Annotated in this window: 37 protein-coding genes; 15 read left to right on the top strand and 22 right to left on the bottom strand. The window is 43.6% G+C overall.

The features are described from left to right. Positions 1-773: 773 nt before the first annotated feature. Genes AC1DV1_RS18505 through AC1DV1_RS18495 form a run of 3 tightly spaced genes read right to left on the bottom strand, consistent with a single transcriptional unit; the run spans position 774 to position 15,821 of the window. Positions 774-8,261 carry an RHS repeat domain-containing protein gene (locus AC1DV1_RS18505; protein WP_477361888.1) on the bottom strand — a complete coding sequence of 2,496 codons (7,488 nt, stop codon included), beginning with the start codon at positions 8,259-8,261 and terminating at the stop codon, positions 774-776. A 2-nt stretch (positions 8,262-8,263) separates the two neighbouring features. Then, positions 8,264-14,179: a hypothetical protein gene (locus tag AC1DV1_RS18500; protein ID WP_477361886.1), complete on the bottom strand. Its 5,916-nt coding sequence runs from the start codon at positions 14,177-14,179 to the stop codon at positions 8,264-8,266. Further along, on the bottom strand, positions 14,169-15,821 hold the full coding sequence (locus tag AC1DV1_RS18495; protein ID WP_477361884.1) for a hypothetical protein: 1,653 nt from the start codon (positions 15,819-15,821) through the stop codon (positions 14,169-14,171). The genes AC1DV1_RS18500 and AC1DV1_RS18495 overlap by 11 nt, the downstream gene beginning before the upstream one ends. A gap of 2,691 nt (positions 15,822-18,512) precedes the next feature. Here AC1DV1_RS18495 and AC1DV1_RS18490 point away from each other — a divergent pair. From AC1DV1_RS18490 to AC1DV1_RS18480, 3 genes are all read left to right on the top strand, one after another. Next, a complete protein-coding gene (locus tag AC1DV1_RS18490) occupies positions 18,513-19,436 on the top strand; it encodes a sigma-54 interaction domain-containing protein (protein WP_477361882.1) in 924 nt (307 codons plus the stop codon). A gap of 214 nt (positions 19,437-19,650) precedes the next feature. After that, complete coding sequence (locus AC1DV1_RS18485; RefSeq protein ID WP_477361880.1) at positions 19,651-21,711, top strand: sensor histidine kinase; 2,061 nt, start codon at positions 19,651-19,653, stop codon at positions 21,709-21,711. A gap of 47 nt (positions 21,712-21,758) precedes the next feature. Beyond that, entirely contained in the window at positions 21,759-23,720 is a 1,962-nt protein-coding gene (locus tag AC1DV1_RS18480; RefSeq protein WP_477361878.1) for a sigma 54-interacting transcriptional regulator, read from the top strand. Positions 23,721-24,052: 332 nt separating this feature from the next. Here AC1DV1_RS18480 and AC1DV1_RS18475 read toward each other — a convergent pair whose 3' ends face one another. From AC1DV1_RS18475 to AC1DV1_RS18460, 4 genes are all read right to left on the bottom strand, one after another. Continuing rightward, positions 24,053-24,772 carry a hypothetical protein gene (locus tag AC1DV1_RS18475; RefSeq protein WP_477361876.1) on the bottom strand — a complete coding sequence of 240 codons (720 nt, stop codon included), beginning with the start codon at positions 24,770-24,772 and terminating at the stop codon, positions 24,053-24,055. A 25-nt stretch (positions 24,773-24,797) separates the two neighbouring features. Then, positions 24,798-25,235, bottom strand: coding sequence for a lipocalin-like domain-containing protein (locus tag AC1DV1_RS18470; RefSeq protein WP_477361874.1), 438 nt, complete (start codon positions 25,233-25,235; stop codon positions 24,798-24,800). Then, positions 25,232-25,774 carry a carboxymuconolactone decarboxylase family protein gene (locus AC1DV1_RS18465; RefSeq protein ID WP_477361872.1) on the bottom strand — a complete coding sequence of 181 codons (543 nt, stop codon included), beginning with the start codon at positions 25,772-25,774 and terminating at the stop codon, positions 25,232-25,234. The genes AC1DV1_RS18470 and AC1DV1_RS18465 overlap by 4 nt, the downstream gene beginning before the upstream one ends. A gap of 269 nt (positions 25,775-26,043) precedes the next feature. Further along, entirely contained in the window at positions 26,044-28,251 is a 2,208-nt protein-coding gene (locus AC1DV1_RS18460; RefSeq protein ID WP_477361870.1) for a tetratricopeptide repeat-containing sensor histidine kinase, read from the bottom strand. Positions 28,252-28,562: 311 nt separating this feature from the next. Here AC1DV1_RS18460 and AC1DV1_RS18455 point away from each other — a divergent pair, with 311 nt between their 5' ends. Further along, a complete protein-coding gene (locus AC1DV1_RS18455) occupies positions 28,563-29,336 on the top strand; it encodes an MBL fold metallo-hydrolase (RefSeq protein WP_477361868.1) in 774 nt (257 codons plus the stop codon). 19 nt (positions 29,337-29,355) lie between these two features. Here AC1DV1_RS18455 and AC1DV1_RS18450 read toward each other — a convergent pair whose 3' ends face one another. Next, positions 29,356-30,591, bottom strand: coding sequence for an MFS transporter (locus AC1DV1_RS18450; protein ID WP_477361866.1), 1,236 nt, complete (start codon positions 30,589-30,591; stop codon positions 29,356-29,358). Between the two features lie 88 nt (positions 30,592-30,679). Then, positions 30,680-31,420, bottom strand: coding sequence for an SDR family oxidoreductase (locus AC1DV1_RS18445; protein WP_477361864.1), 741 nt, complete (start codon positions 31,418-31,420; stop codon positions 30,680-30,682). A 381-nt stretch (positions 31,421-31,801) separates the two neighbouring features. Between AC1DV1_RS18445 and AC1DV1_RS18440 the strand changes: the two genes are divergently transcribed. The 4 genes from AC1DV1_RS18440 (at position 31,802) to AC1DV1_RS18425 (ending at position 34,244) form a co-directional block, all read left to right on the top strand. After that, positions 31,802-32,404: a TetR/AcrR family transcriptional regulator gene (locus tag AC1DV1_RS18440; RefSeq protein ID WP_477361862.1), complete on the top strand. Its 603-nt coding sequence runs from the start codon at positions 31,802-31,804 to the stop codon at positions 32,402-32,404. A gap of 187 nt (positions 32,405-32,591) precedes the next feature. Continuing rightward, positions 32,592-33,389, top strand: coding sequence for an alpha/beta hydrolase (locus tag AC1DV1_RS18435; RefSeq protein WP_477361860.1), 798 nt, complete (start codon positions 32,592-32,594; stop codon positions 33,387-33,389). 69 nt (positions 33,390-33,458) lie between these two features. After that, positions 33,459-33,803 (top strand): EthD domain-containing protein, encoded by a 345-nt coding sequence (locus AC1DV1_RS18430; protein ID WP_147051932.1) that lies wholly within the window; start codon positions 33,459-33,461, stop codon positions 33,801-33,803. 24 nt (positions 33,804-33,827) lie between these two features. Next, positions 33,828-34,244 (top strand): nuclear transport factor 2-like protein, encoded by a 417-nt coding sequence (locus AC1DV1_RS18425; protein WP_477361858.1) that lies wholly within the window; start codon positions 33,828-33,830, stop codon positions 34,242-34,244. A 124-nt stretch (positions 34,245-34,368) separates the two neighbouring features. Here AC1DV1_RS18425 and AC1DV1_RS18420 read toward each other — a convergent pair whose 3' ends face one another. Together AC1DV1_RS18420 and AC1DV1_RS18415 are read right to left on the bottom strand one after the other, a co-directional pair. After that, positions 34,369-35,430 (bottom strand): zinc-dependent alcohol dehydrogenase family protein, encoded by a 1,062-nt coding sequence (locus AC1DV1_RS18420; RefSeq protein ID WP_477361856.1) that lies wholly within the window; start codon positions 35,428-35,430, stop codon positions 34,369-34,371. 60 nt (positions 35,431-35,490) lie between these two features. Next, positions 35,491-36,630 carry an alkene reductase gene (locus tag AC1DV1_RS18415; RefSeq protein ID WP_477361854.1) on the bottom strand — a complete coding sequence of 380 codons (1,140 nt, stop codon included), beginning with the start codon at positions 36,628-36,630 and terminating at the stop codon, positions 35,491-35,493. 232 nt (positions 36,631-36,862) lie between these two features. Here AC1DV1_RS18415 and AC1DV1_RS18410 point away from each other — a divergent pair, with 232 nt between their 5' ends. Then, positions 36,863-38,347 (top strand): aminotransferase-like domain-containing protein, encoded by a 1,485-nt coding sequence (locus AC1DV1_RS18410; protein ID WP_477361852.1) that lies wholly within the window; start codon positions 36,863-36,865, stop codon positions 38,345-38,347. A 54-nt stretch (positions 38,348-38,401) separates the two neighbouring features. On the opposite strand, the gene AC1DV1_RS18405 is transcribed toward AC1DV1_RS18410, so the two are convergent. The 4 genes from AC1DV1_RS18405 to AC1DV1_RS18390 are packed head-to-tail and all read right to left on the bottom strand — an operon-like array spanning position 38,402 to position 42,125. After that, positions 38,402-39,529 (bottom strand): alkene reductase, encoded by a 1,128-nt coding sequence (locus AC1DV1_RS18405; RefSeq protein WP_477361850.1) that lies wholly within the window; start codon positions 39,527-39,529, stop codon positions 38,402-38,404. A 35-nt stretch (positions 39,530-39,564) separates the two neighbouring features. Beyond that, positions 39,565-40,587, bottom strand: coding sequence for an NADPH-dependent aldehyde reductase Ahr (ahr, locus tag AC1DV1_RS18400; protein WP_477361848.1), 1,023 nt, complete (start codon positions 40,585-40,587; stop codon positions 39,565-39,567). 32 nt (positions 40,588-40,619) lie between these two features. Next, positions 40,620-40,946: a hypothetical protein gene (locus tag AC1DV1_RS18395; protein WP_477361846.1), complete on the bottom strand. Its 327-nt coding sequence runs from the start codon at positions 40,944-40,946 to the stop codon at positions 40,620-40,622. 45 nt (positions 40,947-40,991) lie between these two features. Beyond that, the gene (locus tag AC1DV1_RS18390; RefSeq protein WP_477361844.1) at positions 40,992-42,125 is read right to left on the bottom strand and encodes an alkene reductase; all 1,134 of its coding nucleotides are present in this window, start codon (positions 42,123-42,125) and stop codon (positions 40,992-40,994) included. Between the two features lie 448 nt (positions 42,126-42,573). Here AC1DV1_RS18390 and AC1DV1_RS18385 point away from each other — a divergent pair, with 448 nt between their 5' ends. From AC1DV1_RS18385 to AC1DV1_RS18375, 3 genes are all read left to right on the top strand, one after another. Continuing rightward, positions 42,574-45,153: a sensor histidine kinase gene (locus tag AC1DV1_RS18385; RefSeq protein WP_477361842.1), complete on the top strand. Its 2,580-nt coding sequence runs from the start codon at positions 42,574-42,576 to the stop codon at positions 45,151-45,153. A gap of 210 nt (positions 45,154-45,363) precedes the next feature. Further along, on the top strand, positions 45,364-46,056 hold the full coding sequence (locus AC1DV1_RS18380; protein ID WP_477361840.1) for an alpha/beta hydrolase: 693 nt from the start codon (positions 45,364-45,366) through the stop codon (positions 46,054-46,056). Further along, positions 46,053-46,472: a nuclear transport factor 2 family protein gene (locus tag AC1DV1_RS18375; protein WP_477361838.1), complete on the top strand. Its 420-nt coding sequence runs from the start codon at positions 46,053-46,055 to the stop codon at positions 46,470-46,472. Before AC1DV1_RS18380 ends, AC1DV1_RS18375 begins: the two co-directional genes overlap by 4 nt. 345 nt (positions 46,473-46,817) lie before the next feature. On the opposite strand, the gene AC1DV1_RS18370 is transcribed toward AC1DV1_RS18375, so the two are convergent. From AC1DV1_RS18370 to AC1DV1_RS18345, 6 genes are all read right to left on the bottom strand, one after another. Continuing rightward, positions 46,818-48,977: a glycoside hydrolase family 3 C-terminal domain-containing protein gene (locus AC1DV1_RS18370; RefSeq protein WP_477361836.1), complete on the bottom strand. Its 2,160-nt coding sequence runs from the start codon at positions 48,975-48,977 to the stop codon at positions 46,818-46,820. A gap of 66 nt (positions 48,978-49,043) precedes the next feature. Continuing rightward, positions 49,044-49,352 carry an AtuA-related protein gene (locus AC1DV1_RS18365; protein WP_477361834.1) on the bottom strand — a complete coding sequence of 103 codons (309 nt, stop codon included), beginning with the start codon at positions 49,350-49,352 and terminating at the stop codon, positions 49,044-49,046. Further along, positions 49,342-50,676 (bottom strand): acyclic terpene utilization AtuA family protein, encoded by a 1,335-nt coding sequence (locus AC1DV1_RS18360; RefSeq protein WP_477361832.1) that lies wholly within the window; start codon positions 50,674-50,676, stop codon positions 49,342-49,344. The genes AC1DV1_RS18365 and AC1DV1_RS18360 overlap by 11 nt, the downstream gene beginning before the upstream one ends. After that, positions 50,673-51,968 carry a CitMHS family transporter gene (locus tag AC1DV1_RS18355; protein WP_477361830.1) on the bottom strand — a complete coding sequence of 432 codons (1,296 nt, stop codon included), beginning with the start codon at positions 51,966-51,968 and terminating at the stop codon, positions 50,673-50,675. The genes AC1DV1_RS18360 and AC1DV1_RS18355 overlap by 4 nt, the downstream gene beginning before the upstream one ends. A gap of 3 nt (positions 51,969-51,971) precedes the next feature. Next, positions 51,972-52,835 (bottom strand): alpha/beta hydrolase, encoded by an 864-nt coding sequence (locus AC1DV1_RS18350; protein ID WP_477361828.1) that lies wholly within the window; start codon positions 52,833-52,835, stop codon positions 51,972-51,974. A 12-nt stretch (positions 52,836-52,847) separates the two neighbouring features. Further along, the gene (locus tag AC1DV1_RS18345; protein WP_477361826.1) at positions 52,848-54,467 is read right to left on the bottom strand and encodes a carboxylesterase/lipase family protein; all 1,620 of its coding nucleotides are present in this window, start codon (positions 54,465-54,467) and stop codon (positions 52,848-52,850) included. Between the two features lie 132 nt (positions 54,468-54,599). On the opposite strand from AC1DV1_RS18345, the gene AC1DV1_RS18340 reads away from it, so the two are divergent. The 3 genes from AC1DV1_RS18340 (at position 54,600) to AC1DV1_RS18330 (ending at position 57,303) form a co-directional block, all read left to right on the top strand. Beyond that, a complete protein-coding gene (locus AC1DV1_RS18340; protein ID WP_477361824.1) occupies positions 54,600-55,823 on the top strand; it encodes a hypothetical protein in 1,224 nt (407 codons plus the stop codon). A gap of 201 nt (positions 55,824-56,024) precedes the next feature. Continuing rightward, positions 56,025-56,771: a hypothetical protein gene (locus AC1DV1_RS18335; RefSeq protein ID WP_477361822.1), complete on the top strand. Its 747-nt coding sequence runs from the start codon at positions 56,025-56,027 to the stop codon at positions 56,769-56,771. Positions 56,772-57,036: 265 nt separating this feature from the next. Further along, on the top strand, positions 57,037-57,303 hold the full coding sequence (locus AC1DV1_RS18330) for a helix-turn-helix domain-containing protein (protein WP_477361820.1): 267 nt from the start codon (positions 57,037-57,039) through the stop codon (positions 57,301-57,303). 258 nt (positions 57,304-57,561) lie between these two features. Here the strand turns inward: AC1DV1_RS18330 and AC1DV1_RS18325 are convergent, their stop codons facing one another. After that, a complete protein-coding gene (locus tag AC1DV1_RS18325; RefSeq protein ID WP_477361193.1) occupies positions 57,562-57,657 on the bottom strand; it encodes a hypothetical protein in 96 nt (31 codons plus the stop codon). Positions 57,658-57,671: the final 14 nt, after the last annotated feature.

Here is a 57,671-nt window from a genome sequence, read left to right as displayed (position 1 = left end):
TTCGGGATGCTTTGCGCGGAGTAAGCGGCGCGGCAGGCAACAATTAATTTAATTCCTTGCCAACACGCCGTATCACGATGCCAGGAACCTGTGTTATGCCAAAGGAATTTGATTTTACGGCCCTCAGTTGTGCAACTGAGGGCATTTTTTAAGTTCTTCCCTGTCCTGTTTAAAACAAATCTGGACCAGTTGAAAATTGCGTTTTTGTAGCTTGCGCCTATCGGAACCTCCTTCACTTCATTTTTCAATGAATAATACCTGGCTGTCGTTTTTTAGCTGGAAACAGCCATTTGTTGTTGAAAGGTTAACACTATAAACTCCTGAGGTGGTCAATTTTAGCAGATTCTCCACGCCAGGCCAGTAAACAAGCCAAGCTGCGGAATGTGCTTTTCGATGATGTTAGCATCCTCTAATTTGCAGGATTTTTAATGCTTTTTTCAAATATCTTGCAGATTACTACCGCTCTTTTTATCTTAAATATACCTCTAAATCACCTTAAACTCCGTTTTTACATTTTTTGAGGATCGACTAAATACCTTTTAAGAACCAAAAACTTACCTTTATAATATGCCTGTAATCCGGCTGCCGCCAAAACCGATACCAAATTGCGCGCCATAGGGTTGCTTGCCGTCAATAACGTCACGTATCACCGCAGCTTGCTGCGCGCTGGCTAAACCACCGTTGTTTGCAAAGCCAATGTCGGGGTTCGCATAGAGTGCAAAGCGGTTATCCAGGTAACCCTTGACCGCGATCTGGCTGGGGCATCTTTTTGTCTATTCCTTAACTATCCGCAATCGGCGAACAGTTTTAGTTTTAATATAATGAATTCTCAATGAAGCCTTGTACCCATGGCACTCATCAAACAAACCGTCTCCGGAGGTTTGAACCGTTCTGGCATTTAAAATAGTGGTCAGGTTAAAGCTCGTACTAGGGACGATGGTTTTTCCTCCCGTCGAAGTTATGATCAAAGTACCATCAGTAAGTGTGGTGGTATTTGTTCCTCCTCCCTGCATAAGATTCGCATCATTGGCTTTTACCCTTACTTTAAGATCTCCTATCTGATAAGGATCACTTAAACTGGCAATAAAATCATTTACCGTGAGGCCATTTCGGGTCATCATTCCAATATTTAAAGGATTTTCGTTAAGAATACGGGAACTTTTTCCGCCATCAGGTACAACTCTGCCATGAGTAATATTATCAACCGAGAATCTTTTAGACCTTTCAACCTCTCTGTGCATTTCCTCCCATTCAAGTTTCCATTTTCCGCCATCGCCTTCCTGATCTTCGTCCTCCTTAGGATGTCTTTCCTTGGGGTCTAAAGAAAATTTGATCCCGATCCTGTGCCTGTCGGTTCTTTTGGATAACCAACCAATTTTACCAACCCTAACAGTGATATTCAATCGCCCTATCTTATACGTTCCCCCCTGATAGCCGGGAGCAAGCCCGGTTTGGTCGTTATATAAAACAGGGTCGTTTTCAAAAGCCCCATAGGGAGTGCTGCCCGGAAAAACACTGTTTAGCGGATCATTTGACAGCCATCTACCAAGCCTTGGATCGTATTGTCTGAATTCCGTGGTATAGCTATTTCCGGCACCTTTTATTTCTTCATCCATTTCCATCCCATTAAACCCAAATCTGTACCCTCCTCCAGTCAATTTCCTACCAGGCATTTGCATACCAAAGGCATAATAATCCTGCCCGCCTGCTATATCTGCCGTATAGGTAACAGCTGCACCGGCAATCAGGATCTTCCTGTCGGTGATGGTGGCTAATACGTTACCGAGGTGGTTCACAAGTTCATATTGTTTATCCCCACGGGTAGCAGTATAATAGGGACCTCTAGTTGTGGCTCCCGTTCCATTAGCGATCGGTATCAAAGCCTCAGGCTGATAAGCGCCAACCCGGCTGCTACCATAAATATCTGCCTCGCTCCAAAAAAGCTCCGCAGAGGTAGTGTGCCTTTTGTAAGTATAAGTGGCCATGATATTGCCCTGCCCATCCCTTACATAAAATATCGTGGTTCCATCGCTTAACCCTTTCATTACGCGGTTGCCCAGCGCATCGTATTTAAATGCGATGTTGAACCCTGTATTTTTTGCTATCCTGCTTATTTTACCTTTAAGGTTCCACTCTATCTGGGTGATTTGCCCAGCCGCATCACTCACCAGGTTGCCAATGGCATCATATTTATAATTATTGGGCGATTGGTTATCGATATCTTCCGAATAATTACCATCCGGTACCTGATCGCCCACATAGGCTAATTTATTGGTCGCCCCTGCAGGGATGGAAACCGCCGGGTTGTAAATATTATTTCCGGCATCGTAATAAAAATAATTCAGGTTATCCATAGCCGGTGTTGCTGCCGTGCCGTTTCGCATTTGGTTGATGATATTGCCATCCCGGTCGTAACTAAATTTGCCAAACCAGGCATTGTTCGGCAGTAATGCCATGCTGTTTCCATTTAGGTTCCAGGCCTCCTGCGAGCGGATGCGGTTGAGCTGATCGTAGGTATAGTTATAGCCATTATTCCCCAGCGACTGTATCTGGGTGTACATCCGGCTGATATTACCATTAAATAACGCCTTCACCGTGCCTGCCTGCTGGCTCAACCCGTCAAGGTTGCCATTGCCCTGTATGGCGGTATAATCGCCCTGGTAATAATCAAGCACATAACCGAAAGCATCTTTTGCTATAGGATTATTTAAAGCGCCATAGCCAGGCCCGTTAAAGCTATTGCCAAACAACTGAATGCCAGGGTAAAGATAATGAGCTATGCCGCCGAGCGTGTACACCAGTATAGGTATTTGCTGTGGTACCTGAGGGGCCGGGGTGGTGGTCCCATCCTGCCCCATATCCGTTTCCGGCGAAGACGTGGTCCCGTTAACGCCTTTTATCCATCCCTGTAGCGTGTACATATAGTCCAGGCCCTGCACTTTGTCGGTGCCCAGCTCCTCACGGGCCAGTGGCCCGTGCCGGTAATATTTGTATATAGCATCAGTTTCCCATATAAGGCCATTGGTGCTTGTTTTAACCTGCGTGAGCCGGTTGGCAGCATCGTACGTATATTTATGGATGAACTGATCGGCAGCGCCGCGCTGATAGGTCACCTGGTTAACCTTCCCGCTTTGCAGGTCGAAGTCATAATCAATAGCCCTATCACCGATGATGTTATTGGGGTAGTCCTGTATCAACTTATTAACGTTGCCCTCAATATCATAACTGAAATGCGTGGCGTGGGCATATTGCCCGTTGTCAAGGTGCGGCTTGTTATCAAATACAAAAACAGAGGCCACCCGTTTACGCAGGTTTTGCTGCCCGGCGATGCCGAACTTTTGCGAAATCGCTCCCGAATACGCATCATCATACCGTGTAAGCGTAATTTCAGTCCGGTCAGTTTGGGCATTGATAAAGTTTGTCCAGGTGCCGAAGTCGCGGGTAAGCAGGTTGTTGACCACAACGAGGGGTTTCATCTCGCCTGATTCAACCGGTCGGCCAAGCAGGTCATAACGGGTATAACTGTAATAATTACCGTTCTGGTGTTGTTTTGCATTCTGCGATGCTGATATCCGCCCCAGGCCATCATAAAAGAAATTACTTTCGCCGGCATCCGGTGTTTGCTGCCATATTGTTTGGTTAAGGGTATTGTAGCGATAAATTGTCGTTTTAATGTGCGCCACCGGGATAGCCACATTGTAGGCAGCAGCGCGTGAGGTAGCTACTTGCTGTACCTGTACATGATCCAATAAGTTAACCCCTGCAGGCGGCACGGTTTTCACCAGGTTACCGGCCTGATCGTAATAGTATAGGGTGTATTGATACTGGCGATCCTCATAATGCATATTGAGCGTCTCTGCAGCGCTGAGGCATTTGGCATAGTAGCGCTGCAACAGGTTATTTTTCATGCTGTCCACCCAGGCGTTGTAGCGAATACTGGTATTGGTGTTTGCTATCGCGAGTTGGTTCTTAACGCAATCATTCACTACAGGGTATGGCGGCAATACCGGCGGGCTGGTGCATAAAGTTACAGCGGGTGGGCACTGATTTATATCCCAGCAAGTACTGCTTCCTTTAATTTCGGCCGCCATTAAATTATTGATACTGGTTCCGGCGAGCACTTTTAGTACAAAACTTTTTGTAAGACCGTTTTGAGCAGTTGAAAGGTCGGGGCTGATGCTAATAACGTCCTTCACATTCGCCCAGTTGCCTATTGCCGTTGTAATTTGCAAGGTAATAGTGCAGCCTTTTTCTTGTCCCGGCAGGCGGATTATCAGGTTGCCGTTGGTATTTAGTGTTATGCCGCTTCCCGGTTGAAGTACAGCAGGAAGCATATTGGCAAGTTGTGTTTGGTTAGGATAAGCGGAATAAGTTGTCCGGTAGGTAAAAATATCGCCAAGATAGTCTTTTATAGCGCTGGCATAAGGTGTTGGCTGGTCGCAAACAGGCTTTGCCACGTCTTTACAGCCAGCGAAAAAGTTACATTTGGTGACGATGTGCATGGTGTTACTCACGTTGCCGGGGTACAATACATTGATATCGAAACTGCAATTGGTATTGCCGGGGCACATTACGTTACTTAAGCAACATACCGATGCAGGTGCCACATATCCGGCCGCTGTTCGCCGGAAAGGTATCACAAAGCTGGTGCACTGATCTAAACTGATATTCAGCACGGGGCCGTTTGCGCCCTCAGTAATTTTTGCACCCGCCACCCGCGATACGCCGGCGCCACTAATCTGCTGAGGTAATTGCGCGCTGGCTATTGTAACTGTAGTGCTGGTTGCCAGTGCGGTGATAACATTATTCAATAATGCTGTTAAGGTGCCTGATAACTCCGCTGTACAGCCTGAAGCACCATCACCGCAATAATTGGCTGCTGCCTGCTGGTTAATACCGGTGGCCTGGCTTGTTATAGCCTGTACAAATTGGCAGGGGTCGTTATAGTTACCTATACCGCTTGTGCTGATATTGATCCCCGCATCGGACATTACAGTCAAAATATTATCGATCCCAGTTCCAAAACGGCTTTGCTTATCCTTGTAAAGCATCCACACAAAAGGCTGCGAAGTAGATTGGCAGGGCTGCACATTCACGTAATGCGGGAAGGGGGTCGAAAACTGCCCCCAGTCATAATAATCCTTCGCACCAATGCAGCGCGAGTTACAATTATTGGCATCAGCATAAGTATCCATACTGGCTTGCACCACTTCGTTTTTGGCCGAGAGGTATAGCGATCGCAGGAATGTCCACTCCAGATCGGTCAATGCCGGATCGGCGCCAAAAGCATGCGTGCTAAGGTAATTTGCCGGCAAAGCACACTGCGGTCCGTTGGCGTTTATAGCGGGCGTGCCCTGTTGATTTTGGGGATTATTATGGGCGCAGTAAGCCATTTGCATGGCCAATTCATCGGCAGGCAAGGGCGACGCCGAGCAGCCATAGTGCTGAAGCTTTGTCAACAGCGATGCTTTGATGGCCGCGTTCTGGTTATTAGCAAACCAGGGGTCATTGTTCACCAACTGTTCATATGGCTTAGTGTTACTATTGGGAAGTACGCTGCCTGTAGTTATATACCCTTTGGTTACCGCGTCGGCAAAATGCTGTGTAGAGAGTATATTCATATCAAAATCCAGCGTTGCATCAATATTGGGCGAACTGCACCAGCCCAGCATGCAATGCTCAGGGTGCATGGGCAGCAGCTTTTCGGCATATTCGGGCAGCCAGTGGTTCACCAGGTCGTTGATATTGGTAATACCCGGAAATAAAGAAAAGTTGATTCCCTGCACAGGCAGTAAGTTTGCCGGGTTAAATACCGATAACGGGTAAGTGCTGGCATCAATGGTACCGTCTGCCCTTCTCATAAATTGCGCATATTGGCCACCGGGCGAAATATCGGCCAGCATCATGGAGTGGATATTATCGCAACGGTTAGGACTGGGTTTGCAGTAAGCGGTGTCGCAAGTGGCGGTTTGCCCGGGCGGCGAAGCGCAATTTGCGCAGGTCTTATAACAGTTCAGGGTGTCGATGCGCGACATTTCATCGTGCATAATATCATCCCACTTTGCCTTGCAGGTGTCTTTAAATACCTGGGCCACATATGCCAGCGCTGCCTGTTGGTTCACGGTGATCTTTTTGGTAAGCACATAGGTGCCGATGGCAAGCGTTTTTACAAATTGCCGTGGATACGTACCGGTGCTGCTGTTATTATCACAATTCAGGTCCACCTGCCCGCTGCTGTTCATCAAACTCCCGATGGTGCCTGTATATACCGGCAATTGTGTGGTTGTGCAGCTTTCTATATGGTTCAGGGTGATGTTGATATCATAGATACAATCCAGGCAAACGTGTACGCCACTGCAGGTGAGCGTATCGATGGTTTTAGGGTTGATGCTGTAATCGAAAGTGTAACTGGTATTGTCGGCGCTTACCAAAAACTGGTGCTCGGTAATCAGCGTTCTATCGCTCGCGTTCACTACGTTCTTACTGATGAGCGAGACGTCAATGGTATTGTTGCCCAGGTTGTCCAACTGGTCGAGGTTGGGCGGGTTTACCCCTGCCAGCGCTGTGGCGATGGCTTTACCTTCGGGGTTCATATAGGTGACCGATACCTGGCCGTTGGCATCCATTACAGCATTTTTTTGGTATCTTTTTGCATCCCCGGCTTCTGTCCCGAACATGCGGTCGAGCTCTTCCTGGTTGGGCGCAGCATAATAAAACCGTGTTTCGTGATTATTTCCGAATTTAAAAGTTGGGCCTACGCCGCTTTGCGCGGCAACACGCCCGGTATTGTCCTGCAAATAACTCAACTGCGTAAACGGAAAGCCACCGGCATCTGGTATAAAGGCGTTAAAACCCAGCTTCTTGGGATTATTGGGTGAATAATAGGCAGCGGCACCCATGATACCCGTAATCGGGTTTGGCAGGTTAGATAAAGGGCCGGTAGCCGGGCAGGTGAAATTGGGTTTATCAAAATCCTGCCAGTTATAGGGTTTCTGCGTGGCATTGCTGATGTTCAGTAAAGGCAAATACTCCAGCTTTAAGGAATTTGTTGGCACGGGCAAAATGTTAACAGCAGGCCGGCCCTGGTAGTCATATATCGTCTCGCCTGCAACCACCTCGCGCTCCTTATCGTTTCCGGGCTCCACACAATCCAGCGTGCCCAAATGCGCATCTGCCCATATTAACGGCGCATCATGCGGCAATTGCCGCTCCAGGTTCATCCCGGTAACGGTCTGCCTCGAACGGAATGTTCCATCAAAATAATTAACAGCATCACTTCGCTTGCCCTCTTCGGCAAACGTGGCCGAGGCTTGCCAGTTGATGGCATCGCCAACGTGGGCAACATGATGGTACCAGGTATTGGTAAAGGTGTTCACCCTTCCCCGTTCGGCACCGCTCCATTTGCAATACACGGGCTGGTTGAGGGTTGTGCCACCCCAGCCCACCGCCCGCACCCGGTATAAAATATAACCCCGCTCAAAAACCAGCGGGAGGCGGTAATAACTGTCTTTTAAAGATACCCTTGTGCTGTTGTCCTTAAAATTAAAGGCGATAGCGGCGCTGCTTAACGACGTATTATAGGTATCCCCGTAATCATCTGCAAAAGTGTACTCCAGTTCGTAATATTCAACATCGCGCAGCGCGTCCCAACTGATCACCAGTTCATCTGCCACCCGATCCTCGCAGGCGTTCACGGTTGTTGGGAAAGTATTATAGTCTATCCGCGTGATCCTGTCCTGAACAAAGCCAACGTTCAACTCTATAAAGTCCTTTAGTTTGGTCTTTAATAAATTTATGTCGGTGCCTGCATCACCCGTCACTGCAACGTTGGTAACTGTCAGTTCAACTTTATAGGCATTTTTAAACGCATAGATGTTACTGATACCTGTCTTGGTAAGCGCACCCGACTTGTAATCAATTTCCAGCGTTACAGGGTTTGTAACCGGTGTTGAATTATCAATGGGATAGTATTTTACACTTGCCGTTACCGTAACTTTTGCGTTTGCACCGAAAGCATAATTATTTTTTAAGACCAGTTCCACAGTGTTCTGGATAGCGGTAGTCCTGTTGGCTGTGTTCAACTGGTTTAAATTGCCCGCATTCATTCCCGGATAGCTGGCAGAAAAACTAATGGCGCTACCATTATAACCCATCAAGGCCGTTCCTGAAAGGGGAAAATTGACCTTGGGATAAGTTTTTGCCACCGCATTTAGCCCCAAAAGCAGCAGCAGGCACAACAGGATATATTTTTGCTTTGCCATAGTTATTGGTGCAGTTTTGCCAGGGAAGAGCCGCCTTCCTTAGTGGTTATTATTCCTTTTTCCGTTTCCCTTTTTGTACGGATCAGTTCGCCCTGGTTATTATATTCGTTTTTGGTGAAATAATTGTTTTCGTCGAGCGTGTAAGTATGCCGCAGATTCACGTCGTCATACACGTAGGATACCATATTTGCATCAGCCGGAAATATCCGCAGGTCATCAAAAAAAGTATCGGCATTGCCTTTGTTTAGTTGCACCCGAAGTGTACTGGTATTTGCAGCTGTTGTAAAAGCGCCCATAACCCTTTGCCAGCCTTCAATAACCGGCCCTTCGGAACGGAGTGTAACCGGGGAGCCGATATTGGAGATGGTCACGTAAGCATCGCTGCATGACAAAACAGGCTGCTGGCTGTTCACTTTCACCCAACAGGAGAAGATATATTTTTTATTGCCTGCCGGATAAAAACCACCAGCGCATTCCTTGCAGCTTGTTTTTCCCGAGCCGGCCGGTTGCTTCGTATTGCGCGACGGAATGCCTTTGCAGATGACCGGAGGTACCACCGTAAAAGTTAAGGACGAAGGTACCAGCAGCGAATATTTACCCGTGTGCGCCTCTGCGGCCGAAATAAGAACATCCCCGCTCATTACTTTAACCCGTTTCATGAGGCCCCGCCCTGTAAGCGAAGCATTTTGCGTTGGTCTGCTGGTCTTTATCGGGCAATAAGCACAATATTGGTCCTCGAAACCATCAAAATAAGCTTCGCTATACCCCGAGTTGTTTGCCTGCGCCGTTATCAGCGTGTTTTTATAACCTAATAAATTCGCTGCTTTCCGGCCTATCCTGTCTTCGGTCTCCATGGTTTGGCCCTCTACATCGGTCAGGTTAACTTTTTCTTTCCACTCCCAGTTGGTATAGTTGGCTGCCCAGCCGGTTGCTGTGTTTGATGACAATTGCCAAAAGTCGCTGTAGCTTTTGAAAAGACCTTGTTCCTTAATGTTGGTTACTCCACCCGCCAAACTCCCGGGCGTCCGCTCTATTAAGTAAAACCAGGTCTGTTTTGCTTTGAAATTACCTTTCCTTCCTGAAAGGATGTCATTTTTACCCAGCCTGCTTACAGTGACGGCACAGGAATCGCAATAGGCAACGGCATCGTCATCATATTGAATTGCCGAACTATTCAGGATATTGAACTGCCCGAAACTGACCCTTGTTCCTACACTTAGCGGATTATATTTCCAGGAGACCACCTGCCCGGCGCCATCCGACAGCATGTTTGTTGAAGCGGCGTTGTATACCTGGTAGTCGGTACCCGCAGTAACGGTTTGCGGTACGCTGATGTCGTTCTCAAATGTTCCGGCGAAGGCGCTTTTCACCCACAACCGGTTCCCGTTATTCGCAGCACGCAGTTCATCTCCCACCTTTAAAAACTGTTTTATCGCAGGAAGGTTAGTTGTGTTAACCACCATTTTTGCATTGGTGTAAGCCGGCCCCATGCCATCGTGCATCCACCATGCAGGGTATTTGAAGGAATATAAGGTATCGTTAAATTCATTTGGCATTTTGGTCAACAAAGCTTCACCGGTGATCTCGTCAAATGCCAGGTTTTCGGTTGTAACGGCCGCTGTCTGGCTGTAAATGGTTTTACTTTTTAACAAGCCATTCCGGTGAATCACTTTGTTAAACACCATTGACTGGAACTGCTTTTCCTCGGTCATTTGCGAATAAAGCGGCATTACGATAGGAATGGGGATTATCCCGAATATTGCCATGTTCAAATTCACATTGAAGCTGGTTGAAACAGAATGGTCGTAGCTTTTTTTTCCGGCAACAGTGTATTCAACCGAGAGGCCAAGCTTTTTATTTTTGTTGATATTGCCTAAATGGTCTATCAGCGTAAAATGATCATTGTCGGGGAAGTATTCTGATACCTCGCCGGAAACCCTGTCGCCGTTTTGGTTGTACACCCACATGGCCTTATCCACGCCGCTCATATTGTTCAGTTCTATGGCATATCCCTGGGATACGGTTGCAAAGTCGTGCTGCTGGTCTATTGCCACAAAAGGGAGCTGAAACTGATTAAAATTGGTTTTATCCCGTTTTTCATCTATCGCCGTGCGACTAACTTTAACCGGATAGTCCTTAGCTGTATAGTATTCGTTGATGACCTTGCCGGTTTTTGCAACGTCAAGCGTGGTTGCATTGGTTATCTGGGTTACCTTGCCATAGGTAATGTGCGGCCCCGGGAACAATGATTCATTCACAGGTTCCTCCACATAATAATCATTATCGGGCGCCAGCTTCTTAACGTCAGCATAAAATATGGGTTGCTTTAATGATATTTCGTCGCCGCCCACCAGCGGCTCATAATCGGCTACGCCGGAGCTTATGGTCGTTTTGGCGTTTGTGACAGCATCGGTTTCCTGCGTAGTATAATCATACATCGTAGTGTACGATTTTCCTTCATGTGTATTACCGGTCATCGCGTCCCAGTTATCATCAATACTCACCTGCTTTACCCTGCTGCCGCCGGCTATTTTCATTTTTATTGGGTTGTACAGGCGTATGAAACTTTTACTCAGGTCCACATCCTGGCAATAGCCCTGCGACTGGCAAAACAGGTTAACCCCCATGGCCGAGGCTCCGATCTGGCTCCCCAACTGGCTGATAACACTTGGCAAAGAATTGATGAACGATCCAAATGTTGCCGGGGCACCCATGGTTGTATTAGTAAATAACAATGCATTCCGGTTGATGCGCATGTACTGGAATGCAGTTTTTAATATCGGGTTACATTTGATGATAATGTTTTCATCATCAATAGCTACCGGTCTAAGCTGTATGTAGGCGTAATTGGGATCGGCCGCCACACCGTAGTCTTTTACTTTGGTATAACCGGTTACATATTCGTAATTGCCCGAGCCGGACAGTTTAACATAAAATTTGAAGTATAAAAAGCCATCTTTAATATCTTTGATATATGCTGCAGCCAGTTCCTGCTTTGCTGCGGCCGGATCGGTATTGTTTATAGGATGCGAAAGCTTAAAATATATCCTGTCCTTTATGCCGGTGTTCAAGGGGTTTATCGGATCTGATGGGTAATAAAATTTATTGCCGGTAATGCTTGTTGTATTAGCATCACCAAGGCCAGTCACCATGAACATCTGCCCGGCGGTTTTATCCTGTATATAGCCGTAGTCGTTGGCTTCATAATCCACTTTTAGTTTGCCGTTGCCCGGTATGGTAATATTGGTCAGGTTCCAGGCGTAGGCATTATCGTCCATTACCGCCCTGTCTTGCAAGGCATAAGGGTAATCGATATTCGACAGCGGCGAACTATCCGATACGTCGCTGTAATTATTACTGTTGGATTGGTAGTAGCCCCAGCGGTTCACACTCCTCACGTCATAAGGCGGGTTTATCTTAACATTTGCCAACTTGTTGCCATATCCAAAAACATAAGGCGTTAGTTTGCCTTTTCTCGAATGTTCGTAAGTGTAGTCGACCTTATTTAAGGTGAGCTTACCGGGCGTGTCGCCGTTTACCGGGATACCGTTATCAATACCCTTACAAAGCGTATAGTTGTAGTCGAAATGAATGGTCTTTATCGGTGTAGCGTTATTGCCGTTCCTTTGGCGATCGGGCAGCGAATACACGACAATAGAATCGAGCTTTCTTAAAAATTTGCTTTGATCCATACCGCCGTTCTCGCCAGCAACACCAAAACCATCGGCCCGTTTGCTGTAATGAAACTCCGCCACCTCTGTTTTTGATTCGGCCGAACGGACATACCAAAGTTCTTTTTCGCCATAAACGTAAGTACCTTTATCGTCTTCATTATCAGTCCGCAAGCCTTTGTTAAAGGTTGCCATATTCTCTGCAAAAGGCGTCCGCCAGTTATAAAGCTGGTCTTCTTTATAATAACTGAATTTCACATAATTGCCCAGGTCATCATCCGTGATGCCATTATTGGTAAGATCGCGATAATCGGGACTTAAAACAGCGGTGATAAGCAACTGGGTAACATAGGCCGGGGTTGTTGTTGCCTCAAAAAGATGGTCGATACCTTTGCTGTTGGCTGCCGAATTATCCTGGCCTGGTGTGTATTTCACCGTATTTTTAGCCTGATCTATGATGGGATTTACGCCGACGGCAAAGCTTACCTCTTTTTGTGTTTTATTGTAAACAGGGATACCGAAAACATATTTCATTCCATCGGGCTGTATCACCGAAACCTCCGAAAGGTGGTGTCCTTTACGGTAGTCCGACACCCTGCCTAAGGGCACCGGCGTGTTACTGTTAAAACTGTAATAGGTTAGTTGCTTATCAAACCCTATCACAGCCGCCTCATTTGCAGTTAAATATTTGATGGTGGACTGCCGCACCTGCTGGTTAGTGTTGATCACATTAGCGGTCAAATGGCTTCCATTGCTCAAAAACTGTGTCAGGGACGATTCATTCAGCAGGTCGAACCGAACGGGGCTATAATCGCCAAGCTGTGAAAAGTCCGAATAGTTGAATTTGTTTATTTCGCCATGGTTTTTAAAAGCGAACTGCTGGTAAAGCTGGTTACCGATAATATCCTGGCCTGATTTGAAGACCAGGTTAGTTGGATTCCACTTCCCGCTCTTTTGAAAAGAAGTTGTAGTACCGAAATTAGCTCCGGCTTTAAACAGCTGACCCAAATTAACTTCTGCGCCGCCCTGGGTGCCGTTCGAATTAATGATGGCCTCTGCATCGCCAACCAGCCCGATGTCATTTTTGCTGGCCGAGAACGACATCGATAAACCTTGTGCGTTCAGGTTAAAAATATCCGGTGTTTTAAAAGAAATAGGAAGTATTTTAGACTCCCCTATAAAATATGGCAGTTTTTTTTCGGTGTTAAAATCCATCAGCGCATTGCTGCTTACCTGTGTACTTTCGTACATCGCCCCAAAAGCCGGAAACTCCTGCGATGTGGTTGCCAGTGCCTGTTTCGAAAAATAACCGGTAACGCGTATATCGGGATCTACATAAAAGCCATCAAAACCAAAAGCGCCCGAGTACGTACCCGAGGTATTCTCGAAAGGATAGTCAATATCCGGCTGAAATGAATTATTAAGGTATGAAGTGGTGGCGAGGCCCAGCAGTGACATGGATGATTGGTCGGTAGTCCGCTCGCTTACTTTCCAGCCGTCTTTTGCGCCGTTCCGGGTAACATCACTGGTTCGCACATAACTCAGGCCAACGTTCATACTTGTTTTTAAGCCCTCGTTGGAGTTTACAGACCATGTTTTGCCAAGCGATATGCCCAGCTTGTCATTCCCCTTTCCCAGTTTAAGGCCGATGCTGGGATTCAGGTATTTATCCACGCCCGATTGCGAGTTGACTGAAATGCCCATACCTAATGACGCGGTGCCACCAACACCGGAGTTTGACTTTGCGCTAAGGCCTACCGAACCGTTCAATGACGGCTCGAGCCCCCAACCTTTATAATTGTTGTAAAAAACGCCCAGGCTTGCCCCCACATTAACGCCCAAAGGCTGCGGCAGCCCGGCTATCTCCAGGTCGACACCCACTTTGCCCCCGTAGGTCTCGTTTGGCTTAACGGAATATTGTTTGATGATCTTATCCGCATTAAAGTCATCGGGTATCCCTCTCAGGGTTCTTACAATGCTGCCTACATTCAGGTTCCAGCCAAGGCCAACCATCGAAGAAACATCTTCCATTTGTATCCCCGCCTGGTAAGTTAAATTGACTGGGTAGCCGCCAACGCTGAACAATGGGACCTGGTATGAGAACGTACCCGACGACAAGTTGACCAAATTGGCCGTGCCCGCCTGCTGGAATTGCATAAACTCCGGCTGCCCAGGCCCGCCTGTTTGCGCTTTCAGCCCAACCGAAATCAGTGTCAAAGCCACTAAAACAATTACTTTATTTCTCATGATCGGCCATAACTTTAAAGTTCAAATGATAATTGGTGCTGAAAACAGAGACGGTAAAAAGGTACATTTTGCCAGGCTCAAGTTTGTAGTTGTTAAGGTTGACCGACATCCGGTTGAAACCACTGGTGCTTATCAGTTTAGCATCTTTTGCTGCAGATGGCTTAACTAACGCCCCCGATGCGGTATCGTAAATGTTGACCCTTATATTTTCAACCGATGCGTAGCTATTGGTGAACTGAATGTTCAACAGCTTATCATACAGTTCGGTAATGTTATAAGTTGGTTCCGTATCCAGGTCATAATAGTATTTGCCTTCAGTTTTGTTAGAGTTTGTTGTATCGGCACTTTGTACTACCTTTATTATCGGTATTTCCGTTATTACCACCTTCACTTCGGGCGTAATGACGGGCGGAGAAACTATTGTTTTGCAATCCTCTACTACAATGGTGTACATACATGGCGGGCATTTTACTCCGCTGCAGGATGCACTGAGCGTTAAAGTATAGATGCCATTACCAGATGGTGTAAAACTATCCATAACATCGTTGCTGCCGCTGCCTGTTTTTATGCTCACTCCATCTTTTTGAATCTCCCAGGCCGTTAAGGCATCACATTTCACGGCCATTGCAGCACATTGATAGGTGCTTGTAAAACTGAATGGCTGGCCGCATTTCCAGGGTATCTGCGTTTTTGCACCGCATTCATATCGTAATTCGGAGGCAGAATTGCCCACACCCAGGCCGGTCCAGCCCCCGCAGCCACAGGTTATACAGGGTTGCAGTTTTATAGCAGGCCTCATCTCAACTGTCAAACCTGCATCGCCATTCCAGTTACCCAACACACTAAATTTCGCATCTACCGAACTTAAAGACGGTGGGGTATACATAAAAGCATAAGCAACGCTGTCGTTAGACGGAATCTTCATCGGGAGTCCAGGTCCCCGCGGTAAAACCACACCCTTGCTCAACGAAGCAACGGTGTTTAAAATAAAGGTACAAGCCTTGTCTTTGTCCACCGGTTTATTGACCAGTTTCACCGTGATGTTATAGTGCGGCAAGCCGGTTTGTGTATCGATGCCTGTGCAAACTACTTTTGTAAAACTGGTTATCGTGCCGCAAGTGGCAGTTTGTTTTCTACCGCCTCCGATCGCTATCCCGATGCCACCGAGGTTAATGTTAAACACGCTTTTACCATTGCCCGGCTCATCGGCGTTAATTGAAAATGGTTTTGTTTTTTCTTCACTTAAAGGGAAGGTCTTTCCGTTGCTGTACCCAAAGAACTGTACGCTCAGTTCATAATTTCCGGGGGGCAGTGTACAATCCACCCCTAACATTTCCGCTGCGCTTTTGCTATCCCAGGTCTTTACGGGGGTATCAAAACGTATTTTAGGAGCAGATAAACTGCTGTAAGCTCCGCAGGCTATGGCACCATCTCTTTTAATAACGACCAGTAGCTTAACTTGCACATCAGGAGCTATTTCGCCCGCTGTTGCAGTGACAGCAAAGAAATTTCCGGTTCGCCAGTTGGCAGTATTGGCATCGGGGTTGGACGGCAAAGAGATGTTGATATATTTAACCAGGTAGTTTTGCGAAAAAGCCTGCAACGAAAATGCAATAAACACTAAGGCAAGCAATTGTTTCATGGAAAAAATGAGATGAGAGATCAGGTGGTTTATTTTGGAAAATTACCGATAAGGTATCACAAATCAAAATATAACTCATTGTTTTTCAGTGGTTAATAAACACATCGCCAAAAATACATCGTTTTAATTCAGGGTTAAATATCAATGAAAAACAAAGACGAAATGGAATTCTAACAGCTTTTCAATTCTTATTTAGGCGAATTTGCCGTTTGGATTTTACCCGGTGCACGTATGAGCTTGGGGACGAACCAAAAATGTGCCTCCATTTGATTGAAACGAAGATTGAAATTTTGATTAAAATAAAAAAGACTTTAACGGGCATGCTAAGGCCCATGGCTCCCGAGGGTGTACTCGAGCCACAAAAAATCGATAATCTACATTTGAAAATTTCAGGTACTTGAAATCTTGTTTTTATCTTTAAAAATTGGCTCTACAGCCTCTAAAAACTCCATTAAGTGTTCAAAGAATTTCCACTTAGGGCTAAGCAGTAGGTTAAGCGAGAAAAATTTAAGTTATGCAACCTTAAACCCTTAAATCATCTCGTTTTGGCAATTCGACTTAGCATGCAGAAATTGATCATTTTGCGCCCATCCCTGCCTGCCAGCATATCCCGCAGGATTAAAGCAGGAAGAAGTTTACATCCCGGGCATCTTCTTTAACGCCGCTGGCCTGGCCTTTATCCTGGTCCCAGCGGTTTTCCCACCATTGCTTTTATGTAGATAGCTCAACTGGGTGTCCGTCCACGGTGATGCTAAATAGATGATTTTTTTAGGCTCATTTCCCGAATTTTTCCGAAAATACAGCAAACCAAAGCTTTTTTCCAACATAATTGCCACGATTAAATGTGAATAAATGTCGAAATACAGCTACAGGAAGTCAAGATGTTCACCTTATGTAAAAATTGATAATCAATGAGTTATGAGACCATTCGTCGCAGTTTTCTAAAAATAATTTTTGCCACGATTTTGCCAGAAACTTTTGGGCTTTTTTGGTAATTTTTTGGGCAATTAACGAAAAACAAAAAGCCCGTAAACTATTGATTTACAGGCTTTGTTCATTTTTAATGACATTGGTTGCGGTGAGGGAGGGATTCGAACCCAACCCGCTATATCGTTGATTTATAGCTATTTAACAACCATGAGATAATCAGGCGCCACAGATGTCGCTCTCTTTATTACCTCTGTAAATCTTAAGATAAAGATACACAATTTTGTAAATATCAGCAAGTTGAGAGATAATGGACATAAAACGTTTGTGAAGCACGAAACTAATTCTGATTCAAGACTTCCATACCTTTCACGCATGGCTTTCAAGGTTAAGTTTTTATAACAAGACTTTTTCAAATATCAATCGCTAAAAAGCGAAATACGGTAACAAATTCAATGATATCTTTTTGTTTATACCTAATAATCAATCAGTTAAAAGATGGCATTTATTTAGCATTTGTGTTTACGAAGAAATAAAAAAAACCGTTAAAACTCAAAAGCCATGGAAACTGTATTTATACTTACCCACAGCGTAATGATTACTTGTCTGACAGTTATTCTCTATGTTGCGGCATCAGCTAATAAAAAAAGTAATATCCATCTAAAAAGAAGCCCTATAACATCCACCTTTTTTAAGCTGAAATCCCTCCTGTTAACACCGTTAGGGCTGTATCGTGCTGCATTAGGCTTCTTGACTTTATTTATCCGGTAGCGGTTCAATATAATCATTCATTACATCCTAAAAGCGTAAGATTGCAATTTGCATTCCATCCTAATCAAATCTGGTTTACCATATTTGATATTGTCAATGGTAAATTCACCAAATATGGTAAATCTAAACTGATAAAAACAGGAACACACCACTGATAATGAGCAACATATAAACTGGCTTGATTTTAGCATCTGAGTATTTTTGAGGTTGACCATTTATTTACCAATACCTTGTTCTATTGAATGTCAATTTCAGCTTATCAAATAAACTTAAGCTAAATATGCCATGATGAATTCGGAATCCGCTGTTATAAATTCCATTAAGAATCCGGGGATTCTGCAATCTGACCCAGAGCTATTGCCAATTCATGAAAAAAATGCAGAGCCATTACTTTCGATCAGCAAAAAAATGGCGATGATTGGAGACAAAACCAAGTTATCCATTGCAATTAGGGGTTTATTTATACATACAACGCAAATAAAAAAATACTACGTAAGTATATTTGACCAGGAAAGGACCTCCTTAAATACTTATCTTTTCGACTTTGGAATTGGTTTCACCAATCTTCCTCAACTTGAAACGCTTTTATCGGTAAAATCGTTAAAAGACGGCATTATTGATCGCATAATGCGGTCTCCCGGCCCACTTGAATTTGACACAGATAGATTGGTCAGATCCGGGCAGGCCCCATCGTATGTGCAATTGTGGAAGCAGACAGGATTAAAAAAAGTCATTGCCTCAAACTTAATCTGTGGAGGCGAAACAATGGGCATTATATGGATAGAGCCGCACTTGATGAGCATTAATTTAGCGGAGGCTTTTTGCATGCCTATYGCAGCTACTATCGCAACTATACTAGCCAAACAAAAAATACAAACCCAAATTCAGGAAATTAATAACTTAAAACAAAAGCTGGAAAATGAAAATTTGCATCCACCTACGCAGATGCAAAGTATGACTAATTATGGGGAAATAGTGGGTTCCTCCGAATCCATGAAAGCAGTATATCGCCTGGTTTCAAAAGTGGCAAAAACACAGAGCACTGTAATTATCATGGGCGAAACCGGCACAGGAAAAGAGCTAATTGCAAGGGCCGTGCATAAGGCTTCTATCAGAAAAGAAAAGACCATGATTAAAATCAATTGTGCCGCGCTGCCCCCAAATCTGATAGAAAGCGAGTTATTTGGGCACGAGCGCGGAAGCTTTACCGGAGCAACCGAACGCAGGATAGGTAAATTTGAACTCGCCAATAAAAGCACACTCTTTTTGGATGAAGTTGGCGAATTGCCGCTTGAATTGCAGGCAAAACTTTTAYGGGCTTTGCAGGAAAAGGAAATTGAAAGGGTTGGTGGGCAAGCTGTCATTAAAATCGATGTAAGGATAATAGCAGCCACCAACCGCGATTTGATGCTCGAAGTGCAAAAGGGAAATTTCAGAAGCGATCTTTACTTCCGGCTTAATATTTTCCCGATAATTATGCCTCCATTGCGGACAAGAAAAGAAGACATAGCCGACCTTGCAAAGTATTTTTTGCATAAATATGCCCCCCGAAACTTAAAAAAACTGCCTGCATTTTCGAGTAAGGTTTTAAAACAATTAACAGCCTACAGTTGGCCCGGAAACGTTAGGGAATTGGAGCACCTGATTGAAAGGTCGATTGTGTTAACCCCTGGTGCTGTTATTAATCAAATTAATTTACCTGATATATCTGAAGATGGCACAGCCCGCGGCAACGTGGGGAGCCATATAAAAACTATTGACGAAGTTGAGCGGGAGCATATTATTGCGGTTTTAAAATATTGCAACGGCAAGGTGGCAGGAATAGGCGGAGCTGCAGAAGTTTTAAAAATACCCTCGACAACGCTCAATTCTAAAATAAGAAGATTGAACATAAAAAAAGAGCACCGATTGAAGTGATAAACACCAGATGACAAATTTCTTTAAAGCTCGATTTATCGTTTTCTTTCTTTCAATATGTCCTTTAGGAGCTGTTGCCCAACCACGAACAGACCGATCTCCGAAAGACTTATTTGCTCTTATAAGTAATACCAACCCAGATACCAATCGGGTTAAATTGTTTATTGAATTAGGATTTCATTACCTGGTAAAGCCAGGGACTTATAAAACTAATATGGATAGCGCGTTTACACAGTTTAATAAGGCTATGAAACTAAGTGAGTTACTACATTCAGAGAAATGGAATAATGAAAGCCTCAGGGTACGCGGGCAGGCTTACCTCAAACAACGCGATTTGGTACGTGGTCGGGCAGATTTCATGATGGTGATCAATAGGGAAATACAGGCCGGCAGGCTAAAGGATGAGGCGCGCACGTGGATGCGGTTAGGGCTGGCTTTGCAAAGCAATGACACCGCCAGTTATAAGGTGAGACTAGAGGCCCTGCAAACAGCATACACCCGGTTAAAAAAACTAAACGATATTTTTAACCAACTGGAAACATTAAGAGCTATTGCCGATGCAGACCTTAACCTACGCAGACTTAGCCTCGCAGAAACTGAATATCTGCAAATTGTATCCCAGTCAAAGAGCTTACACTACAAGCATCTTTTTTATATATACAGCTCGCTGGGAGATTTAAATAAGCTACGCGGAGATTTAAGAACGGTTTTATACTACAGGATAGAGGCCGTTAAAACCTTAGAAGATCCTACAGATATTTACCGGCAAAAACTGGCATACTACAAACTTGGGCAAATTTATTTTGAACTCAATCAATTTGATAAGAGCCTTGCTTTTTACCAAAAAGCGCTCGCCTACAAAAAAAGCGCGGTAAATGTTGATTATCGCTTATACATGGCCTATACACGCACACTAATTGCTTTAAACAGAAGCGGCGAAGCATTAGAGTTTTTGAAATTAAAAGCCAAAAGCTTATCCCCTACTTTACTGCCAGAAAATCGAATGATAATCAAGTCCTTAGCTTTGTGTTATACCGCGCTGGGGCAGTTTAACCAGGCCGAAAAATGTCACCTCCAAACACTCAGCATCGATGATCAGATCTTTAAGGCAGAAATGTATCTTGATGTGCAGAACTACGTGGCCGACTACAACGACATCTGCGATTTTTTAATAAAATTCAAGCAATACAAAAAAGCAGAAGCTTTCATGGGCAAATTCTTCCGATTAAACCAAAGTATGGTAAACCCTATTGCCCTCAGTCATGCCTACCTTGTAAAATTTAAAATTGATTCAGCCTCGGGCAACTACTTCTCTGCCATCAATAACCTCCAACGGCATAATCTATTGAACGATTCACTTTTCAACGATACCAAAAGCAACCAGATCTCTGAATTGCAAATAAGATATGAAACTGCTCAAAAAGAAAAATCGATAATGACCTTGCAAAGCCAGGGCCAAAAACAACACGTTGCTTTGCAAAAATTAAATCTTGAGAGAAACCTGGTACTGTGCAGCGTTTTGGTATTGCTGGTTATTACCGGCTTGGTGTACAACGGCTTTCGCCGCAACAAAAAAAACAGTCTTAAGCTTCAACGTCAGCAAACTGAGATAAACCTGCAAAACATTTCATTGCATGAGCTTAACAATAAACAACAGTTACTGCTTAATGAAAAGGAATGGCTTATTCGTGAAATACACCATCGTGTAAAAAACAACCTGCAAACCACCATGAGTTTGCTCAACATGCAAACAGCCTATCTTTCAAATATTGATGCCATAGATGCTATAAACAGTAGTCAACGCCGGATGCACGCTATGGCACTTGTTCATCAGGAGTTATATCACTCTGCAAACCTGGCATCCATTAATATGAAGGTGTATATCCGGGAGCTTGTAAATTACCTGGGAGAAAGCTTCGAACGATCTGGTGAAATTAAATTCGATTTACTTACAGAGGCTATTCAACTTGATCTTGCGATGGCAATACCTATTGGGCTAATCATCAATGAAGCAGTTACAAATTGCATTATGTATGCTTTCCCTGATAGTAAAAGTGGTACAATTACTATAAAATTCACAATTGGTGTTAATGATGACTTCATTTTATCCGTGTCAGATAACGGCATCGGTTTACCAAAATCTATAAACCATGAAACAACGCGATCTTTAGGTTTAAACCTGATTAAAGGATTGACAGACCAAATACAGGGCAGTTTAGAAATTCAAGGTTTGCATGGGATGCAGATAACGATAACGTTCAAAAATATCAAATAAAAGAAACAGCCCTTTGGATAAAATTGCTGAAATTTAATTTATATTATATGGAAGGTAAAATACTTATTGTTGAAGACGAATTTATCATAGCCAGCGATCTGCGAATGATCCTGGAGCGGGCCGGATATGAAATAGCCGGCATTGCCTCTTCGGTGTCTAAGGCGCTGGAGATCATCAGTCTCAAAAAACCGGCTTGGGTATTTTTAGATATTTATTTAATTGGTAAATTAACCGGCATAGATCTGGCCAACCAGCTTGTTGAAATGCGGATTCCCTTCATTTACGTTTCGGCAAATTCCAATCAAAGTGTTCTGGAACTGGCAAAGGCCACCAAGCCATACGGTTTCCTGGTGAAACCGTTTCGTGAAAAAGATGTGTTGGTTACGCTTGATGTTGCAAAATACCGGCATGAGCATGACCTGGAAGCAAAACTTTTTCGTGAAACAATGCTGCAAGACGATGTAATGCGCGTACTTGCAGGTGTAGGTAGCAAAAATGAAAAATTGTTAAAAATCATTTCATCATTGCAACAATACATTCCTTTTGATTTCTTTTTGATATGCTGGAAAGGTGAGGAAGAACAGGTAGTTGACGGTTTAGGATTTTATAAGAAAAACGAACAGGATTTTGAACTTATAGACAAAAACGAATTTGTTGAACGGAGCGGAAAATCAACTGAAGAAAGTAACTCCTGGAACAAATATGTAACGCCGGACTCTAAAAGCGTTTTACTAAAATCACATGATTTTAGTAAAATGTGCAGAACATATAAAATGGATAAGCAAATTGCTTTAGCTTTTAATCTGCAATCCATATTGGCTAAGTCGATAGCCATTAGCGATTCCAAAATATTAACTTTTTCGTTTTATGGCAGGGCTACAGATGCGTTTACCCCGGATCAGAGCGCTTTATTAAACAGGCTAAATCTATTGCTGATCAAAATTTGTGATTGTATCCCTAACCTTGCCGATTTTATCGAACTAAAATCAATCGCAAAAGTTACTACTACCGGGGATCTTAAAAGCATAGAAAAAAGCTTGACCAAATTAGGGACTGATGAAACACTTGGCCTTATAGGCAATAGCCCTAATTTTAAAGCGATAAAGGATAAGCTAAGCACAGTAGCCTCTTTTGATATATCGGTACTTTTACTTGGTGAAAGCGGCACCGGAAAAGAAAAGATAGCCCGCGCAATTCATAAGCTATCCCCAAGGGCAAACAAGCCTATGATAAAAGTTAACTGCGCGGCCATACCGGCTACTTTAATTGAATCTGAATTATTCGGGCATGAAAAAGGGGCATTTACCGGTGCTGTTGATTTGAGGATAGGTAAGTTTGAGCAAGCCATAGGCGGCACTATTTTTTTAGATGAAATAGGCGAATTACCGCTTGATATGCAGGTGAAATTACTATGTGTACTGCAGGAGCGCGAAATTGTGAGGCTAGGCAGTAATAAGGTGATCAAAACTGATGTAAGGGTCATTGCTGCCACCAATTTAAATTTAGAGAAAGCTATTGCCGAAGGCAAATTCAGGCTTGATTTATACTATCGCCTTAACGGCTTCCCCATATGGATTCCCCCGCTGCGGGAACGAAAAGAAGATATACCGCAATTGGTTGCCTATTTTTTATTGTATCTATCAGACAAAATGGGTAAAAAACTTCAAAAAGTATCAACCCAGGCTATGGACGATCTGATTGGCTACCCGTGGCCAGGTAACATTCGTGAATTAGAAAACCTGATAGAAAGGAGCATCGTACTCAATGAAGGAGATACCATTAAGTATATTGATCTGCCCATTATTTCAACTACCGGAACGTCGCCGGTGCAGGTAAATAGCTCCGTTAAAACGATAAAAGAAATGGAAAGAGACTATATCATGGAGGTCCTTAAAAAATGTAATGGCAAAGTATCTGGCCCGGGTGGTGCAGCCGAATTATTAGACATTCCTCCTAATACGCTGGTTGCTAAGATCAAGAAATTAGGGATCGTCAAAAACTATTTGTAACATGTATTAAACACGGGTAGTCACCTTGCGATATTATTTTTGTACACTGTTTTTATTCCATGGGGTTTTCATTTTCGTTGCCTAATTATCAGCAAGGAAAATACGCTGTTAAAAACAGCAAAAGATATAACACGGCCTAAACACTACCGATAATGAGCCGGTATTACGTCATCAGCACAGGCGCTATAGAAAATGAGTTGATAATCCGTAAGTTATATAAAAAAGGAGCTTGATGTATCGAAAATAACCATATCACTAGCAATGATCAGGCCCATGCAAATATTCCGGTCTTCTGAAATACTTACACGAACTTTACATTTAGGGACAATATGTTAGCTAAGCGTGATCTCGCCCATATCAATAGCTACCAATAAAGGATCGCTAATCACTTGATGACCAACTCCTTCGTAGGCATAGATCCGCCTGGTTGTGGGTATGATAATGCCATTTACATCACGGTAATTGGTGGCGTAATTTGCCCCGGTAGCGCCCTCAAGAATATCAACTGTATAATCGTGCCGGCGAATGAGGCCATCAGGGCCAAAGTACGATACCTGTTCGCGCGTATGGCTGGCTATATTATCAGGGAATATTATTTTTAGCCTGCGCCAGGTTTCGCCATTTTCCTGCCAGGGGGCAATCTCTTCGGTGATAAAGCCGGGATACGTGTAAAGGAATGGAGTGGTGAGATAGGTCCAAAGCGCTTCACCGCTAAAATAGACTACATGTACATCTTCCCAGGGCGTATGCAGGGAATGTCCGTCAAACGTGAGTTCTGGATCTTCCCATTTTTCAACATCGATGCCCCCATTTTTGGCCACCGAAATAAGTTCTGGCTGAAAGGTGGACGTTTTATCCTGGCCTGAAAACACCATAACCACTTTTTCATGCTGAGTTTGGGCATCAATAACCACATCTTTCAAAACATCGGGGCGACTTTTAACATACCAGATGCCGCCAGTTATGGAAGCCTGAACCTTTATTGATTTTAGTTGATTCCAACGCGCAAGGCCGCCATGGGCTTTAACCGCCAGGTTGAGTAGTTCATTCATCTTATTTGTATTATATTATATTATATTAGTCGTTTAACGCGCGCTTCCAAAGCAACCTGAATTGAATTTTTTGTGGCCCTACCGGGCCGTTTGAACTAAGCTGAAGATGTTCTCCGTCCAGTTTAATTAGCCTAACCTGCTGCCCTCCTATCCATTCGGGGTATAAGCTTATTTCAATATGATGGGTCATTATCCGATTCTCTTCATCAATATGATATCGACCTGAATAAGCCAGGTAACCCAGGTCTTTGTATTTTAACTGCTTATCCTCATAAATTAGTTCATCTACATTTTCTGAACGGTTTACATCCATAATATGGACAGATACATAACCGCTGGGCAAATAATAAATTGAACCTTTTGCGTCATCGCCTAATGGATATATGATTTCTCCCGCCTGGCTTTCCTGTTCGAAAGAAACCAGGGTCCAGGCACCAATAACCAGATTTTTTAGGGCACTCATATCAAATCGGGGGCCAGCGGAAAATCAATCTCAAACTCGCCCAGGGCCGCATGCATATAGTTAGTTACCCCTCTTAAGTTGATGAGCAAAATGATATCGATAACTGCTCCTTTTGAGTAACCTGCGTCTATAAGATTATCCACCAATTCGCCATCAATATGACCACGTTTTTCGACGATGTTTTTGGTGAATTTTACCAGCGCATCCAGTTTGGGGTTAAATAACGCGCTCCCTTTCCTGATCTCGGTAAGTTGATCGGACCCTAACCCTAATTTTTGGAGGTAGTTGTAGTGAAAAGCGGTGCAATATCTGCATGCATTAACTCCGCTAACAACAATGTTAATCACTTCCTGCTCTTTGGTGGTTAAGGAGCTTTTACCAAACTCGGCCTTAACATAACGGCTTAATGCAAATTCTGAATTTGCGATAACGCCATACATGTTGGGTACAAAACCAAGTTGCTTAGTTGCCGAATTATAAACAGCTTGATCGGCCACTGATACCTCTTCTCTTTTTTTGATCTCAAATGTAGTTTTCATTTATTAATATGCTTTTGTTATGGAACGCTATAGTTTAAATTGTATACCAGCTGAGATTGGGCCATACTAAAGTTTAGTCACGTCTCATCTGCATATAACAACTATTGCTTTGCCACTTTTATGCCATCATACAAAAAACTACATATCAAACAGTTACATAAATATTGTAAAATTTTAATTATCTTATATCGTAATTCTACGCGGGATTTCACGAACGATACAGGGGTGCTTTGAACACACCGGAAACCGGGGAGGAGAGGAAAGGTTAGTTAACTAACCAATAGAATTCGTGAAAATTTAACGCTGACAGTTGTTCCCGGCAAACTTTGTAAATCAAAATCCCCATGAACCTGATCGGCTAAGCCTCTCATTAGTTTTATACCCAGCGAGGTGTGCTCATTAAATTCATCTAAAGGGAATCCGATTCCATTATCCTGGATAACTAATGAAATCATTTGATCGAATTTTTCGATCAAAATTATCTTAAGTAAGCCCTTGCTATTACCTGGAAAAGCGTATTTAAAAGAGTTCGTTACGGCCTCGTTTATAATCAATCCCAGCGGAAGCGCCTGTGCTACGTCAAGATCTATCGGATCTATTGAAACATCCATCCCAATATTTTCGCGACCTGTGAAACTTTCCTTCAGGTAAACAACCAATTCATTGATATAGATCTGCATATCAATAAGCGTCATACGCTCTGATTGGTAAAGCCGCTGATGAATTAACGACATCGAAAACATCCTGCGCTGGCTATCTTTAATGGCGCTTAACGCTTCGTTATTATTGATATGGGCCGATTGCATGTTAAGCAAACTGATACTGGTTTGCAGGTTGTTTTTTACCCTGTGATGAATTTCGCGCAACAGCCATTCTTTTTCGGTAAGCAAGCTATTTTGTTTATTGTTCAGCTCTTGCAGGGAGTGGTTTTGGTCATCAATCTCATTTCGTTGTTGTTGCAGTAACAGGTTACTACGTTGCTTAAGTCTGTATCGGTTATAGAGTATCCCTAACAATAGTAATACCATAAACAAGCCACCAATTACCAGGTTTCTGACCAATACGGTTTGCTTTACCAGTCCTTTTTGAAGCACAAGCTCCCTGTCTTTTTGCTCGGTTTCTGATTTATAGATCAGCTCATCTACCTTTTTGGTTTGTTCAATGTTGTAAACAGAATCTTTTAGCCGGCCATATTTTTTTAAGTGACCTATTGCAGTTTCAAAATTCCTCGAAGCAGAATCTGTTTGATATAATGATAGCTCATAATTGGCCAGTGAAATCGGCGATAAACGCTCTTTGGGCAACGGGATAGTCTTTTTTAAATAAAGAGATGCATTCTTAAAATCACCCTCAGCTATAAATAAATCTACCAGGTTCATGATATTTGAAAAATGTAAACCACCGTTTATAGACTTTAGCAGATATGCGGAATCTGAGAGCGTAACCGAATGCCGATAATAATTTTCGGCCAGTTTTGTTTGCCCAAGTTTTTGATAACAATGTCCAAAAGCTTCATCAATAAATATTTTGTCCTGAAGGTTAAGCGGTGGCTGCTTTTTAATTGCTTTTTGTAAAACATCCAATGCATCTCCAACCCTGTTTTGGGCAATCAAATTATCGGTAAGAGCCGTTGTAAACCTGAAATAATAAAAATAATAAAATTGCGAGCCATTTGATTGCAGAGCCTTTCGATAATAAAACTCCGCCTTTTTTAGCAGCCCCAAACTGGCATAGGTGCCGRCAAGCGAGCCATAAAAATCCATCGCATGTACAGAATCCTTTGCAGCTTCCATACTTTTAATAACCAACAAGCGGTAATAAAGCTGATCCCGAAGATTTGCCTTTAAGCGGGCAACCCCGGCAAGTAAATCGTAAGTGTAATGCAGGTTCTTAAAGTTGGCGGCTTTGTATTCAGATACAACTTGCAACAATAACTTTTCTGCTTCGGGCAAATTCCTTTGGTTTAAAAAAACATCGGCTATTTTTTTCAATACCTCAATGGCTTCCAACTGCTTTCCGGCTTTTTTGTACAAACTTTGCGCTTGCCGGTAGTAGCCAATCTTCAAATCATCATTTGTTTTACTATCAGGCGTTATCAAATCGCCTAATGATGCCCGGGTTTCAGCTTCTTTGGCTGTAGCCCCCGTTTGATGATAATGGTTAATGGCTTTCATAAAATACGCCTGCCCGTTTACAAAATCATTCATCCTGATGTAGGTGTAACCCTTCAGTATATATGCTTCATAAACAGATTCGGTTTGATGCAACAAGGTACTCAGGGCGATAGCCCTATCGGCAAACTTCATGGCGCTATCAAGATGAGGTTTGGGCACCTGGCTAAACTGAAGGTGATCGTCGCCAATCTCTATAAGTATCCGTATACGACTGGTATCCGGCTTGCTATTCTTTAATCGATCTAATAAAGTTCGCGGAACGGGCGATACTTCTGCCTGCGCGAAGGCCTGTTGCCCTAACAAAGAGGATAAAATACAGAGGAATAAAAAACGGCTCCATTTTTTTAAACATTGTAAATTATTTTTTAGGGGGAATTCACAATGGTTTACCATTTGTTGCCGGGGATAATGTGATGTACAATTGATGAAATTATGGATAAATATCAGTTTATGCGCCAACGGCGGCCGTTTTTGATGAAAAAACGAAATAAAGTTTAAAAGGAACTCTAAATTCCAAACAAATAGCTCATTATCATATACTTAAATATTGGTACATTTTTGGGAGCTATGATTTTACTAACGTTAAATCATCGCGTAAAACACTTAAAATCAAAATGAGCAACCCAATCAACGTAACTTACCTTGGCGGACCGACTGTTATTTTAGAAATAGGCGGCTTAAGGATCATGACTGACCCTACTCTTGATCCCTCGGGAACGTTATTCCCCATCAGCCCGGTGGTATCTATAGAAAAACTTTCTGATCCGGCGTTAACCGATTTTGGCAAGATCGACCTTGTACTTTTAACGCATGACCAGCATGGTGATAACCTTGATCATGCCGGCAGGGAACTATTAAAAATTGTTCCTCAAACCCTTACAACCAAAATAGCCGCCGAACGATTACAAGGCGCGTCCCTTGGCATGGCCCCCTGGGAAAGCGTGGTTATCAATACCCCCAACGGCGATGAGCTAACTATCACCGCAACCCCTGCCAGGCATGGGCCAACCGGGGTAGAAAAATTAGCCGGTGATGTAATTGGCTTTGTGATTACTGTAGCCGGTAACAAACTGCCCCAGATCTACCTTACCGGCGATACCGTGTTTTACGATGGAGTAAAAGAAGTTGCAGCGCGGTTTAACCCCAAATACGTATTCATTTTTGCCGGCGCGGCAAAACTTATGACGCCGTTTAGCCTCACGATGAACTCAAATGACGCTATTGATACCGCTTTTACATTCCCGGATTCAGCCATTATTCCATTGCATTTTGAAGGATGGTCGCATTATTCTGAAACTGGAGAAATGCTCGCCCAATCCTTTGGCGCATTTGGGCTGATAGATAGGTTAAGAATGTTACCGGCCGGCGAAAAAGCCGAGCTACTTTAAGTTTGTATATTCAATATCATCAGGAAACAGCATTGCTTAAAACCATTGCTGTTTCTTGTTTTTGATGATAACCATTCCTGGCTTTGGTAAATAAAGCAAACGTAATACAAGCCAGCACCGCAAAAGTGAGGTAAGCTATACCCAAAAACTCCTGGTTTTTTATGGCGATAACATTTACAATGCCATAGCTAAAAACAGAAGTAATGATGTACAATGAACCTCCGGTAACGCCACTTGCTATACCCGCGTTTTTTGAAAACCGGCCTAAACAATAGGCAAATATATTGTTGAAGATAAAGCCTGATAAAAAATGTACCGCGGCTGTAAACATCATTAATGTAACCAGGTTGGTTTTAAATGCCGACGCAACAACCATCAGCGCCGCAAAGGTTGTTTGTAAAGTAACGGCTACCCAAACTTTTTTCACCAACGGCTTTTTAATGAGCGTTTTTGAAATGATGCCGCCCGTCATTAATGATACACCCGATAGCAGCGAACAGTACCCCGTGACCACAGGTGATAAATGAAACACATGTTCGATAATAAAAGGGCTGCTCATACCATACACTATAAGCATGGCGTAGCTTAAAGCGATCATGACTAACCCCAAAGAAAAATCCAGTGTGCTCAATGTAGACCAGTAAACCTGCAGGATGCTTTTTGCTTTAAATGGCTGATAATTTTTGAGTGATTCGCCGCTGTACACCAACTCCAGTACAAGTAAGGTAAAGGTGGCAACACCCAAAAAATAAAAATTAGCCTGCCAGCCAAAAGCAGTTTCCAGGTACCCGCCTATAAATGGTGCAACTATGGGTGCGGTAGCCCAAATGATAGAAAACAAGCTGGTATAGTGCTTCAGCTTTTCGCCGGTGTAAGTATCCATAAAGTATGCCCTTTTGCCTACCACAATCAAGGCTACGGTTATCCCCTGCAAAACCCGCATGGCGTAAATGAGCTGAATGCTATGACTAAGTGCTATGCTAATACTGGCCAGGGCAAATACCAATAGTGATATGGTGCCTAAGCGGTAACGACCAAAACTATCAAGCAAACTCCCTACAAACAATTGACTAATACCCGAGCTTACCATAAAAACAATTAACGAAAGCTGCACTGCAGCGTTGGTAACCCCTAAATGAGTGGCCATTGACGGCAACGACGGAATATAAATATCGGTAGCAAAACCGGATAACGGAATAAGGGCAAAAGCCAATATCGTACTGATACCTCTATGATTCTCTTTAATAATTTTCATAACAAATAATTTAATGCAAAAGCCCAAAGCTTTTGCAGCTACCATACAGGTATCGCAAAAGCTTTGGGTTACTACTTATAGGCAATATTTACCAGGGCAGTTCTTCGCCCATGTGAATAAACCTTCCGTTAGGGCCATCCTCACTTAAAAGGGCCAGTTCAACGCTGGTTTTTGCACCATCGGTAATACTCATTGGGGCCTGTTCGTTGCCGCCAAGTTCGGTTTGTACCCAACCCGGGTGAGCGGCGTTCACTTTAATACCGGTACCTTCTAATTCGGCAGCCAGGTGAATAGTAAATACGTTAAGCGCCGCTTTGGCAGAATTGTATGACAATACACGGAAGCCCGCTATAGGGCTTTCTGGCTGTGCATGAATAGTTAATGAACCAAGAATACTTGAAAGGTTAACAATACGGCCGGCATCGCTTTTCTTTAATAAAGGCAACAGCTCGTTGGTTAAGTAAACCACGCTAAACAAGTTGGTGTTGTAGATGTATTGAAACTCTTCTTCGGTTGTTTCGGCTGTTTTACTTACAAATAAGGATTCTTTTGGCGCTACACCAGCATTGTTAATCAAGATATCCAGTTTGCCGAAATTTGACTCTATGTAAGCGGCGGCAGCTTTTCTGTCATCTGCATTGGTTACGTCTAATTTAATTCCGTAAGCGTCAATTCCTGATTTATTTAAGCTGGCGGCAGCATCCTGTGCAACGTTTAAATCACGTGCGGTTAAAATTACGGTGATACCTTTTTCACCAAGTTGTTTTGCGGTTTCAAAACCAATACCACGATTTGATCCTGTTACCAGGGCTACTTTTTGATTCTTCATTTTTTGTATTTTTATAAGGCACCCGATAGACCAATTAGTCTAATTTCAACAAACAAGACTTACGCTTTCGACTATCAGACGACGGCACAAACATAGACCAATTAGTTTATTATATAAAACTATTTAGTCTATTTTCATCTTAATTACAATTTGATGTCAATTCAATTTTTCTATCGATCAGGAAGAGCCACGCTAAATACAACAAGGTTTTTGCTTGATTTAATGCCTAAAACAAGCAAATTCAATCTTTATCCATTGGCATATAAGTTCAAACCTAGGTCGATAGCGTTTTTAACATTAATGTAAAATAATTTCAAAACGCGTTATCAAACCACCTAATTTAAACCATTTAGTCTATATTTACATTGTAAATAAATAGAAATGAGCAAAGCAGAAGAAAAGAAACAGCACATTATAGAGCGGGCTGCCATTTTATTTAACGAAAAAGGAATTGCCGGTACTTCTGTTGACGAGATCATAGCAGCCTCTAACACCAGCAAGGGCTGTTTTTACGGTCATTTTGAAAGTAAGGAAGAGATAGCTCAGGATGCGGTTGATCTTTTATTTAAAAAATTAACCGACCGAAGAACCATCTCTTTTAACAAGCATAGCACCGCTATTGCTAAACTTGGCGCGTTTATGGATAATAACAAGAACCCGCTGGCCAGTTATATTGATGGGGGCTGCCCTATTGTAAATTTTTCTACCGAGGCTGATGATACCAACCCGGTGATTAAAAAAAAGGTAAAAACAATGGTTGATACTACCATTAGCCTGTTTACAAACATTATACAGGATGGAATCGATAGCGGCGAACTATCTGACACTATCATCCCCAATGAATTTGCAACCCGTATGTTGGTGTCTATTGAAGGGGCAAATGCTATTTGCCGGGTGTTAAGCAGCACTAAACCGATGCTGATGACTATCAACAGCTTAAAAACTGAACTGGCATCTCATGCCTCGGTAAAACAAAAGCCTTAATGAATAATTACTTGAGTATAATCTCCAGGTTACACCAAATAGTGACAGCGGCTTGATGAAAATACGATATAACGCCAGTTTACGATTAGAACAAAACCACAAACCACTCCATATCAGCAAATTAACTACTGGTATACATCTTGCCTCCTGATTGAATATTAAATCATCAAAATTTAAACATTCAATCATGAAAAGTAAAACCCAAACTAAACATTACGGTACAACACAAAGGAGAGGGGCATTTTTAGGTATGCTCGCCATTTTCCTTACTTCTTTTTTTATTACCAACCCTGCAATTGCCCAGGTTAAAAACATTGTATTGGTGCATGGTGCCTGGGGCGATGTATCTGGCTGGGAAGGCGTTTACAAAATATTAAATGCTAAAGGTTATCATGTAGATGTGGTAAGCAACTCCGACCTGAGCCTCGCCGACGACGTAGCCTCAGTTAAGGCTATATTGGCACGACAAAAGGGCCCGGTGATCCTCGTGGGTCACTCCTATGGTGGCGCTGTGATCACCGAAGCCGGCGATACTTCAAGTGTAGCCGCATTGGTTTATGTATCGGCCTTTGCACCAGATGCAGGCGAATCGTTATTGAGCCTGCAGAAAGCCGGTCCGCCAAACCCGGAATCGGGCATTATGCCGCCGGTGAGAGGATTGCTGTGGTATGATATGGCCAAGTATTACAAGGATTTTTGCCCCGATCTATCGCCAGCCCAGGCCGACTTTATGGCACATTCTCAAACCCCGCTTGGCATTGCCGCCGCTGTTACGCCTATCAGCGTTCCGGCCTGGAAAACAAGACCAAGCTGGTTCATTGTATCGACCGAAGACAGGATGATCCCACCAGATGCAGAACGTTTTATGGCGAAAAGAGCAGGATCGAAAGTAACCGAAATTAAAGCCAGCCACGTAGCCTTTATATCGCACCCTAAAGAAGTAGCCGCAGTAATTGAAGCGGCTGCCAATGGTGTTGCAAAATAATTCAATCCAAACAATCCCGGCTTTTGCAGCCGGGATTGTTTATCCCTTTATCTCCTTTAAAATAATATCATGATCAAATTATGTATCCTCGTTCCTAAACGGGCCGACCTTACTCTGGACGAATTTAAAGCCCATTGGAAAGACATTCACGGTCCATTATTTTCCAGCCAGGCCGAAGTAAAACAATATGTTAAAAAATACACCCAAGTGCATAGTACCGGCGAAAGCCTTGATCAGTTTCCGGTAGCGCCTTTTGATGGCATAGCCGAAATTTGGTTTGAGCAGATGGAAGATATCAACAAGGTGTTTGCATCTGACAATTACTTTAAAACCATAGCGCCAGATGAAGCCCTGTTTATTGATCGCGAAAAGATCCTTTGGATTTACGCTACTGAAAATGTGGTCATTAGTTAAACACTTCTTTTAATTTAAGATACCATGATTGACCAACATTTAACAAACCGTAATAAAGCTTTGGTACGAAGCTTTTACGAAGGCGGTACCAATAGTGAAGCAAAGGCATATGGTGAGATATTTTTGCCGGAATTCGAAGTTACAGCACCCAATTATTTACCATGGGGCGGCACGAGCAATCTGCAAGCTTATCTTGATGATGTATTGCACCAGGTTACCGCCGTGCTTGATTTTAAACGATGCGAGATCATTTCCCTTGTAGGCGAAAATGAGCACATAATCATACTTATCAATATTGCGCTGGTGGGTACGGCCGACAGGATCAAGATATCTGAACATTGGACCATCAAAGATAACAAGGCACTTTCTTTATGGGTGGCTTATTTTGAACCGGAAGCGTTAACGCAATTGATCGCAAAAAACGCGGCCATGGCAGTGTAAGCAACCTAATTGGATGCAATGAAAACCGTTTTGAAACCAGGGGAAGAGATAATTAATATCCCAACTCCTGGTTTTATCAGTTCAAAACGGTATCAAAACAAATCAACAATTATTATTACCGTTATTAAACGGTTACCACTATTTTACCTATTTGCTGGTTAGATTCCAGGAACCGGTGAGCATCAACAATTTGCTCAAAAGCAAACTTTTTGGCTATCATTGGCTTTAACGCGCCGGATGCGATCCCGCTAAAAACAAATTTCCTTGCTTTTTCTACCCGTTCAGGGTCTTTGGTAATATCCCATACAGTATAACCCTTAATAACAGGCACCTGGTTTAAAACATCGATCAATTGCAGCGGGGTTACTTCATCGCTAAGTGCGCCATATAAAAACATTTGCCCGCCGCGGGTTAACGCCAGCAACAATTTGGCAAATAACGGACCACCAACCGGGTCAAAAACAACATCGGCACCGCGGCCCTTCGTGATTTCTTTTACCACGGCAACAACATCCTCTTCTTCGGTAGCTATCACATAAGCTGCACCTGCATCTAAAAGCTGTTCTTTTTTGTCGCTTTTACGTGTCAACGCTATGGGAACAGCACCCACCATATTGGCAACCTGGATAGCGGCAAGACCTACACTGCTTGAAGCAGCCGTAATTAAAACCGATTGGCCTGCATATAAATGAGCGCCATCAATTAATGCACCATAAGACGTAATAAATGGGTTCCATATAGCTGCTACCTGTTCAAAGCTTAGCGATGGGGGACTTTTGATAACCGCGTGTGCAGGCGTCAATATCAATTCGCCATATACCCCGTATTCGTTTTGAGAAAAAGCGGGGATGGTACCCACTTGATCGCCTACCGCAAAATTCTTTACATTGCTTCCTACTGATTCAATGATCCCGGAGGCATCGTACCCAAGTTTAGCCGGTAAAATAGGTTCTTCTATATAGGCGCCAGATCTCCACATGGCTTCAGCACGGTTAAGGCCTATCGCTTTAACCAGGATGCGTACTTCGTTGGCGGCAGGTGCCGGTATATTGATGTGATTTATGGCAAGTACTTCGGGACCGCCGGTTTCTGAAAATGTAACGGTGCGGGCTATTTGTGATTGATTGGCCATAAGCCCATCAATGGATTGAAGATAGTTTAACATCTCTCTTTTATTAGCTTTCATTATTAAATAAGACCATTAACAACGAAGGCCGCTATAACGTAGCGGCCTTCGACGTATTTATTATACAGTTACCTGTTCCTCGTAAACAGGGTAGTCGTTATAACCACGGGCATCGCCGGCATAAAAAGTATCGCGGTCATATGCGTTTAACTCAAAACCGTTTGCAAAACGGTAAACAAGGTCGGGATTGGCTATAAAGTGACGGCCATAGGCAACCAGGTCGGCATTACCGTTTTCAATAATGGCATTGCCTTTTTCAAAATCAAAGCCACCGGCGGCTATGATAGTTCCTTTAAAAATCTTCCTCAGGTGCATGGCGGCCACCGGCTCCAAACCTTCAACTTCTTCAACAGCGCCTTTAATGCGCGGCTCAATAATGTGCAAATAAGCCAGGTTGAATTTATTCAGTTGTTCGGCCGCATAGCTGAACAAGGCGATGGGGTCACTATCAAACATTGATGCAAAAGTACCGCTTGGGCCTACCCTTACGCCTACTTTATCTGCACCCCATACGGATACCAATGCCTCTACAATCTCCAGCATAAAACGCACCCTGTTTGCTATCGAACCACCATAAATATCAGTTCTTTGGTTTGATCCATCCTGTAAAAACTGATCTACCAGGTAGCCGTTTGCACCATGTAATTCAACGCCGTCAAAACCGGCTGCTTTAGCGCGGATGGCTGCCTGGCGGTAATCTTCTACCAGTTGTTTAACCTCTTCGGTGGTTGTAGCACGGTTAATATCGGCAGGTAACCAGCCTGTTGGAGTATATACAAAATCTTCAAATGGAACTACCGAAGCGCCAATTGGTGAAGCATTGTTAGGCTGAAGACTGTTATGTGACTGGCGACCAACGTGAAACAGCTGATCAAATATGATCCCGCCTTTGGCATGTACAGCTGCAGTAACCCTTTTCCAACCCTCTACATGTTCATCAGTATAAATTCCGGGCGCGCCATAATAGCCATGGCCTGTTGCTGAAATTACGGTACCTTCTGCCACCATGTAGCCACCTTTGGTTGCGCGTTGTGAATAATGGTCAACCATCAGATCATTAGGGATAAAATCAACCTCGGTACGCATACGGGTTAATGGAGCCATCACTATACGGTGATCTAATTGATAGGGGCCTAATTGAACAGGGGTAAATAGTTTTGAGTTATCAGCAGTATTAACTGCATTAATTTCTGATTTCATTTTTTTATTATTTGACTTGTTAGCACCGGTGATCTTTAATAATTATCACCGATTTGATATGTCAAAGGTCCGCTTAAAGGGCATGCAGAAAAAGATACAGTAGGTGTCAAAAATCTAATACCAGTTGGTATATTTTATATAATTTCACTATGTTATAGCAGTGCAATATTAGTTGGTAAAACAGGTTTAACAGCATATTAAGGCTTATATTTGTTATCCAGATACGATATAAATGCCACACAAAACCTTCCGGTACGAACAGGTCGTCAGCAAGATAGAAGAAACGATCAGCGGCCTTCAATTGCAGCCCGGCGATAAAGTACCTTCTGTACGTAAAGTAAGCGAAGAGCTTAAAGTGAGCCTTACAACCGTTAAACAAGCTTACGGAATATTGGAGGCCAAAGGAGCTATTGTATCCCGGCCCGGTTCGGGCTTTTATATCAATACCTTTATTAAAAGCATCATTAAAAGAACGGCAGTAAAAAGTTATGTTCCGCTGCCTGAGTTTATTGAAGTAAATACCATGGCCGCGGCTATGGTAAAAAATACGGCTAAGTATAGCGTGATCAATTTTTCATCACTTGCCCCTGCAAATGAATACCTGCCCATCAGCAGGATCAATAAAGTGATGCAGGCTTCTATAAAAGAAGAGCGTAACATTTTTCAATATTCTTTCTTAGAGGGGCATCCAAGGTTGATTAAACAAATAGCCCTGCACACGTTCGACTGGAAACACAGTATTAAGCAGGACGAAATCCTGATTACCAACGGCTGTATGGAAGCTATAAGTCTTTGCCTGGAGGCCATAACCAAACCAGGCGATATTGTGGCTATCGAAAGCCCGGCCTATGCCGGTGTTTTGCAATGCCTGGAAAGCAAAGGCTTAAAAGCATTAGGTATTAGTGTTGAACCGGTTACTGGTCTCAACCTCGACGAACTGGAAACCGCCCTGGCAGCCAATAAAGTTGCAGCCTGCTTATTTATGCCGGTGTGTCAAAACCCCTACGGCTGCGCTATGCCCGAGGAAAATAAGATAAGACTGGTAAAATTATTAGGCGAATTGAATATCCCGTTAATTGAAGATGATGCCCTAGGCGAGCTATCCTACGACAAAACAAGACCATTACCGGTCAAGGCTTACGATACTTATGACAATGTGTTATTTTGTTCATCATTTTCCAAATCATTGATGCCCGGGTTCAGGATAGGCTGGGTTACGGCCGGTAAGTACCAGGCACAAATTGAGCGGTTGAAATTCGCGGAGAATATATCAACTAACGGTCTGTTGCAGGATACCATTGGTCGCTTTTTAGAAACCGGCGAATACAATGCGCATATTAAAAAACTGAGGCAGTTTGCCCAGGCACAAACTACCAGGTACAGGAATGCCATCCTTGAATATTTTCCTGATGATGTAAATATCTCGGTGCCTGCCGGCGGTTACAGCCTTTGGGTAAAATTGCCAGAAAATGTCAACGCGCTGGAATTACAGCGGGAAGCGCTCAAATTCGGGATAGGCTTTTGCCCCGGCCAAATCTTTTCGGCAGCTAATCATTATCGAAATTTCATGCGCATTAATTGCTGTCCGTTATGGAGTACCAAAATAGAAGACTCGCTAAAAACTTTGGGGAAACTGGTCAAATCGATCCTGCAAAAAACAGCATCTGTTATCCCGGTGCATGGGCTTGAAGCATCAGCGACCCAAATCCTATTATAAAAATATCCCATCCCCGCTTTTAGAGGGAATGGGCATTATGAATGGTATAGGTAATTATTCAGCAACTAATTCCTCGCTGTAAAAAGGATAATCGATATACCCTTTTGCGTTTCCGCCATAAAAAGTATCCCGGTTATATGGGTTTAACGGCAAGCCATTTTTGAAACGATAAGGCAAATCCGGATTGGCTATAAAATACCGCCCAAAAGCAACCAGATCGGCATAGCCTTTCTCGAGTATCTCGTTACCCTTTTCAAAATCAAACCCACCAGCTGCAATGATGAGGCCCTTGAATATTTTACGGAGATGTATCGAGGCAACGGGCTCCATGCCATCCACTTCCTCATAACTGCCTTTAATCCTTGGTTCGATCAGGTGTAAATAAGCGATGCCGAATTGATTAAGCTGATCGGCCGCATAACCAAAAAGCGCGATTGGATTGCTATCAGACATGGAATTAAACGTGCCGCTTGGCCCCAGCCTGACGCCAACACGATCCGGCCCCCAAACAGCTAACATGCCCTCCACTACTTCCTTCATAAACCTTACCCTGTTTTCCATTGGGCCACCATATTTGTCGGTGCGTTTATTAGAGCCATCTTGTAAAAACTGATCAACCAGATAACCGTTGGCACCATGAAGCTCTACCCCGTCAAACCCGGCATCCTTTGCCCTTTGGGCAGCTTTACGGTAATCTTCAACCAGGGCTTCTACTTCTTCTGTTTCGTAGGCCCGGTTCAAATCTGCAGGCACCCAGCCTTTTTGGGTAAACACCAAATCTTCATGCGGCACAACAGAAGGCCCACCAGGTAATGCGTGGTCGGGCTGAAGATCCCTGTGCGATTCGCGGCCCACATGAAAAAGCTGCAAAAATATAATCCCCCCTTTGGCGTGCACTGCAGCGGTTACTTTTTTCCAGCCTTCCGTCTGCTCATCGGTATAAATACCTGGCGCGCCGTAATAACCGTGACCTGTCTCGGATATCACGGTACCTTCTGTAACCATAAACCCGCCGGGTGTGGTACGCTGGGCGTAATATTCAACCATCAGGTCATTAGGTATAAAACCTGTTTCGGTACGCATGCGCGTTAACGGTGGTAAAACTACGCGGTGCGTTAGCGCATAAGCGCCCAGTTTAATTGGCGAAAACAATTTGGTGTTACTGTTATCCTGTGTTTTCATATGACTATTGTTTTGTGTTGATTTAACAGATCATGTTATTTAAAATCAGCATCGAGGATGATCCTGTAATTGGCTTTCCCTGCCTCTAAATGGGCAATAGCATCGTTTATCCTGCTCATGGGGAAATGCTCTGTAACTGGTTTTATTTTGTGATGGGCTGCAAAACGCAGCATTTTATCTAACACGCCCCTTGAACCTCCGGGCGATGCAGATATCGATTTTTGAACGCCTAACAAAGCAATCACCGATACCGGGATAGGCTCATAAACAATACCTACAAAGTGCAGGCGTCCCTTTGGCCCAAGCATGGCAATAATTTTATCCCAGTCAAGCGGTACGGCTACGGTTACAATGATGATATCAAACTTTCCTTTCAGGACATCCCATTCACTGGTATCCTGGCTGGAAACGATATGATCGGCACCCAGTTTTTTTGTTTCATCGTGCTTGGCCGCGTTAGATGAAAAGGCCGTTACTTCGGCCCCCCAGGCATGGCAAAACTGAATAGCAAGGTGACCAAGGCCGCCGATACCGAATACTCCTATCCTATCGGTTGGCTTAACGCCATACTCCATCAGCGGTGAAAAAACAGTGATGCCCGCGCAAAACATCGGGCCTGCGTCGGCGGGGTCCAATCCATCTGGAATAGGTACAGCCCAAATCCAATGTGCTTTTACCCTGCTTGCAAAACCGCCGTGGTGCCCCCAAATGGTAGCCTTTACGTTTTCGCAAAGGTTTTGATCGCCATCCAGGCAAGGGCCGCAATGCCCACAGCTGCCATTAGTCCAGCCAATACCTACGGTTTGGCCAATACGGAGTCCTTTGGTTTTAGCTACATCCCCAAGTGCGACAATCTTCCCGGTAATTTCATGCCCAGGCACCAATGGAAAGGGTATGGTACCCCATTCATTTTTAATAAATGCAATATCGGTATGGCATAAGCCGCAATATTGTACTTCAACCTCTACTTCTTCGGCATCTAATGGCCCCATTTCGTAGGTAAATGGTATTAATTCGGCACCCGGTTCAAGAGCTGCCCATGCTTTTACTGTATTCATATGATTACTATTTGGGTTTATAATTTGTTGCTTTACGTTATTGATGATCGCCATAAATCGTCGACCGACGCGCAGAGGTCAACCGCGGCATCTTGCTGGGTCATTTTTATAACTGTCAAATCCGGCTCGTCCTTCAAAACATTACTTTGAACCCTAATTATCCGCAGATAATTCTCTAACCTGTTCTTAAAATTTTCCCGGGCATTCCCGGCAACTTGCACTGTAGTTATCGGCGACAGCACAATGCGTTCACTATCTTCTTTTGATACGCCCGGTTTTAATGACGCAACGGCGACCTCGTTTACAGCAAAAATTAAAATCTGCTGAAATTTGATTATTGATTTTTTGCTGTTGACCATGGCGATTTTAAAGAAGGTTTTTAATGAATGTTCAATCTTGTTTGGTTACCGGCTTGTAAGATCATAGGTTGGGAAATCAATGTAAAAATGTTCGTTACCCCCCCAAAAAGCATCGCGTTCATAAGGGGTAAGCGGGAGGTTGTGCCTTAATCGCTCGGGCAGATCGGGGTTTGAGGAAAACCAGCGACCAAATGCCACCAGGTCTGCATCGCCACTTTGCAATATGGCCTCAGCGCCATCACGATCAAACCCACCGGCAGAGATGATTGGGTTTCTGAAGATCTTGCGCAGAAAAGCAGAAGCTACCGGGCTTTGCTTTTCATCCAGCGTTTCGGTTCCCATTACCCGGGGTTCAATCACGTGCAGGTAAGCCAGTCCGAGTTTATCCAACTGTTCAACGTAATAACCAAAGGTGGCTTTGGGGTCCGAATCCGAAATGGCTCCCCATTTTCCACTTGGAGATACCCGAACCCCGACCCTATCTGCCCCCCATACAGATACCAGTGCATCCACCAGTTGCAACGGCAGCTTAACACGGTGCTCTATCGATCCGCCGTAGGCATCGGTTCTTTTGTTGGTGCCATCCTGCAAAAAAGTATCGGCCAGGTAACCGTTGGCATTGTGAAGTTCGACGCCGTCGAAACCAGCGAGCAACGCCCTTTCTGCTGCTTTTCTGAATGTTTCTACCAACGCGGGGATCTCTGAGATATCAATAGCCCGGTGCGGTGTAACAGGCACCCAACCATTTGCTGTAAATGATAACCCCTCAAACGGCACAACAGATGGCGCGATTGGTGGCTGCCCATTACTTAATGATTCATGTGATTGGCGGCCATCGTGAGAGATCTGCATAAAGATAAAGCTCCCTTTTGCATGTACCGCATCAACTACTTTTTTCCAGCCTGCTATGTGATGATCTTCGTAGATGCCGGGTGCACCAATATAACCGCGGCTATCATATGAGGGATGGGTAGATTCAGTGATGATAAACCCGCCATCAGTGGCACGTTGGGTGTAATATTCGATCATCATATTGCTTACACTATCATCCGGGTTGGCCCGAAGCCGGGTTAAAGGAGGATGCACCACCCGGTGCTTTAATGTTAAACGACCAAGTTTTACCAGCGAAAATAACTTCATCCCGGTTGCAGGGTTTTCAAGAGTCTGATTTGTTTCCATTTTTAGTGATAACCTTATTATTTAATAGCATTAAAATTTAAAGCAGCGCTTTCGACGCAGAAGATGCCACTTTGATGCCATTAAATAAATCACTAACTACCAGAACATTATGTATAAAATATTAATTTTATGGTATTTTATATCGTAAAATCCTCAAATGAGTTTATGACAAATATATCGGCGTAAATATGGATAGTGAAAATGCAGGTCTTTGTTTTCGGGAATATTATGCCGGAAATGGAGTTACTAACAAACAAAACCCTTTAAATGATGAGACATACCCTCCGGTAAATCCATCATAGATTTGGTAAAAACACGAGATAAAACACCAAAAACAAAATCAGTACACACTAAACAACTCATTATCAAAAGAATAAACATCGGTATACTTTTGGGTAATTATGGGCAGATTTAATGATGGATGTGTACCATCGCTACCTCGCTGTACATGAAACCTGGAAAATATAAACTTATCGGCAGCTACTTACCCGCCTTTCACAATACAACTCAAAATATAAAATACTTATTCCTGGCTGTTCATACCCGTATATCTTGCAATGGCACAATGCCTTCCTTGTTAAAACGATCATCCCTGTTGCTGCTATTTACCATCTTTGAGCTTTCCACCCAGGCCCAAACTGCTGAAAAATACACAGGCAGAACTTTACTACAACTGAGTTCGGGATTTAATACGGTATTGAGGGACGCGCGCGTGGATTTAGATAGCAGCTTATTTATCACTAGCAAACGTTATAAACAGAGCCGCGTATCTACAATCGCAGAAGGCATTGACGATGCCTACACCCTAAAAAATTGTGGTTGGATGGATACCGGAAATATAGATAGCGCAAAACGACAGCTAGCTAAAATTACAGGAGCCAATCATGCCCGGCTTTTGCTATTAATAGGCGCATACTACGCGTTTCACCCCGGCTTTCATCAATATGATAGCGACAGGGGAATTGCTTACCTGCTACAGGCAAAAAAAGAGACTGATACACTTAAACTTACCAAATGGTCGGCCCAATGTGCTTGCCTGTTGGGGAAATGCTATTTCAAAGAAAATAATATCCCCGAAGGCAAGCGCTGGTTTAGTACCGTTACCAATGATGAAAGACTAATCACCGATAAACAAATTCAGGCAAAATGCTGGAATTACGAGGGTATGTACTGCCCTTTTGTCGCGCAGACAACACTTTTCAGAATTGATTGCCTAAACAAAGCCTTAAAGTTTTATAAAGCGTTAAATGATAGCGGCAACCAGGCAAACACACTGATGGATATCTCTTACCTAAGTTTTGCCGGCGGCAAAATGAACGAAGCCAAAGACGCTGCAACCCAATCGCTTGCATTGCAAAAATCGGCTCAGTTTCCATATACTCAGTACAGTTATGACCTATTGGCCTTTTATGCGTTACTGGCTTCAGACTCGCCCAAAGAACTTGAAATGGCCTTTGCAGCATTAAACAGCGCGGAAAAAACGAACGACTCGCTTGAAATGGCCCATTTCTACAAAAGGATCTCGAACGGCTTCATCCGGCTGAACAACGAAACTGAATATAACCGCTGGGAAAAAAGAGCGATGGAAGCTTACGAAAAACACGGTGGCGACTCTGAGTTTTGGGACTTGCTCACCTCATTTTCAAATCAATATGCCACGCCCGAAGACGGGAAAAAAGTACTCAACCTGATCAAAAAAACATGGAAAAACTATCCTCCGGCTAACCCCGTTGAAAAACAAACCGCCTACATAGCCCTGGGGAGTTGTTATCAACGAGCACGAAATTATAAGGAGGCTCATAACTATTACCTGCTTGCCGAAAAGCTGGAGCAACAAAACCAGGTTTTAAAAGGCGGGATGATCAATCACTATTTAACCTTCAAACTTTGCGCGTCCTATTACTTCATGAAAAACTACGCAATGAGCCGTAAATATGCAAAGATGCTCGTCTATCGCCCGGTTAATGATATCCCGGCCGGTAAAGATGATTTTTTGCGTTATTATTTCCAGATGCACCAGTTAGATTCTGTTGCACATAACTATAAATCATCTATTTATTACCTGCATAAGTACGCCAATCTTTTAGATACCATTAGCAGTAAAAACGAAAGCAGACAGATCATCGATATCAACATTAAGTATGAAACCCTGCAAAAAGAAAAAAAACTACAAGAGCTGAAAACACAAAACATCCTGGAGCGTCAAAAAGACGCGCTTACAAAAAAAATCTCCTATGCCGGTTTTGGTTTATTGCTTTTTGTAATTGTGATGATTTACAGCAGGTATTACTTTAACAAAAAAAGTAACGCCCAATTAAAGAAACAAAAGGAAGAAATTGACGATCAAAACAGTTCGCTTCAAAGCATGAACCAAAAGCAACAATCGCTTTTAACAGAAAAAGAGTTGCTTTTAAAAGAGATCCATCACAGGGTAAAAAACAACCTGCAAACATCCATGAGCCTGCTCAATATGCAATCGGCCTATGTAGATAATGAAGTGGCTTTAGAAACCATTCGTATTAGCCAGCGGCGGATGCACGCGATGTCGCTCATTCACCAAAAGCTTTATCAATCAGAAAAACTTACCTCTATCAATATGGCCATTTATATTGATGAGCTAACCATTTACCTACGGGATAGCTTTATAGGCCCCGCCAATATCAGCTTTGAATTACGCATACCACCCTTAGAGCTGGATATAGCCCAGGCCCTTCCCCTGGGCCTGATCATCAATGAAGCCATTACCAATTCCATTAAATATGCCTTTCCCGATAGACGTAAAGGAATGATCTATATTTTTTTGGAGCACACGACAAATGAACACTACTTACTTACCATCAGGGATAACGGTACCGGCTTACCGGATAGTTTTGATAGCGATAGTACCAACTCATTAGGTATGAATCTCATGCGCGGTTTATCAGAACAGTTGCAGGGCGAATTTATCATTCAAAATAAGCATGGCACCCAAATAACGGTAACCATTAAAAAAACCGAACCTGCCGACAATAACGATTTACATAAATAAAAAGCTGATTTAGTATGCCATTCACGCTTCAGTTTTGGATGAACTATTTGGAAGGCCCACCTTAATTCATTGGTATCACTAACATGAATTTACGATATAAAACACCGTTATTTTCGCAACGATCCGATAAATAATTGATAGTCAAATACCTAAAAAATGGCGCTACAATTGCCCATTTATATAAAATCAATCAATTTTTATAATCATATTATGGAAACAAAATTCAATATCGTGCTGGTGCACGGCGCGTTTGGTGACGGCTCCCATTGGAAGCATGTAATTCCCCCATTGGTTGCAAAAGGCTATAATGTGAGGGCCGTACAATTACCCCTAACCTCTTTGGCCGACGACGTTAAGCGCGCAGGCGATATGGTAGCTGCGCTTGAAGGGCCAACGCTTTTAGTAGGTCACTCTTATGGAGGGATGGTAATTTCCGGCGCGGGTAACCAGCCAAATGTAGTAGGGCTTGTTTACATAGCAGCTTTTGCACCTGATGAAGGCGAAGCAGCAGGCGGCCTTTTAGGTTTACGCGATGYACCCGTAGGCATAGCCAGTGTTAAACCCGATGCGCAAGGTTTTCTTTATGTGGACCCGGCGAACTATCATGAAGTATTTTGCCAGGGTGTTTCTGATGAGGATGCTTTAGTGATGGCTTTATCGCAAAAACCAATTAGCGGACAGGCTTTTGGCGATCCATCTGGCGCACCGGCCTGGAAACAAAAACCAAGCTGGTACCAGGTATCTGCTAACGATAAAATGATCCCGCCCGAAACCGAAGCCTGGTTTGCGGAACGGATGCAGGCTAAAAAAACAATTACGCTGGATGCAGGGCACGCGTCTTTAGCTTCAAATGGCAAAGAAGTTACTGATTTTATTATTGAAGCAGCCGAATCACTCATATGAGCAGCGTAGATTTAACCGTACCGGAAAATAACAAAAGCATTGTCAGGGAAGCTTTTGAAGCCGTTTTTAACAAGAGGGAACCGGGTGCTTTCGAAAAATATTGGTCGGCAGATTATATACAACATAGTGCGCATATCCCGCCGGGGCGCCAGGGCCTACAAAGTTTAGTTGCGGCATTACCGCCGGAAGCGCGTTACGAATCGTCGATTATGATGGCCGAAGGCGATTTTGTAATGGTGCATGGCCGTTACTACGGCATACCCGGCCCAAACTGGATAGTTGTTGATATTATTCGCATGGAAAATGGCAAACTGGCCGAACATTGGGACGTTATTCAGGATGAGGCTACAGAGGCGTCGTCAAAAAGCGGCTTACCCATGTTTGGCGACCATTTTGGTGTAAAACCGATCTTCTGATTATTAAACTAATATCTTAACTATTAAAAACCCGCTATCCTATATTGAAGAGCTGAATATCGGCTTTTTGATATGGGATTGCCGTCTTTAATGCAATCTAAGAACTGTTGATACAGGCTTTAGTATGATTTATCGGCAACATTAGGTTGTGATTTGTTTTTGGACGGAATTCGAACCAATTTTTAAAGGACCTACGGTTCTTAAGTAATTCTAAGATGTTATAAAGGTGGTTTCTATTTCCTAGCAATTAAGCACTGGTAGTAAACCCACGAAAATAGCACACCGTATTTATTGAAAAATGAAATTCAAAAACCCAATAATTATTGTTTCAAATTATATTAAAGTTTAGTTGACCTTAAAATTTATAGTTTGTGTAATATCTCTTGACGATGTCCCTGCCACTAATTGGTATTTGCCAGGTTCAACGATCCATTTGCTGGTTTTTTCTTCATAATATGCCAAATCTTTGACAGGAATAAACAAGGTTACATTAGCCGTTGCCCCCGGCGCAACCATGATCTTTTTAAATGCCTTCAATTCCTTCGCTGCTCTTTCAACTTTTGAACCGATTTTACCTATGTAAAGTTGAACGGTTTCTTTTCCGGCATATTTTCCGGCATTTTTTACATTAAGCGTAACCATTATCTTATCATTGGAGCTAAAGACTGCTTTGCCCGTTTTTAGCGCCGAAAGCTTAAAATCGCTATAGGAAAGGCCGTAGCCAAAGCAATATAAAGGTTCTATCTTTTTTGTGTCGAACCAGCGATAACCAACAAGGATACTCTCTTTGTAGTCTACCTTCAGGTTTTCACCTGGGTAGGCGTCCAAAGCATGCGCGGGTGAATCTTTCAAATCAGCGGGGAAAGTAAATGGTAACTTACCTGAAGGGTTTATTTTTCCGGTCAGAACATCTGCCAATGCATTGCCATTTTCGGAACCATTATACCAGGACCAAACGATGGTGCTGTTGTTCTTTTTGATCTTGCCGATATCATAGGGGGCGCCACCAACGATCACTACGATAGTTTTTGAATTGGCAGCCGTTACCGCATCAACCAGTACCTGTTCGCTGAAAGGCAGGCTCAGATCCTTGCGGTCCCGGCCCTCGCTTTCATATTCGCGGTTACCCCCGATAAACAGGATAGCGACATCAGCGCTTTTAGCCGTTGCCACAGCCTGGGCAATCATTGCTGAATCCGGTTTGGTTTCCGGGTTCGGGTTTTTTCGTGACGGCCTGTAAACGCCTGAATAGCCCTGGGCATAGCTAATAGATATGGATTTACCCATCCTTTGCTGTAGCCCTGCCAGGGCAGTTACTTCGTATTTGGCTTTTACGCCCGCACCAAAACCTCCTAAATGAAAAGTGTGTGTCGCGTTGTCGCCAATTACGGCTATACTTTTTATTGATGACGTATTTAAAGGCAACAAGTGCTCATCATTTTTCAATAATACAATCGATTCAGCGGCAATATCATAAACTGTTTTGCTGTGTTCAGGTGTATTCATTTTCCCGGCGGGCGGGTTATTGCTTAAAGAAGTTTGATACATTACCCATAAAATATGTTTTACCTTAGCATCAATTACTTTCATACTTACTTTTCCTGCTTTTACCGAATCGAGCAGCTTATCGGCAAAATAATAGCTGTTATAGGGCGGCCTTGAACCCATCTCCAGATCAAGGCCATGGTTCGCCGCGTTAACGGTACTATGGGTACCGCCCCAATCACTGATCACGATGCCCTTAAATTTCCATTCATCCCTTAATATTTTATTAAGCAGGTAATCATTTTCAGAGCAATATACGCCGCGAAATTTATTATACGCCGACATAATGGTCCATGCGTCACCTTCTGTTATGGAAGCCTTGAAAGCCGGTAAATAGATCTCCCGTAATGCACGTTCATCCACATCAACACTTACGCGGCTTCGTTCAACTTCCTGGTTGTTTACTGCATAATGTTTTACGCAAGCCGCTATGTGCTGACTTTGTATTCCTTTTACGGATTGTACTGCAAGGCGTGCGTTCAAAAACGGATCTTCCGAATAATATTCGTAGGTCCTGCCGCAAAGCGGTGTGCGCGCTATATTGAATGCCGGTGCAAGCATGATATATTTTTTGCGGACCCTGGCTTCTTCAGCCATGTCATGCCCATAACGGTACGCAAGTTCCGGGTTCCAGGTGGCCGCCAACGCCGACCCATTGGGAAAAAAAGTTGCGGAGTCCGTCGTGAGGTTTGCTGAACCCCAGCCTTCTTTAACATCTTCTCGTACACCCAAAGGCCCGTCATCGGTCATCAGTCCGGGGATGCCCAAACGGTCAACACCCGCAGTACTGAAAATGCCATTAGCATGAAGCAATCCTATTTTTTCCTCCAGCGTAAGCTGTTTGATGACGGCTGCTATTTTAGCATCCGTTGCTTTCTCATTTTTTACCTGTGCCTGCAATCGAACGGCAAACAAAGTCAGGAAGCAAATAGACAACCAGGTGGTGATTTTATCTTTCATGGTGCTTAAATTTAAATATAAAGTCAACGGTATAATTTATATCATTCGTTATCAGGCAGTTTCAGGCTATTCAAGATTCATCTCCAACAGTGCATAACTTAAGGTTTTGCCGTGGGTATCCATCACTAAGGAAGTAGTAACCCCGCCTGCCAAAGCTTGCAGGCATACAAACTGCAGCGCGCAAATATTAGGAAGCTCATACCGGACAATTTCGCCATGTATGATCTCTTTGAAATGTTCCTTCACTTTAGCCGCAGTCACCACATTACAGAGCAGCTCATAATCCTTTTCATTGTAGGGTATCAGTGATAAAATCAAGGTATTGCCTTTATCACCTGCTCGGCTGTGCGCTATCTCATAAAGTTTAATGCCCATAATTTTTCACTATTACCGATGGCTTTATTTTGTTCCTGTCGATCAGTACCGACACTATACCGATCACCTCATTTACGTATTTTCGCACCCCGCCACCACCCGCCGGCCCATTGGTATAAAGCGCTTCCACTTCTTCACCTATAATCGCAGCCTGATCAGCAGTGGCACCCTTTCCGGCTATGCGCAAACGTACTTCATAAGGCTGACATTCATTTGCAAGCGAAGAAGGATGAACCGATGTATGGCCGATATAGTCGGTCCTTAAATCAGTAAATTGGCTTTTTAATCGTTGCTGAATAATTTCACCTGCTAAATGCGCCCTTTCTCGTGCGCCTGCCCCCGCATAAGTGATCTCCCCTTCGCCGGTAAAGCCTGCCTTATACCCAATGCTGACTTTTAAGGTGGATGGCTTTTTATTGCCGCTGCCGCCTGTTACCTTGATACGATTTTCCCCATCCTGTTTCAAGTATACTGTGGTGAAATCTGCTGATACATCGGGCGTCAGGTATTGATAAGGATTTGTTACTTCATACAACAGCTGTTCTTTAGCAGTTGCCAGGGTTAAACATCCTCCTGTCCCGTCAACTTTGCTTATAGTTGCACTGCCGTCCGGGCAAACATCTGCAAAAGGATGGCCCAATGTGCTCATATTCTCGATTGGCTTTTTAACCGGATCGGCAAAATAGCCCCCTGTAATTTGCCCCGCGCATTCCATCAGGTGCCCGGTTACCGTTGCTTTGGCAATTATATCCACATCATCCAAAGACCAGCCGAACTCATGTGCCAGCGGCGCGACAAATAACGATGGATCGGCGACACGCCCGGTTATGATAATATCGGCACCTGTTTCCAGCGCAGGCAAAATAGCATCCGCACCTAAATAGGCATTGGCTGAAATAACTTGTCCTGACCGGGAAATAGGATGGCCTGTTTCCATAGCGATCTCATCGCCGCTGATAGATTTCAAAACATCGTCGCCGGTAACTGCCGCAACTTTGATGGTTATACCTTGTCTTTTTGCTATTTCAATAATTTTATCCGCTGCCGCGACCGGGTTTGCCGCCCCCATATTGGTAATGAGTCGGATTTTATTTTTTTTAAGCAAGGGCAATAGCAACACTATGCGTCGCTCCAGCAGCGGATCATACCCTTGCGCCGGGTCTGTCGCTTTTCTTTTTTGAGCTAACGCGATGGTACGCTCGGCCAGGCACTCCAGCACCAGGTAATCCAAATCACCCTTTTCGGCTAAAATCACGGCGGGTTCGAGCCTGTCTCCCGAAAAACCTGCGCCACAACCAATACGGACTTTATCTTTCTGTTTCATATACTTATTGCGCCGGTTAGGATTGCTATAAGAGTCATCACGAGCGTTGTTCCGAACGCCCATTTGAAAGTGAATTTCTGGTGATCTGACAATTCAACCTCCGACAATCCCACCAAAACAAAAGTTGAGGCGGTTAAGGGGCTTAACGGGAAACCCGTCGTCATCTGCCCTAAAATTGCTGCCCGGCCTATTTCTATGGAATTTATGCCATAATGGGTAGCGGCTGTTTTTAAGACCGGGATCACCCCAAAGTAATAAGCATCTGGTGTAAAAACCAAACTTAACGGCATACTGGTGACACCCACCAACGCTGGCAAATAACCCGCATGCGCTTTGGGAATGATGGAAACTATCGATAAAGCCATAGCGTCGATCATTTTAGTTCCGGTGAGGATACCGGAAAATACCCCGGCTGCAAAAACGATGATTGAAACCGAAAACACATTGGCAGCATGTGCATGTATCCTTTTTCTTTGTTCGGCCTGCGAGGGATAGTTAACCAGTATCGCTACGGCAAAGCCGATAATGAATAAAGCCGATGGGGGTGCCAGCGATAAAATAAGCGCTGCGATCAAAATAACGGTCAGAACCACATTGAACCAGAATAAGGCGGGTCGGCGGCTTTCTTTTTGTGCGTCAGAAAGTTCCTGGCGGTGATCGTACTCCAGCTGAACAACGCCTAAACGCTTACGCTCTTTTTTACCAAGCCAGAATGCTACAAATAACACCCAAAGAATTCCGCCGATCATGGACGGCAGAATCGGGATGATCAAATGCGCAGGGTCAGTTTTCATCACATTTAAAGCCCTGGCTACAGTACCCGACCAGGGTACTAAATGCATAACGCCCGCACTGAGCGCGACGATGCAGGGGAGTATCAGCTTCTTCATTCCCAACTTTTTGTAAACAGGGAATAAAGCGGTGATGGTGATCATAAAAGTGGCCGTACCGTCTCCATCCAGGTGAACCAGCATGGCCAAAATGGCGGTTCCCAGGGTAATTTTCAACGGATCGCCTTTGGCAAGGTTAATAATGCCCCTGATCACCGGGTCAAATAATCCGGTATCAATCATCAGGCTAAAGTATAATACGGCAAAGATCAACAGGATACCGGTGGGTGCTACTTGTTTGATCCCGCCCAGTACCATTTCGCCTATCTCTTTCACCCCAAAACCACCGATCAATGCAAATAAAACCGGTACCAGGATCAATGAAAGCAATACCGACAGACGCCTGGTCAGGATCAATCCTAAAAAGACACAGATGGTTAAAAAGCCGAGGATGGATAGCATTGATTAAAATATTACGCCATTGGCTTTTAAACGTTTACTAAAATACAAAACCTGGTAAGGCAAGGCATCCTGCCAGAATTCCCAGGTATGGCCGCCCGGCCGTTCTGTATAATCATGCAGGGTATGGTTATATACCAGTCGCCGGTGCAATTCCCGGTTGGGTTCAAGTAGAAAATCCTCCACCCCGATATCCATTACAATGGGCAATCCATTTTTTCTGATTTGATCAGCCATATTTACTACGGAGTAAGGCAGATAACTATCCGGCGTCATCGGCCCCATTATTTTATCCAGGAACTTTGTTAGACCATTAAACCGTTCCGGGGTCAGGTTCCAGGTGGTCATATTCGGATCGAGCGCTCCGCTCATACTGCCGGCCGCCGCAAATAACTCGGGATGGCGGGTAGAAAGGTAAAGCGAACCATAACCGCCCATGGATAAGCCGGTGATTACCCGTCCCTTTTTGTCTTTGACCGTGTGGTATTTGCTGTCGATAAAAGGAACGACCTCTTTGATAATATAAGTTTCAAATTTGCTGTTTGAATCAACCGGGCTATCGATATAATAACTGAATATTTCTCCTTCCGGCATTACAATAATCATATTGTATTGGTCGGCCAGGTTACGCACCAGCATTTTATCAGGCGTTTTCAGCAGCCAGTCGTTGAAGTGCCCAAAGCCGCCATGTAGCAGGTAAAGTACGGGGAAGTCCTTTTTGCTTTTGTTATAGCTATCTGGTAATACAACGGCCGCTTTGTAAGTTTTATTCATGGCCGCGCTCGGTATCTCAACGGTATCCACCTTTGAAGCATAGCATAAGGGGCTGCAAAGCATGGCGAGCGCAAAAACATAGCAGAGTCTTCTCATCGTTGATAATTTTTATTGTTTTTTGGGAGCGTTGACTATTTTAAGCAGTTCGGCATCCGGGTGATCACGCATTTCACATTTGTTATCCAGGATCATCGTCTCGCCATTTGCAGACGTATAGGCGGGCCATTTTGGCAAACCTGGCGTATTGGGATTACCACTCCGGGCAAAACTGATCCAGGCACTGCTTATTTTCGAGGCAAGTGCATAGGCATCCTTGCCACCGCCTGTCATTTCCTCGCAGCGGCGTATATTATCAAACTGAAAAGCGATATCCATACAATGCATAGCTTTGTACCTGCCATCGTTAACAGGAGACTGCCAGGTAAACAGGTACATGTAAACCGGTGCCGCACCGCTTAACCCGGATTTTTGATCGGCTTGTTTGATGGCTAATGAGCGAAAACCGAATTCGATATCATTGTATTCAAACGGTTTGCTGGTATTTGGGTAAGCTTGCTTCACAGCTGCCATATATGCGTCGGTCTGGTCGCCATATTTTTTCTGTAAAATAACCTTCACATCTTCTATGGTCTGGCCCTTCGGGGTCGGCGCGAAAGCTGCAAACTCATTTTTAGTGGTACCCACCAGCAGCGGTATATTTTTTGAAAGGTCCATGGCGGCCTGATCGGTTGGCTGATTAGGGAACATATCGCCATCCAGTACCGCGTTCCAGCCCACATTTACCGGTTTTCCTTCTTTTCTCAACGCTGTTCCTACTTTTCTTAGCGCCCTATTACCGGCGGCATTCAATTGATCATAGGGTATTTTTTGCAGAGAGTCGACTTGGGAAGCCTGCAAATGTAATTCATCCAGCAAAGCTGCCGCAACGCGCTGCGAAATGGATTTATCCGTAAAAGAAGTGATATAACTGCCGCTTTCTACGATGGCTTTGTTAAATAGCCCTTTCGCCTTGGCTGTATTCATCATACAGGTTACCTTTCCGCCCCCGCCGGATTGCCCGAATATCGTGACGTTATCCGGGTCGCCGCCAAATTGCGCGATGTTGTCTTTTACCCATTGCAAGGCCGCAACGATATCAGCCAGACCGGCATTCCCTGAGTTTTTATATTTATCCCCATAAGCAGAGAGGTCGAGGAAACCCAGGACATTCAACCGGTGATTTATCGAAACAAGTACAACGTCCCCTTTCTTAGCCAGGTTCTCCCCGTCATAGGATGGCAGTTCAATAGACGAGCCGGCCGTAAAGCCGCCGCCATGCAACCATACCATCACCGGGCGTTTCTTCCCGTCATTTAATTTCTGCGTCCATACGTTCAATGTTTGACAATGCTCATTGGAATAACCCAAATCGTGGTTAAAAGCAAATTCAAACGCATCGTTCACTGTCGTAGTCGGATCGGTGGGGCAAACCGGCCCATAAGTCATCGAGCTCCGCTCTTCATTCCAGGCTTTGGGTTTGCGTGGTGCAGTAAACCGGTCAGCTTCCGCATAGGGGATTCCTTTAAAGGTGAATATTCCATTATGAACATAGCCTCTGACTTTTCCGTTATCTGTAGAAGTGACCGCAATCCCTTCACCGGCTTTTATAGGATCGTTATTTTGGCAAAGGGCCGTTAAATTTAAAAAGCAGATGGCTGCCATTAACAACAGTGTAGTTTTTCTTTTCATAATAATTGGTTTTATCAGGAATGACAAATCTATATTTACATCTTCAATTCCATCTTTTTTTAGATTGCTGAATTGTATATAAATTTATCGCTTGATTTCCGAAACGTTTCCGAAACCGGGAGCAAACCTGAAATGCCTAAAAATCATATGAAGCTCAAAACGGGAAAGGACGAAATTGTATACCTGCTGACAAAGGTAGTGCTGAAATACGAGGCAGCAACCGGCCAGGGTATTAAACGAAATACGAACAGAAAGAATTATGAAGACCTGGCGCGCATGTTAAGCGAGATCAGTAACGGCCTTCCCAATACCAGTGAAACGCTTTTCCATAATTATTACCCGCCGGGTGAAAACAATGCGTCTGCCGTTTACCCATTCCGCAAATATGACATAACCGGCGGTCAGCTAAAAGATGCTATTAATGGGATCGTGTCGAACCCGCGCCCATTTTTGGTTGATGCTTGTTACATTTATTTATATGGACAGGGTAGAAAGGGTTTTGCACAAGAACCAGTTGATGCAGGGTTAGTGGATGAGCCGGCAACTGTTGAAATACCAAATATTGATGTGCTTCTTACTGAAGGCAGTAGATTATTGCTGTCCAAAAAGATCAAAACATATCGGGCAATTGTAATCCTGCTTTGTTTTATTTTATTAGTTGGAGGGATTCTTTGGGCTGAAGAAAATTCAAAGGAAAAAAAGCTATTCCGTGATTTAAGCATTTTGCCCTACCGGCCCTCAAGCGCCGAGATCGACAGCCTGGAGGGAATCTGGCTGTGCTATACCGGATCGCCGCAGGCCCGAACGTATGATGCCGGACGATTCCATAAAATTGTTTCTAATATCATGGATGTGAAATACCAGGATGGTTACTTCAAATTCATCCGTTACGGGTCCAATTTCGAACATGCGGGCTATATGCAATTTGAGGCAGCCTGGCTGGTTTCCATTCACTCGCATGTCGTTAACGCCCGGGATAGCATCGAGTCGCCTAAACTATCATTGATGCGTTTGGATGAAGGCAGGCCTTATGTGGATGTCATATCCGCTTCCTGGAACTTTGACCAAGGGAAAAAAAATAGGATCATCGGCATACGGGAGCTTTTCATCAAACAAGGCAAAAGGGGACGGATAGAGGAGATTATAAATACGCCGCAAAACGCAGCTTGTAGTTGTAAAATAATTAAATGGCAAGCACCCGGCAATGCAATTCGCTTTTTTTATTTGAAAAATGAACTGCTGGATACGATTGGAGACAAAAGATTGAAACAAACACTCGACGAGAAAAGTATTTTACTTTCTCAGCCCGGTGATACAACCTTATTGCTACCTGAACATTTTACAAATAGGCATTGAGGTATTATTCGAATTATAAATGTCTTGGATGCTGATCTGTTATAGCGAGGCAATCCCGAGTCAGATAATTTTTATTTACCGTTAGGTTGAAAAGCTTCCGGAGGCTGGCCTCTAACCACTTATTTATGAAGACGGTCCTTGAATTCACTGAGTCTTATAAACTAAAACTATGTTAAGTCGTTTATCAAGAAATATAATTGTATGCCTTCAGAAACCTACTTCAAATTCCGTGGACGCTTTGAGCTATTTCCTCATCGTTACGATATCGGCTGGTTGATATTTACAGACAGGATTTTCGGTTTAAATTTCTTTGTCAATAAGGTTTATAAGATCAAAAAAGATGAGTACGCTACGTTTTACAATTACCAGTTAAATTACTACCTTGAGGGAAACGCCGGACAGGGAGAGGCTTTTTTCGATCATGTTTATGATATTGTAAATACCAGGATTAAATTCTACAAAGGGCTTAAGCCGACCGCCCAAGGATTGAAATTTACCGCCAAACTGGAAGCGTTTCTGGCATACTTGGAAAGCATTGATCAGTGGCATAAAACACAACCCTTGGAATCGGTAATCGCTGATAAAAACAAACAGATTGACCAGTTGGAAGCAAAAATCAAAGAACTGGAGAACCAGATTAAAGATTACGTTAAATATGAAGCCGGTGAAAAGATCGTCATCAGCAAGGACGGCATGCCAGTGTTCATTGACCTGATTGATCAAATAAGGGATTTGAAGTTGCCGAATGGCAATAAATTGGTAAACAGCCAAACGGCAAGTCCTTGGTATAAATTGATCGCCAAGAATTTTTTAAACGGAGATAAACCTATTGCTATAGGCACCGCCCAGAATTATTTCCCGGCCGATAAGGATAACCCGCCTCCGAAATACACGATCATCGCCGAAAAAGACAAACTCTTCAAAATCATACAAAGGCCTAAGAAATAGGCTTTTGTCTTTTCATTCATGACCAAACGCCTCCAATGGTCATTCATTTTGCTGTTTTAGCCCTCACTTTTGAACCATTGTATTCAGTGGCTGGTATTTTATTTTTCCGCTGAACGGGTTGAATAAAGAAAGGAGGGCATCACCGTGCGAAACTAAAGGAGATTTAATAAACAAACATTTAGGGTCACCCTATTAAAGTCCCCAATTAATAAAATAGGGCTTACCCAAATTTGGGCAAGAATTATTCACGAAAAAAATATCAACTATGACAGCAATCGAATTGATCACCAAGGAGGATTTAAGGGAGTTTAAAGGTGAGTTATTGACGGAGATCAAACAACTGATGCAGCCGGGACAGGGGCAATCTAAGAAATGGCTAAAGAGTGCGGAGGTAAGAAAGCTGCTGGGCATATCACCTGGCACGCTTCAAAACCTACGAATCAACGGTACGTTGCGTTTTACCAAAGTAGGCAGCATTATGTACTACAAACTGGAAGATATCAACAAGATCCTGGAGGGTGAAGGCAAATGAAGTTGCAGAAGGAAATTGTCAAAGAACTGGCTGGCTATACCAGCCTGCTTAAGCGCATGGAAAAAGACGACCGGTTGCTGCCGACACACCTCAGTTTATTCACGGGTTTGTTTGTCTGTTTGGATATACCACTGATGTTGACCCCTCTTCGCCAATCTAAAGTGACCCCTCTGAGTTAGGGTTTGAAAGAGAGTAAAGTTGTTGTACAGATAGGCTCCTGAGAGCGGATGTTTTTGTCCGGTTTAACAACTATTATTTTTACAAAAATACATTTTCTGATTTAGAGTTTCTTCTCCTTAGTGATTCGCCATACAATTCGACCCTTAATGAGTGGTGAACAATGCGGTCAAGTATCGCGTCAGCGATGG

The organism is Mucilaginibacter sp. P4_D1 (assembly GCF_056401935.1).
This window is presented reverse-complemented; position numbering and strand designations above follow the sequence as displayed.

What these genes read in the sequence shown, in the direction of transcription:
- AC1DV1_RS18330 (WP_477361820.1), top strand. Translation starts at nt 57,037, where the DNA reads ATGACAGCAATCGAATTGATCACCAAGGAGGATTTAAGGGAGTTTAAA.
- AC1DV1_RS18340 (WP_477361824.1), top strand. Translation starts at nt 54,600, where the DNA reads ATGCCTAAAAATCATATGAAGCTCAAAACGGGAAAGGACGAAATTGTA.
- AC1DV1_RS18375 (WP_477361838.1), top strand. Translation starts at nt 46,053, where the DNA reads ATGAGCAGCGTAGATTTAACCGTACCGGAAAATAACAAAAGCATTGTC.
- AC1DV1_RS18485 (WP_477361880.1), top strand. Translation starts at nt 19,651, where the DNA reads ATGGATAGCGCGTTTACACAGTTTAATAAGGCTATGAAACTAAGTGAG.
- AC1DV1_RS18465 (WP_477361872.1), bottom strand. Translation starts at nt 25,774, where the DNA reads ATGAAAACTACATTTGAGATCAAAAAAAGAGAAGAGGTATCAGTGGCC.
- AC1DV1_RS18495 (WP_477361884.1), bottom strand. Translation starts at nt 15,821, where the DNA reads ATGAAACAATTGCTTGCCTTAGTGTTTATTGCATTTTCGTTGCAGGCT.
- ahr (WP_477361848.1), bottom strand. Translation starts at nt 40,587, where the DNA reads ATGAATACAGTAAAAGCATGGGCAGCTCTTGAACCGGGTGCCGAATTA.
- AC1DV1_RS18425 (WP_477361858.1), top strand. Translation starts at nt 33,828, where the DNA reads ATGATTGACCAACATTTAACAAACCGTAATAAAGCTTTGGTACGAAGC.
- AC1DV1_RS18450 (WP_477361866.1), bottom strand. Translation starts at nt 30,591, where the DNA reads ATGAAAATTATTAAAGAGAATCATAGAGGTATCAGTACGATATTGGCT.
- AC1DV1_RS18360 (WP_477361832.1), bottom strand. Translation starts at nt 50,676, where the DNA reads ATGAAACAGAAAGATAAAGTCCGTATTGGTTGTGGCGCAGGTTTTTCG.
- AC1DV1_RS18455 (WP_477361868.1), top strand. Translation starts at nt 28,563, where the DNA reads ATGAGCAACCCAATCAACGTAACTTACCTTGGCGGACCGACTGTTATT.
- AC1DV1_RS18350 (WP_477361828.1), bottom strand. Translation starts at nt 52,835, where the DNA reads ATGAGAAGACTCTGCTATGTTTTTGCGCTCGCCATGCTTTGCAGCCCC.
- AC1DV1_RS18410 (WP_477361852.1), top strand. Translation starts at nt 36,863, where the DNA reads ATGCCACACAAAACCTTCCGGTACGAACAGGTCGTCAGCAAGATAGAA.
- AC1DV1_RS18420 (WP_477361856.1), bottom strand. Translation starts at nt 35,430, where the DNA reads ATGAAAGCTAATAAAAGAGAGATGTTAAACTATCTTCAATCCATTGAT.
- AC1DV1_RS18405 (WP_477361850.1), bottom strand. Translation starts at nt 39,529, where the DNA reads ATGAAAACACAGGATAACAGTAACACCAAATTGTTTTCGCCAATTAAA.
- AC1DV1_RS18480 (WP_477361878.1), top strand. Translation starts at nt 21,759, where the DNA reads ATGGAAGGTAAAATACTTATTGTTGAAGACGAATTTATCATAGCCAGC.
- AC1DV1_RS18435 (WP_477361860.1), top strand. Translation starts at nt 32,592, where the DNA reads ATGAAAAGTAAAACCCAAACTAAACATTACGGTACAACACAAAGGAGA.
- AC1DV1_RS18470 (WP_477361874.1), bottom strand. Translation starts at nt 25,235, where the DNA reads ATGAGTGCCCTAAAAAATCTGGTTATTGGTGCCTGGACCCTGGTTTCT.
- AC1DV1_RS18505 (WP_477361888.1), bottom strand. Translation starts at nt 8,261, where the DNA reads ATGGCAAAGCAAAAATATATCCTGTTGTGCCTGCTGCTGCTTTTGGGG.
- AC1DV1_RS18390 (WP_477361844.1), bottom strand. Translation starts at nt 42,125, where the DNA reads ATGGAAACAAATCAGACTCTTGAAAACCCTGCAACCGGGATGAAGTTA.
- AC1DV1_RS18500 (WP_477361886.1), bottom strand. Translation starts at nt 14,179, where the DNA reads ATGAGAAATAAAGTAATTGTTTTAGTGGCTTTGACACTGATTTCGGTT.
- AC1DV1_RS18395 (WP_477361846.1), bottom strand. Translation starts at nt 40,946, where the DNA reads ATGGTCAACAGCAAAAAATCAATAATCAAATTTCAGCAGATTTTAATT.
- AC1DV1_RS18355 (WP_477361830.1), bottom strand. Translation starts at nt 51,968, where the DNA reads ATGCTATCCATCCTCGGCTTTTTAACCATCTGTGTCTTTTTAGGATTG.
- AC1DV1_RS18415 (WP_477361854.1), bottom strand. Translation starts at nt 36,630, where the DNA reads ATGAAATCAGAAATTAATGCAGTTAATACTGCTGATAACTCAAAACTA.
- AC1DV1_RS18445 (WP_477361864.1), bottom strand. Translation starts at nt 31,420, where the DNA reads ATGAAGAATCAAAAAGTAGCCCTGGTAACAGGATCAAATCGTGGTATT.
- AC1DV1_RS18385 (WP_477361842.1), top strand. Translation starts at nt 42,574, where the DNA reads ATGAAACCTGGAAAATATAAACTTATCGGCAGCTACTTACCCGCCTTT.
- AC1DV1_RS18335 (WP_477361822.1), top strand. Translation starts at nt 56,025, where the DNA reads ATGCCTTCAGAAACCTACTTCAAATTCCGTGGACGCTTTGAGCTATTT.
- AC1DV1_RS18475 (WP_477361876.1), bottom strand. Translation starts at nt 24,772, where the DNA reads ATGAATGAACTACTCAACCTGGCGGTTAAAGCCCATGGCGGCCTTGCG.
- AC1DV1_RS18370 (WP_477361836.1), bottom strand. Translation starts at nt 48,977, where the DNA reads ATGAAAGATAAAATCACCACCTGGTTGTCTATTTGCTTCCTGACTTTG.
- AC1DV1_RS18345 (WP_477361826.1), bottom strand. Translation starts at nt 54,467, where the DNA reads ATGAAAAGAAAAACTACACTGTTGTTAATGGCAGCCATCTGCTTTTTA.
- AC1DV1_RS18440 (WP_477361862.1), top strand. Translation starts at nt 31,802, where the DNA reads ATGAGCAAAGCAGAAGAAAAGAAACAGCACATTATAGAGCGGGCTGCC.
- AC1DV1_RS18430 (WP_147051932.1), top strand. Translation starts at nt 33,459, where the DNA reads ATGATCAAATTATGTATCCTCGTTCCTAAACGGGCCGACCTTACTCTG.
- AC1DV1_RS18365 (WP_477361834.1), bottom strand. Translation starts at nt 49,352, where the DNA reads ATGGGCATTAAACTTTATGAGATAGCGCACAGCCGAGCAGGTGATAAA.